This is a genomic window from Pseudomonas kielensis (genome assembly GCF_014236655.1).
Lineage (GTDB): Bacteria > Pseudomonadota > Gammaproteobacteria > Pseudomonadales > Pseudomonadaceae > Aquipseudomonas > Aquipseudomonas kielensis.
The window spans coordinates 55,127-112,797 of the sequence record NZ_JACMYG010000003.1; the positions used below are offsets into that span (position 1 = coordinate 55,127).

General features: G+C 60.8%; 51 protein-coding genes (2 of these 51 running past the window's edge). 19 read left to right on the forward strand and 32 right to left on the reverse strand.

What is annotated here, in order from left to right; all coding sequences use genetic code 11:
- Nucleotides 1-135: the final stretch of an XdhC family protein gene (locus tag H7995_RS03590; RefSeq protein WP_166591179.1), read on the forward strand. The gene continues 837 nt to the left of window position 1, outside the view; 135 of the gene's 972 nt are visible here — the last part of the coding sequence; its start codon lies off the left edge, out of view; its stop codon occupies nt 133-135.
- Nucleotides 136-171: 36 nt separating this feature from the next.
- On the opposite strand, the gene H7995_RS03595 is transcribed toward H7995_RS03590, so the two are convergent.
- From H7995_RS03595 to H7995_RS03630, 8 genes are all read right to left on the reverse strand, one after another.
- Complete coding sequence (locus H7995_RS03595; protein WP_095168489.1) at nt 172-402, reverse strand: hypothetical protein; 231 nt, start codon at nt 400-402, stop codon at nt 172-174.
- 14 nt (nt 403-416) lie between these two features.
- Nucleotides 417-593 carry a hypothetical protein gene (locus tag H7995_RS03600; RefSeq protein ID WP_166591178.1) on the reverse strand — a complete coding sequence of 59 codons (177 nt, stop codon included), beginning with the start codon at nt 591-593 and terminating at the stop codon, nt 417-419.
- A 58-nt stretch (nt 594-651) separates the two neighbouring features.
- Nucleotides 652-2,304 carry an ABC-F family ATP-binding cassette domain-containing protein gene (locus H7995_RS03605; protein WP_185818005.1) on the reverse strand — a complete coding sequence of 551 codons (1,653 nt, stop codon included), beginning with the start codon at nt 2,302-2,304 and terminating at the stop codon, nt 652-654.
- Between the two features lie 144 nt (nt 2,305-2,448).
- Complete coding sequence (locus tag H7995_RS03610) at nt 2,449-3,486, reverse strand: DNA topoisomerase IB (RefSeq protein WP_185818006.1); 1,038 nt, start codon at nt 3,484-3,486, stop codon at nt 2,449-2,451.
- 66 nt (nt 3,487-3,552) lie between these two features.
- A complete protein-coding gene (modC, locus tag H7995_RS03615; protein WP_185818007.1) occupies nt 3,553-4,641 on the reverse strand; it encodes a molybdenum ABC transporter ATP-binding protein in 1,089 nt (362 codons plus the stop codon).
- Nucleotides 4,642-4,644: 3 nt separating this feature from the next.
- Nucleotides 4,645-5,325 (reverse strand): molybdate ABC transporter permease subunit, encoded by a 681-nt coding sequence (gene modB / locus H7995_RS03620; RefSeq protein ID WP_166592998.1) that lies wholly within the window; start codon nt 5,323-5,325, stop codon nt 4,645-4,647.
- Entirely contained in the window at nt 5,326-6,093 is a 768-nt protein-coding gene (gene modA / locus H7995_RS03625; protein WP_185818008.1) for a molybdate ABC transporter substrate-binding protein, read from the reverse strand.
- Nucleotides 6,094-6,341: 248 nt separating this feature from the next.
- Entirely contained in the window at nt 6,342-7,406 is a 1,065-nt protein-coding gene (locus tag H7995_RS03630; protein ID WP_166593013.1) for an NAD(P)H-dependent flavin oxidoreductase, read from the reverse strand.
- A 161-nt stretch (nt 7,407-7,567) separates the two neighbouring features.
- Here H7995_RS03630 and H7995_RS03635 point away from each other — a divergent pair, with 161 nt between their 5' ends.
- Complete coding sequence (locus H7995_RS03635) at nt 7,568-8,026, forward strand: GyrI-like domain-containing protein (protein ID WP_185818009.1); 459 nt, start codon at nt 7,568-7,570, stop codon at nt 8,024-8,026.
- Here H7995_RS03635 and ada read toward each other — a convergent pair.
- The 5 genes from ada to H7995_RS03660 all read right to left on the reverse strand — a co-directional run bounded on the left by ada (nt 8,023) and on the right by H7995_RS03660 (nt 11,219).
- Nucleotides 8,023-9,084, reverse strand: a complete 1,062-nt coding sequence (gene ada, locus H7995_RS03640) for a bifunctional DNA-binding transcriptional regulator/O6-methylguanine-DNA methyltransferase Ada (RefSeq protein WP_166593001.1) — start codon at nt 9,082-9,084, stop codon at nt 8,023-8,025. The two genes, H7995_RS03635 and ada, sit on opposite strands and share 4 nt — an antisense overlap.
- A gap of 85 nt (nt 9,085-9,169) precedes the next feature.
- A complete protein-coding gene (gene alkB / locus H7995_RS03645; RefSeq protein WP_182344483.1) occupies nt 9,170-9,847 on the reverse strand; it encodes a DNA oxidative demethylase AlkB in 678 nt (225 codons plus the stop codon).
- Nucleotides 9,837-10,601: a 2OG-Fe(II) oxygenase gene (locus H7995_RS03650; protein ID WP_166593003.1), complete on the reverse strand. Its 765-nt coding sequence runs from the start codon at nt 10,599-10,601 to the stop codon at nt 9,837-9,839. Before H7995_RS03650 ends, alkB begins: the two co-directional genes overlap by 11 nt.
- Nucleotides 10,602-10,711: 110 nt before the next feature.
- Nucleotides 10,712-10,882, reverse strand: coding sequence for a hypothetical protein (locus H7995_RS03655; RefSeq protein ID WP_166593004.1), 171 nt, complete (start codon nt 10,880-10,882; stop codon nt 10,712-10,714).
- A gap of 34 nt (nt 10,883-10,916) precedes the next feature.
- The gene (locus H7995_RS03660; protein WP_095168468.1) at nt 10,917-11,219 is read right to left on the reverse strand and encodes a DUF1883 domain-containing protein; all 303 of its coding nucleotides are present in this window, start codon (nt 11,217-11,219) and stop codon (nt 10,917-10,919) included.
- A gap of 209 nt (nt 11,220-11,428) precedes the next feature.
- On the opposite strand from H7995_RS03660, the gene H7995_RS03665 reads away from it, so the two are divergent.
- From H7995_RS03665 to H7995_RS03680, 4 genes are all read left to right on the forward strand, one after another.
- The gene (locus tag H7995_RS03665) at nt 11,429-11,779 is read left to right on the forward strand and encodes a hypothetical protein (protein WP_166593005.1); all 351 of its coding nucleotides are present in this window, start codon (nt 11,429-11,431) and stop codon (nt 11,777-11,779) included.
- A gap of 245 nt (nt 11,780-12,024) precedes the next feature.
- Complete coding sequence (locus H7995_RS03670; protein ID WP_185818010.1) at nt 12,025-12,672, forward strand: c-type cytochrome; 648 nt, start codon at nt 12,025-12,027, stop codon at nt 12,670-12,672.
- Nucleotides 12,669-13,592 (forward strand): c-type cytochrome, encoded by a 924-nt coding sequence (locus H7995_RS03675; protein ID WP_166593007.1) that lies wholly within the window; start codon nt 12,669-12,671, stop codon nt 13,590-13,592. The genes H7995_RS03670 and H7995_RS03675 overlap by 4 nt, the downstream gene beginning before the upstream one ends.
- 91 nt (nt 13,593-13,683) lie before the next feature.
- On the forward strand, nt 13,684-13,914 hold the full coding sequence (locus H7995_RS03680) for a hypothetical protein (RefSeq protein WP_166593014.1): 231 nt from the start codon (nt 13,684-13,686) through the stop codon (nt 13,912-13,914).
- Between the two features lie 11 nt (nt 13,915-13,925).
- On the opposite strand, the gene H7995_RS03685 is transcribed toward H7995_RS03680, so the two are convergent.
- Both H7995_RS03685 and H7995_RS03690 read right to left on the reverse strand, forming a co-directional pair.
- Nucleotides 13,926-14,207: a hypothetical protein gene (locus H7995_RS03685; protein ID WP_166593008.1), complete on the reverse strand. Its 282-nt coding sequence runs from the start codon at nt 14,205-14,207 to the stop codon at nt 13,926-13,928.
- Between the two features lie 137 nt (nt 14,208-14,344).
- On the reverse strand, nt 14,345-14,533 hold the full coding sequence (locus tag H7995_RS03690) for a hypothetical protein (protein WP_159995516.1): 189 nt from the start codon (nt 14,531-14,533) through the stop codon (nt 14,345-14,347).
- A 211-nt stretch (nt 14,534-14,744) separates the two neighbouring features.
- Between H7995_RS03690 and galU the strand changes: the two genes are divergently transcribed.
- Nucleotides 14,745-15,584 (forward strand): UTP--glucose-1-phosphate uridylyltransferase GalU, encoded by an 840-nt coding sequence (galU, locus tag H7995_RS03695; RefSeq protein ID WP_095108460.1) that lies wholly within the window; start codon nt 14,745-14,747, stop codon nt 15,582-15,584.
- 129 nt (nt 15,585-15,713) lie between these two features.
- Nucleotides 15,714-17,072 (forward strand): glutathione-disulfide reductase, encoded by a 1,359-nt coding sequence (gorA, locus tag H7995_RS03700; protein WP_166593009.1) that lies wholly within the window; start codon nt 15,714-15,716, stop codon nt 17,070-17,072.
- On the opposite strand, the gene H7995_RS03705 is transcribed toward gorA, so the two are convergent.
- Complete coding sequence (locus H7995_RS03705; protein ID WP_182344488.1) at nt 17,069-18,109, reverse strand: DNA-binding protein; 1,041 nt, start codon at nt 18,107-18,109, stop codon at nt 17,069-17,071. The genes gorA and H7995_RS03705 overlap by 4 nt on opposite strands.
- Nucleotides 18,110-18,380: 271 nt before the next feature.
- Between H7995_RS03705 and ahpC the strand changes: the two genes are divergently transcribed.
- Entirely contained in the window at nt 18,381-18,944 is a 564-nt protein-coding gene (gene ahpC / locus H7995_RS03710; RefSeq protein ID WP_095168453.1) for an alkyl hydroperoxide reductase subunit C, read from the forward strand.
- Nucleotides 18,945-19,065: 121 nt separating this feature from the next.
- A complete protein-coding gene (gene ahpF / locus H7995_RS03715; protein ID WP_185818011.1) occupies nt 19,066-20,628 on the forward strand; it encodes an alkyl hydroperoxide reductase subunit F in 1,563 nt (520 codons plus the stop codon).
- 76 nt (nt 20,629-20,704) lie between these two features.
- On the opposite strand, the gene gloA is transcribed toward ahpF, so the two are convergent.
- Nucleotides 20,705-21,232 carry a lactoylglutathione lyase gene (gene gloA, locus H7995_RS03720; protein WP_166593012.1) on the reverse strand — a complete coding sequence of 176 codons (528 nt, stop codon included), beginning with the start codon at nt 21,230-21,232 and terminating at the stop codon, nt 20,705-20,707.
- Between the two features lie 177 nt (nt 21,233-21,409).
- Here gloA and H7995_RS03725 point away from each other — a divergent pair, with 177 nt between their 5' ends.
- Nucleotides 21,410-21,946 carry a DUF4946 domain-containing protein gene (locus tag H7995_RS03725; protein WP_166593015.1) on the forward strand — a complete coding sequence of 179 codons (537 nt, stop codon included), beginning with the start codon at nt 21,410-21,412 and terminating at the stop codon, nt 21,944-21,946.
- Nucleotides 21,947-22,143: 197 nt separating this feature from the next.
- Here H7995_RS03725 and H7995_RS03730 read toward each other — a convergent pair whose 3' ends face one another.
- From H7995_RS03730 to H7995_RS03740, 3 genes are all read right to left on the reverse strand, one after another.
- The gene (locus H7995_RS03730) at nt 22,144-22,506 is read right to left on the reverse strand and encodes a histone-like nucleoid-structuring protein, MvaT/MvaU family (RefSeq protein ID WP_166592770.1); all 363 of its coding nucleotides are present in this window, start codon (nt 22,504-22,506) and stop codon (nt 22,144-22,146) included.
- A 221-nt stretch (nt 22,507-22,727) separates the two neighbouring features.
- On the reverse strand, nt 22,728-24,287 hold the full coding sequence (locus H7995_RS03735; protein ID WP_182344490.1) for an EAL domain-containing protein: 1,560 nt from the start codon (nt 24,285-24,287) through the stop codon (nt 22,728-22,730).
- A 114-nt stretch (nt 24,288-24,401) separates the two neighbouring features.
- The gene (locus H7995_RS03740) at nt 24,402-25,274 is read right to left on the reverse strand and encodes a LysR family transcriptional regulator (protein WP_166592772.1); all 873 of its coding nucleotides are present in this window, start codon (nt 25,272-25,274) and stop codon (nt 24,402-24,404) included.
- A 78-nt stretch (nt 25,275-25,352) separates the two neighbouring features.
- Here H7995_RS03740 and H7995_RS03745 point away from each other — a divergent pair, with 78 nt between their 5' ends.
- Nucleotides 25,353-26,294, forward strand: coding sequence for a DMT family transporter (locus H7995_RS03745; protein ID WP_185818012.1), 942 nt, complete (start codon nt 25,353-25,355; stop codon nt 26,292-26,294).
- Nucleotides 26,295-26,541: 247 nt separating this feature from the next.
- Nucleotides 26,542-27,618 (forward strand): 4-hydroxyphenylpyruvate dioxygenase, encoded by a 1,077-nt coding sequence (gene hppD, locus H7995_RS03750; RefSeq protein ID WP_166592774.1) that lies wholly within the window; start codon nt 26,542-26,544, stop codon nt 27,616-27,618.
- A 75-nt stretch (nt 27,619-27,693) separates the two neighbouring features.
- Here the strand turns inward: hppD and rarD are convergent, their stop codons facing one another.
- The 3 genes from rarD to H7995_RS03765 all read right to left on the reverse strand — a co-directional run bounded on the left by rarD (nt 27,694) and on the right by H7995_RS03765 (nt 31,086).
- Nucleotides 27,694-28,575 carry an EamA family transporter RarD gene (rarD, locus tag H7995_RS03755; RefSeq protein WP_166592775.1) on the reverse strand — a complete coding sequence of 294 codons (882 nt, stop codon included), beginning with the start codon at nt 28,573-28,575 and terminating at the stop codon, nt 27,694-27,696.
- Between the two features lie 72 nt (nt 28,576-28,647).
- Complete coding sequence (locus H7995_RS03760) at nt 28,648-29,661, reverse strand: aldo/keto reductase (RefSeq protein ID WP_166592776.1); 1,014 nt, start codon at nt 29,659-29,661, stop codon at nt 28,648-28,650.
- Nucleotides 29,662-29,775: 114 nt separating this feature from the next.
- Entirely contained in the window at nt 29,776-31,086 is a 1,311-nt protein-coding gene (locus H7995_RS03765) for an MFS transporter (RefSeq protein WP_166592777.1), read from the reverse strand.
- Between the two features lie 166 nt (nt 31,087-31,252).
- Here H7995_RS03765 and H7995_RS03770 point away from each other — a divergent pair, with 166 nt between their 5' ends.
- Nucleotides 31,253-32,374: a sugar diacid recognition domain-containing protein gene (locus H7995_RS03770; protein WP_185818013.1), complete on the forward strand. Its 1,122-nt coding sequence runs from the start codon at nt 31,253-31,255 to the stop codon at nt 32,372-32,374.
- 126 nt (nt 32,375-32,500) lie between these two features.
- A complete protein-coding gene (locus H7995_RS03775; protein WP_166592779.1) occupies nt 32,501-33,643 on the forward strand; it encodes a glycerate kinase in 1,143 nt (380 codons plus the stop codon).
- Between the two features lie 61 nt (nt 33,644-33,704).
- Here the strand turns inward: H7995_RS03775 and H7995_RS03780 are convergent, their stop codons facing one another.
- The 6 genes from H7995_RS03780 to H7995_RS03805 form a co-directional block, all read right to left on the reverse strand.
- Nucleotides 33,705-34,787, reverse strand: a complete 1,083-nt coding sequence (locus tag H7995_RS03780) for a fimbrial protein (RefSeq protein WP_166592780.1) — start codon at nt 34,785-34,787, stop codon at nt 33,705-33,707.
- A 70-nt stretch (nt 34,788-34,857) separates the two neighbouring features.
- Complete coding sequence (locus tag H7995_RS03785) at nt 34,858-37,368, reverse strand: fimbria/pilus outer membrane usher protein (RefSeq protein ID WP_185818014.1); 2,511 nt, start codon at nt 37,366-37,368, stop codon at nt 34,858-34,860.
- A 37-nt stretch (nt 37,369-37,405) separates the two neighbouring features.
- Complete coding sequence (locus H7995_RS03790; protein ID WP_166592782.1) at nt 37,406-38,161, reverse strand: fimbrial biogenesis chaperone; 756 nt, start codon at nt 38,159-38,161, stop codon at nt 37,406-37,408.
- Nucleotides 38,162-38,253: 92 nt separating this feature from the next.
- Entirely contained in the window at nt 38,254-38,802 is a 549-nt protein-coding gene (locus H7995_RS03795; RefSeq protein ID WP_185818015.1) for a fimbrial protein, read from the reverse strand.
- A 357-nt stretch (nt 38,803-39,159) separates the two neighbouring features.
- Nucleotides 39,160-44,265, reverse strand: a complete 5,106-nt coding sequence (locus H7995_RS03800; RefSeq protein WP_185818016.1) for an RHS repeat-associated core domain-containing protein — start codon at nt 44,263-44,265, stop codon at nt 39,160-39,162.
- 77 nt (nt 44,266-44,342) lie between these two features.
- On the reverse strand, nt 44,343-44,885 hold the full coding sequence (locus H7995_RS03805; RefSeq protein WP_185818017.1) for a hypothetical protein: 543 nt from the start codon (nt 44,883-44,885) through the stop codon (nt 44,343-44,345).
- Between the two features lie 326 nt (nt 44,886-45,211).
- On the opposite strand from H7995_RS03805, the gene H7995_RS03810 reads away from it, so the two are divergent.
- From H7995_RS03810 to H7995_RS03825, 4 genes are all read left to right on the forward strand, one after another.
- Nucleotides 45,212-47,008, forward strand: coding sequence for a hypothetical protein (locus H7995_RS03810; RefSeq protein WP_166592786.1), 1,797 nt, complete (start codon nt 45,212-45,214; stop codon nt 47,006-47,008).
- A 50-nt stretch (nt 47,009-47,058) separates the two neighbouring features.
- On the forward strand, nt 47,059-49,455 hold the full coding sequence (locus tag H7995_RS03815; protein WP_185818018.1) for a hypothetical protein: 2,397 nt from the start codon (nt 47,059-47,061) through the stop codon (nt 49,453-49,455).
- 190 nt (nt 49,456-49,645) lie between these two features.
- Nucleotides 49,646-52,372: a hypothetical protein gene (locus H7995_RS03820; protein ID WP_185818019.1), complete on the forward strand. Its 2,727-nt coding sequence runs from the start codon at nt 49,646-49,648 to the stop codon at nt 52,370-52,372.
- 79 nt (nt 52,373-52,451) lie between these two features.
- A complete protein-coding gene (locus H7995_RS03825) occupies nt 52,452-56,279 on the forward strand; it encodes an RHS repeat domain-containing protein (protein ID WP_166591700.1) in 3,828 nt (1,275 codons plus the stop codon).
- A 5-nt stretch (nt 56,280-56,284) separates the two neighbouring features.
- On the opposite strand, the gene H7995_RS03830 is transcribed toward H7995_RS03825, so the two are convergent.
- From H7995_RS03830 to H7995_RS03840, 3 genes are all read right to left on the reverse strand, one after another.
- Complete coding sequence (locus H7995_RS03830) at nt 56,285-57,019, reverse strand: response regulator (protein ID WP_166591701.1); 735 nt, start codon at nt 57,017-57,019, stop codon at nt 56,285-56,287.
- Between the two features lie 51 nt (nt 57,020-57,070).
- On the reverse strand, nt 57,071-57,355 hold the full coding sequence (locus tag H7995_RS03835) for a helix-turn-helix transcriptional regulator (RefSeq protein WP_166591702.1): 285 nt from the start codon (nt 57,353-57,355) through the stop codon (nt 57,071-57,073).
- A gap of 278 nt (nt 57,356-57,633) precedes the next feature.
- Nucleotides 57,634-57,671, reverse strand: the 3' portion of a protein-coding gene (locus H7995_RS03840) for a 2-hydroxyacid dehydrogenase (protein ID WP_166591703.1). It continues 940 nt past the right edge of the window; 38 of the gene's 978 nt are visible here — the last part of the coding sequence; the start codon falls outside the window, past its right edge; its stop codon occupies nt 57,634-57,636.

Sequence of the window (57,671 nt, forward strand, 5' to 3'; positions counted from 1 at the left end):
GGGGAGGCCGAGCTGGCGCGGATTCACGCGCCCATCGGCCTGAACCTGGGCAGCAAGACACCGGCGGAGATCGCCTTGGCGGTGCTGGCCGACATTCTGCGAATTCGCAGCGGTATCGCCCGGAATCAGCTCTGATTACCGGTGCTGCACACGGCCCTCAAAGCGCTCGGCTCAGCGGAAGCGTGGCAGGGGCCGGTCCAGCGGTTTGAGCGAGGTCAGCGCGTTCTGGATCAGCGGCGCGTCCTTCTCGATGTCTTGCAGGCGGTCGCGGATTTTCATCGCCGTGGGATGGCCGTCATGTTTGTCGACCCAGTCGGCGATTTCCTTGCATGCCGCCGTCAGGCGCGTTTGGCGCGAGTCGAGCAACGTCAGCAGGGTGGTGATGGACTCTTTTTCGGACATGGAAAACACCTCCATTAGTCGAGTAGCGTGGCAAAGGACAACACAGCGCTCGCCCGGTGCATAACCTTGTAGGAGCGAGCCTGCTCGCGATGGACGTCGACGATAATGCGCGGTGCTTGATCAACCGCGTTGTTCTCGGGCTCATCGCTGCAAGTATAGACCCCGTCGTGGAACGGGATTGTTGCCCCCATCAACTATAGATCCCGCTGCAAAACCTGCAAAAACCCCACGTGCTGTTCGTCGCCTGATTCAGCCTGGCAGCGTCTGGCCGACCTCTTGCAGCTGCCAGCCGTGTGCGCTCCAGTGCAGGTGGTGGGTGGGTTGCAGGGCCTGGAGAAAAGCGGCGTCGTGGGAGGCGGCGATGAGCGCTCCGCCAAAACCGCGCAAGGCCTGTTCCAGGGCCTGTACGGAATCCAGGTCGAGGTGATTGGTGGGTTCGTCGAGCAGCAGCAACTGCGCGGGGGTATTGCCCCACGATGCGATCGCCAGGGCGGCCTTGAGGCGCTCGCCACCGCTGAGCTGACCCGTGGGCACGTGCACTCGCCGGGCGTCCAGTTGCAACTGCGCCAGGCGGCTACGCACGGCCCCCTCGGACAGCGGGGTGTCCAGCAGATTCAACTGCTCGACCACCGAGCGCTCGGGGTCCAGCAACGTCAGGTGCTGATCCAGGTAGGCACTGGGGACGTAGGTCTGGCACTGGCCGCTGACGGCGGCGCAGTGACCGGCGAGCATTTTGAGCAGGGTCGATTTACCGCAACCGTTGGGACCACTGAGCGCCACCCGCACAGGCCCCACCAGCGTCAGGTCGAGCTGACTGCCCGGCGTTTGCCGGGGTAGCCACGGCAACTGCGCCGCCACCAGGCGGATGACTTGCCGGCTGTTGGGCACTGCGGTGCCGGGCAAGGGGATCAGCACCGGCTCATTGGGGATGACCCGTGCATGGGCCTCGCGGACCTGGGCGTTGAGCTCGGTTTTGCAGGCTTGGTGGGCCTGTCGCACGTGCCCCATGATCTCGCTGGCGCGGCCTTTCATGGTGGCCCGCTCGAAGCGCGAGACGTTGGCGGTCTGCGCCTGCTTGCGCGATCCGGCTGCGTGGCGGGTGATGGTGTCGTGTTCGCGCTGCAGGCGTTGCAGTTCGCGGCGGCGCTGGCTGCGACTGTGCTCCAGTGCCGCGTGGGCCGCCGCTTGCACCACCGAGCGCTGTTGCAGGTAGGCCGCGTAGTTGCCACCGAACACCTGCACCCCCAAGGGCGACAGTTCGACGATGCGTTGCACGCTGTCGAGCAGGCGCCGGTCGTGACTGACCAGGATCAGGCCACCGCGCCAGGCGGCCAGTTGCGCCATCAACCAGTGCCGACCCGAAGCGTCCAGGTGATTGCTTGGCTCATCCAGCACCAGTAAGCCGGCCTGGCTGATAAAGGCGCCGATCAGGGCGATCCGCGCACGTTGACCACCACTGAGGGCGGCCATCGGCTGCTGCGCCGTGAGCCCGGCGAGTCCGGCCTGGGCCAGCATGGATGCGAAGCGCTCGGCCAGGTCCCAGCGCTCGGCAACGTCCTCCAGATCCTGGGCGCGAGCATGACCGGCGGCCAGGCGGGCGAGCGCATCGAGGGTGCTGGCGACGCCTGCCGCCTGGGCGACAGTCTGGCCGTCGACGCACGGGGGTTCCTGTGCCACATAGGCGACGCTGGCGTGGCAGTTCAGGGTTCCGGCGCTGGGTTGCAGTTGGCCGCTGATCAGTCGGGCGAGCACGGATTTGCCGCTGCCATTACGGCCCACAATGGCCGTGGGGCGCTGGTTGAGGCGCAGATCGAGGGCATCGAACAGGCAGTCGCCATCGGCAAACTGAAAGCTGAGTTGGTTCAGGGTAACGAGTGCAGGTAGACGCGTGACGTGAGTCATAGCACCTCCAAAAAATGTCGGAAAAGGCCAACAAGTGCCCCAGGCAGCTTGTTGCGCATACATTTTTGAAAGGCTTAGTTGTTCACGGCGAAAGATCGTCCTGCAGTAGGGAAGGCGGCCAGCCTAGCTTAGATCGGCAAGGCCTTACAAGTCCTGTGGCTTTTGCGAGAGCGTTTGCAGGAACATCATCAGCCCGACTTCTTCGCGGTTCAGGTGCTTGCGTTGGCGTGGCTTGGGCAGTTGCGCCAGGGTGCCGAGCAGGTAGCTGTCGAGCACGGCCGGATGGATGTAGCACTTGCGGCACACGGCAGGGGTGTTGCCCAGTTCCTTGGCAATGCGCTTGACCATCTCGACGATGTGCTGCCTGGCGTCGGTCGCCGACTCCCAGGGCAACTCGCGCAGCGCCGACAGGGCCAGGCTGCTGCCGGCCCAGGTGCGGTAGTCCTTGGCGGTGAAGTCGCCCGCCGTCACTTCATGCAGGTAGGCGTTGATGTCCGAGGAGGTCACGGTGTGCCGTTGCCCGTCTTCGTCCAGGTACTGGAACAGGTCTTGCCCGGGGATTTCCAGGCAGCGCTTGATGATCCGGGCCAGGCGCCGGTCCTTGACGGTGATCTGGTGTTCGATACCGCTCTTGCCGCGAAACTGGAAGGCGATCGCGCTGCCGTTCAGCGACACATGCCGGGTGCGTAAGGTGGTCAGGCCGTAGGAGCGGTTCTGCCGGGCATATTGGCTGTTGCCAACGCGGATCAAGGTGGTGTCGAGCAGGCTGATGACCGTGGCCATGACCTTGTCGCGGCCATGCCCCGGGCTGGCCAGTTGCGCTTCCAGATGGCGGCGCAGCTTGGGCAGTGCCAGGCCGAACTCCAGCAGGCGCGAATACTTGTCGCCATCGCGCACTTCCCGCCAGCGCGGGTGATAGCGGTATTGCTTGCGCCCCCGGGCATCGCGGCCAGTGGCCTGCAAATGGCCGTGGGGGTCGGCACAGATCCACACGTCGGTGTAGGCGGGAGGCACGGCGAGGGCGTTGAGGCGTTTGACTTCCACCGGGTCGGTAATGCGCTGACCAGCCACGTCGAGATAACAGAACTGGCCGCGCAGGATTGTGCGGCGGATACCCGGCTGCGTGTCATCGACATAGTGCAGGTCCGGTGGCAGCGAGTCGGCGGGGGTGAGGTCCGGCATGGCGCTGGGTCCTTGGGCGGGCGGGTATAGCCATTGACCGCAGGCGTCGGCGGTCGTGCCAACGGGTTACGCCAGCACCGCCACGGCCTTGATCTGCGCCCACAGCGCCTGGCCGGGATGCAGTTGCAGATGGTCCCGGGAAAAGCGCGTGATGCGCGCCAGCAGCGGCGTACCGGCGGCATCCAGGCGCACCAGCACATGGGCGGCGTTATCGGCGGCGATTTCGCTGACCACCGTCACCGGCAGCCGATTGAGGATGCTGCTCTGTTCGCCGGCGTGCAGGCTCAGGCTGACATCGCGGGCCTGGACCTTGAAGCGCAATGGTTTGCCCAGGGCCAGCGGCAGATGGGCCACCCGCACGCTCAATTGGCTGTTGGGCAGTTGCAGGGTCAGCAGTTGATAGTCGAGGTCGTAGTCGGTGACCTGGCCGTCGATCACCACGCCGGCATCGTCGCCCAGGGCCAGCGGCAGGTCCAGCCGGGCCAGGGTTTCGCCCACCGGGCCACTGGCCAGGGCCTTGCCGGCGCTGAGCAGGACGATATGGTCGGCCAGGCGCGCGACTTCGTCCTGGGAATGACTGACGTACAGCACCGGAATGTCCAGTTCGTCGTGCAGCCGTTCGAGGTACGGCAGGATCTCGCTTTTGCGCTGGGAATCCAGAGCCGCCAGGGGTTCGTCCATCAGCAGCAACCGCGGGCTGGTGAGCAACGCCCGGGCGATGCCGACGCGCTGGCGCTCACCGCCGGAGAGGTGTTGCGGATGGCGATCGAGCAGGTGGCCGATCCCCAGCAACTGCGTGGCATGGGCCATGTCGACCCGGCGTTGCGCGCGCGGTATACGCCGCCAGCCGAACTCCAGGTTGGCCAGCACCGACAGGTGGGGAAACAGGCTGGCTTCCTGGAACACATAACCCAGCGCCCGCTTGTGGGGTGGCACAAACCGTTTGTGGTGGCTGTCCTGCCAGACTTCGTCATTTATCTGCACAAACCCCTGTTCGGCCCGTTCCAGCCCGGCGATGCAACGCAGGCAGGTGGTCTTGCCGGAGCCCGAGTGGCCATACAGCGCAGTGACTCCGCGCCCGGGCAGGTCGAGGTCGACATCCAGGGAAAAATCCGGGTAGTGCAGTTGCAGGCGCACGTGAATCGCGTCGTTCATCGGTCAGCTCCAGCCGGTTTTGGTCTTGCGGCTGGAGTACAGCGCCAGCAACACCAGGAACGAGAACACCAGCATCGCCCCGGCGAGCCAATGGGCTTGGGCATATTCCATGGCCTCGACGTGGTCGTAAATCTGCACCGACACCACTCGGGTCTTGTCCGGGATATTGCCGCCGATCATCAGCACCACGCCGAACTCACCCACGGTGTGAGCGAAACCCAGAATGGCGGCGGTGATGAACCCGGGGCGGGCCAGGGGCAGGATCACACTGAAAAAGGTGTCCCAAGGGTTGGCGCGCAAGGTCGCCGCCACTTCCAGGGGCCGGGTGCCGATTGCTGAAAAGGCGTTCTGCAGAGGTTGGACCACGAAGGGCATCGAGTAGATTACCGAGCCGATCACCAGGCCGGTAAAGCTGAAGGTCAGGGTGCCCAGGCCCAGGGCCTGGGTGAACTGGCCGAGAAAACCGTTGGGGCCCAGGGTCAGCAGCAGGTAGAAGCCGATGACCGTGGGAGGCAGCACCAGGGGCAGGGCGACGATCGCCCCGACCGGGCCGCGCAACCAGGAGCGGGTGCGCGCCAGCCACAACGCAATCGGAGTGCCGATGATCAGCAGAATCACGGTGGTCAGGGACGCCAGTTTGACGGTCAGCCAGATGGCGGCAAAGTCGGCACTCGATAGGGTCATTTAGCGCTGGTAACCATAGGACTTGATGAGGGCCGCGGCTTTGGGGCCCTTGAGGTAGTCAACCAGGGCCTGGGCGGCCGGGTTGTCCTTGCCTTTGTTGAGAATGACGGCGTCCTGCTTGATCGGATCATGCAGGTCGGCCGGAACGATCCACGCCGAACCGCTGGTGACTTTGCCGTCTTTGTAGATCTGCGACAAGGCAACAAAGCCGATTTCGGCATTGCCGGTGGACACGAACTGGTAGGCCTGGGTGATGTTCTGGCCTTCGACGATCTTGGCCTTGACCTTGTCGGTCAGGCCCAGCCCGGCCAGGACCTGGGTGGCGGCCAGGCCGTAGGGTGCGGTTTTCGGGTTGGCGATGGACAGGTGCTGGTAGTGGTTGTTGGCGAGCACCTGGCCCTTGGCGTCGACGTAACCCTCTTTGGCCGACCACAGCGCCAGGGTGCCGATGGCGTAGGTGAAGCGCGAGCCCTTGACGATGTCGCCCTCGCTCTCGAGTTTTTGCGGGGTGCTGTCGTCGGCCGACAGGAACACCTCAAACGGTGCGCCGTTCTTGATCTGGGTATAGAACTGGCCCGTGGCGCCATAGGCGGCCACCAGCGTGTGCCCGGTGTCTTTCTTGAAGTCGGCGGCAATGGCCTGGATCGGCGCGGTGAAGTTGGCTGCTACCGCCACCTGGACCTCATCGGCGTGCGCCGAACCCAGGGCCAGCAAGGCGATCAGGGACGCCAGGCAAGTCGGCGCGAAACGTGAGACACGAGTTGTCATGAAGCGGCTCCGAGAGGGGGTGGTGAAACGCTGTATAGCTGAATATATAGCGAATCAGCGATGAACGGAACTCTTCAGGGCGGGCTGATTGAGAGGTTGTATACAATTTTCTTGCCGCACCGCGCCTTTGTAGCCGCTGCCGCAGGCTGCGTTGGGTTGCGCAGCGAACCCAACGGTATTGCCAAGTCGAATGAACGTCCTGCGGCCGTTGACGCAGCCTCGCGTTGCTCGACAGCTGCTACGGGATCTCATCGGCGAGTGATCAGGGTCAACGCTTGCGCGGCCAGGCGTCGGGTCAGTTCGCCCGTGGGCAGTTCGATGCCCAGGTGCACGGCTTGACCGGCCCATAGGTTGCTGAAGTCCGCTTCACCCTGGGCGCGCAGCGGCAGCAAAGCGCCACCGGCCAGCGGGAAGGCCGGGGCTTGCGGGCAGATCGGGCCGAGCTCGCGCATGACCCGATTGATAATGCCCCGGGCCGGGCGTCCGGTGAAAATGTTGGTGATCGCGGTGTCGCTGTCCTTGGCGGTCCGCAGGGCGCGGTAGTGCGAGGCGCTGACCTTGGCTTGTGGAGTGAACAGGTAGGCGGTGCCCAGTTGCACGGCCGAAGCGCCGAGGGCGAACGCGGCGGCAATCCCGCGGGCATCGCCAATACCGCCGGCCGCGATCACCGGCACGCTGACCGCGTCGACCACTTGCGGCACCAGGGCCAAGGTGCCGACCTGGCTGCTCAGGTCCTCGCTGAGAAACATCCCGCGATGGCCGCCAGCCTCGTAGCCCATGGCGATGATCGCGTCACAGCCATGCTGTTGCAGCCAGATTGCCTCATCCACCGTGGTCGCCGACGACAGCACCTTGGCGCCCGTGGCCTTGACCCGATCGAGCAGGGATTTTTCCGGCAGGCCAAAGTGAAAACTCACCACTTTGGGGCGAAACTCCTCGACCACCGCACACGCGGCGGCGTCGAAGGGCGCGCGGTTGGAGACCGGGGTTGGCGCCTCGACATCCACCCCGAGTTCGCGGTAGTAGGGTTCCAGCAGCTGTTTCCATTGCCGCGCGCGCAACTCGTCGGCAACGGGCGGCTGATGACAGAAGAAGTTCACATTGAACGGACGCTGGCTGTGCTGGCCGATAATCGTCAGTTCTTCGCGCAACTGCTCGACACTCAGCATCGCTGCCGGCATCGAACCCAGGCCGCCGGCGTTACTGGCCTCGATGACCATGGCCGAGCCGGTCGCGCCGGCCATGGGGGCCTGGATGATCGGCAACTCGATGCCGAGCAGGTCAAGAATGCGGGTGTCTGGCCATTGGCTCATCAGCAGAGTGCTCCGGTTGGAAATCGGGTGAGGGGCCTTGGCATCATTGACAGCCATTGGCGGTCTTTGGGTAGAAGCCGTCGCCGAGGGCGAAAATCATAAACTTCTCCTGTAACGTCGAGGATGAATTTTTTACCAGCTTGATCAAGGAGGGAGTGCTCATGAGCATCAAACAACTGGAAGTGCTGCCGTTTCGCGTGTCAGGTTTGCGTGTGCGCACGCTCAATGCGGCGGAGCAACAGACGGCAACCGCACGTATCGGCCCGATGTGGGGGCGATTTTTCAGCGAAGGTCTGTACGAAAAAATACCGGGTAAAACCCCAGACTCCCTGGTGTATGGCGTGTACAGCAACTATGAGTCCGACGCGAGCGGCTCGTTTGATGTGCTGGCCGGAGTCAGGGTCAATGAGCCCGAGGCGCAATACGCAAGCATCGAGGTACAAGGCGGGCAATACCTGGTGTTCGATGCCCAGGGTGCGATGCCGGGCGCGGTGATCGAGGCCTGGGGCCGGGTGTGGGGGTATTTCGAGGCGCATCCGCAGATCAAGCGCCGCTTCGCCACAGACTTCGAAGCCTACACCGGTCCCGACAGCGTGGCGGTGCACATCGGGATTTTCTAGGGCTGGTTTTCCCGGTCCAGCAGTTGCCGCTTGCGCTCCACTCCCCAGCGATAGCCTGAGAGCTCGCCATCGCTGCGCACCACCCGGTGGCAGGGAATCGCCACCGCCAGGTGGTTGGCGCCGCAGGCCTGGGCCACGGCGCGAAAGGCCTTGGGCGCACCGATCCGCTGGGCGATGTCGGCGTAGCTGGCGGTACTGCCCGGTGGAATCTCGCGCAGCGCCATCCACACCCGCTCCTGAAAGGCCGTGCCACGTACATCCAGCGGCAGGTCGAGGCCGAGGGCGGGTGCTTCGATAAACCCAACGACTTTGGCCACCCAGTGCTCGAAATCCGGTTCGGCGCCGATCAACGTCGCCTGGCTGAAGCGCTGTTGCAGGTCTTCGAGCAAGACGTTGGGGTCATCGCCCAGGAGAATCGCACACACCCCACGCTCACTGCGCGCCACCAGGATCGCCCCCAGGGAGCATTGGCCGACGGCAAAGCGGATCTCGGTGTTTTGCCCCGAGGCGCGGTAGTCACTGGGTTTCATGCCGAGCAGGTGATCGGCGGATTCATAAAAACGGCTGTTGGAGTTGAAGCCGGCGTCGTACAGCGCCGCGGTCACGGAGTCGGCGGATTCCAGGCGTTCACGCACCCGCCGCGAACGCTGGGCGGTGACGTAGCCCTTGGGCGTGAGGCCGGTGACGGCCTTGAACACCCGGTGAAAATGGAATGGGCTCAGGCCGGCGCTGGTGGCCAGTTCGCCCAGGCTGGGTGGGCTCTGGGCCTGCTCGATCTGCCGGCACGCGGCGGCCACCAGGGTCGCATGCTGGGTGGCGACCAGGGTCTGGTCCGCCGCCGCCCGCTTGCTGGCCCGAAAACCCGCGGCCAGGGCTTGTTCCTCGGTGTCGAAGAACACCACGTTCTGCGGTTTGGGCAGGCGCGCCAGGCTGCTGGGGCGGCAGTAGATCCCGGTGGTCTTGACCCCGTAGACAAACTGCCCGTCGGCACGCGGGTCGCGGGCCACGACCGCGGCCCAGCGCGGGTCTTGCTCGATACTGTGTTTGGCTTGGGACATGACGCGCCACCCTGTGAAGATTTGCCTCAGGGTAACCGCTGCAACGGCGCAGGGCACCCGGCGGCTTGCGCTCGAATTCGCCGTTTCAGCCGGCAGTACGCAGGGTGAAGTTGATGCGCTGGGCGCCCAACTGTGGATGCAGGCCTTCCTTGAGCGGTAACACCCCGTGATAACGCAAACGATCGACGCCGCCCCAGACCACCACATCGCCGTGCAACAACGGCACCCGCTGGCTCTTGTCGCTGCGTTGCATGCCGCCGAACAGGAACATCGCCGGCAGGCCCAGGGAGATCGAGACGATGGGCGGCTCGTAGGAGCCTTCGTTGCGGTCCTGATGCAACGACATCTTCGCCCCCGGCAGGTAGCGGTTGATCAGGCAGGCATCCGGGGCAAAATCGGCGAAACCGGCCTCGCTCGCGGCGCATTGCGCCAACTCCCGGAACACCTGCGGCATCGGTGGCCAAGGCAGGCCACTGACAGGGTCGAGCGCGGTGTAGCGGTAGCCGCTGCGGTCGGTGGTCCAGCCCAGCGCCCCGCAATTGCTCAAACCCACCGACATGGTGAAGCCGCCGGGGGTGAGCATGTTGCGAAACGGCGCCGCCTTCAGCGTTTGCTCCAGTGCTGCGAGCAGGCGTGGCACCCAGGGCAGGGCGAAGCCGCGCAGTACGAATGCCTGGGGGCCGAGCTGTTCGGTTCGCGCCGGTTGCTGGTCGGCGTCGGCAAACAGGTCGAGGGTGGTCGGGCCCAAGGGCTCACTGTGCATCGTGGAATATCACTCCCAGGGTATGTCGTTGGCCGCTGTGCAGGCGACTGACGCCATGGCGCAGGTTGACCCGGTAGTCGCCGCGAACCCCGGCCATCGGTCGCTGATGCACCGCAAAAATCAGCGCATCACCTTGCTCCAGGCGCATCACCATGGGCCGCGATTGCATCCGCGGGCGCTGTTCAGTGAGCACCAGCTCGCCTCCCGTGAAGTCTAGCTCGGGCGCTGACAGCAGGATTGCCACTTGTAGGGGAAATACGTGTTCGCCATACAGGTCCTGGTGCAGGCAGTTGTAGTCCCCAGGACCGTATTGCAGCAACAGCGGTGTCGGGCGCTGTTGGCCGGCGTCGTGACAGCGTTGCAGGAAGGCCGGATGTGCCGGGGGAAAGCGGCCTGGCAGGCCCAGGCGCGCCTGCCAGCGATTGGCCAAAGGCACCAGACGCGCATACAGGGCGCTGCGCAATCGCTGGACTGGCTCGGGCAGCGGGTAGTCGAAGTATTGATACTCGCCACGACCGAAACCGTGCCTGGCCATCACCACCCGAGCGCGAAACAGCCCGGGTTGCTCGTACATCGCCCGCAGGTCCTGGCATTCCGGGGCATCGAGCAGGCGGGGGACCACGGCACAGCCGTCCTGATCGAGGCGCTGCTCCAGTGACGGCCAGGGCAGGTGGTCGATACGTTCGAGCAGCGACGGTTGGATCGCCGCGGCGAGGTCGTTGGGCAAAGGGGTATGCAGGGAAGAGACGCGCATTGCCGGCTCCTGGGCCAAGGTCGAGGAGGGCCAGTCTGGGCCGCTCGACGCGAGGCAACACTCCGCGGCTTGCGGTCAAATTGTGCCGGTTTGGCCGAGCGCCGGGCTGCTTACAACGCCTTGCTCACGCTGATATCGGTGATCACGTCCGAGCTGTCGCCATGGATCGCCGCCAGAGCGGCCTTGGCCTCGTCTTCGGTGCCATTTACCAGTTGGGCGAACTCGAAGCGGCGCTCGCCGTTGAGTTTGTACTTGATGACGTACTTGGTCGTTGGAGTCACGGGTGTACCTGTCTGTCGCGGAGCGGGCGGGGAATCAGCTGAATTTGGAGCTGGACCGGCGAACGATCTTGATCGAGTGGGTCAGCGTCGGCTTGCGGGTCACGCTGATCGCGCGGCTGGTGACCGTGTCGATGGTGATGTTCCAGAAACCGGTGCTGGGTGCGGTGATTCTCGCCGGGAAGGTGTCGAATGCGCCGCCGTGGTAAGAGTGACGACCGCCGTTCTTGAAACTGCGGAAGTTGGCGTCGCTCATCAGGCGGATGTTGCAGGTCTGGGAGCATTGAATGACGACGATGTCATCTTCGTTGAGGTGCTCGCGCTGGTGGATAAATTTCATGGGCGCCTCCAGAAGGGCTTTTTCTAGCAAATCAAAACGATAGCATGGACGATGGCCCAGTTTATCAGCGAAGGCCTCGGAAAAGCGGGCCGCTGGGAGCCGGTTTGACAATTAAAAACAGTTATCCGCGATTATTTACGCGATAAAGCAGGACAGGCCGGAGAAAAAGCGCATTTACGCTGTCCGAGGGTCTTTATCGGAGGATTTGTATGAAGCAGGGCGTTTTGTTGCTGGCATTGGTGATGAGTGGGTGTGCGACAGTCTCGGACATCAATCAGAGCCCGCCCACCATGAACGTGATTTCAGGGAAGAAGCCGCAGGAATATGCCAATTGTGTCGCCGAAAAGCTGGCCAAGAGCCGGGGCGCGGTACAAATGGAGCCGCACAAGGATGGGATGCGGGTCATCGTGCCGGGCAAGCTGTCGACCGATCCGGCAGCGGTGTTCGACATCGAAGAACGGTCCGGCGGCAGTAGCATCAAGCTGCATGAGAGCCTGTCCAATGTGCCGATGCGCCCAGGTGACATCGGGGTTGCCGCCAACGAGTGCATCTCCGGCTAAGGCCAGACCACCCGCGGCCACGCCCCCCAAAAGCCCGACCCGGACCTTCCCGGCTCGGGTTTTTTTGTGCCTCGACATAATCGCTGGACACGCCGATTATCCTGAGTGGGCGCGAGCCTGCTCGCGATGGTCGTCCACCCGGACGCGCATAGCCTGAGCGGTTGAGATAGCCGTCACAATCACTTACTCTTTATAGGCTTATGCAAACTAAGTCTAAGCTTATAACTAAAAAAAGAGGGTTAGAGATGGATTTCAAACCGACCGTACTGGGCAGCCTGATGCTCATTGCTGTCAGCGTCGTGAATGCCGACGACGGACAGAAAATCTATACCCAGGGCGGTGCGTTGCCTGCCGCTACAGCCTGCTTTGCCTGTCATGGTGCCGATGGCATGGGCATGCCAGCGGCCGGATTTCCCCGGCTGGCCGGTTTGTCGGCGGGTTATCTGAGTAAACAACTGGCGGACTTTCGCAGTGGCTCGCGGGTCAGCCCGGTGATGCAGCCGCTGGCCAAGGCGTTGAGCGAGAGCGAAATCCAGGCGGTCACCAGCACCCTGGCGGCCATGCCGGCGCCGACCACCCCGCACGTGACACGCAACACCACGCCGACGGAGCCTGGCGCGGGGTTGGCGTTGCGCGGTGCCTGGGATCGGCAGATTCCCGAGTGCGTGATGTGTCACGGCCCCGGTGGGGTCGGCGTGGGCACGGCGTTTCCGCCACTGGCTGGGCAGTCGGCCAATTACCTGGTCGGGCAATTGAACGCCTGGCGTGACGGCACCCGGCATAACGACCCCAATGACTTGATGGGGCACATCGCCAAATCCCTGACCCCGGATGAAATCAAGGCGGTCGCCGACTACTTTGCGACACTGGGCAGCCAGGAGGCCAAGCCATGAAATTCCTATCCCTCGCTCCATTGGCCCTGGCGCTGGTCAGTCTCAACGGGTATGCCGCCCAGACCGTGATGGACGACCAGTCTGAACTGAAGATCCCGGCCGCCACTAGCGCAAAAGTCGAGTATTTCCAGGCGCCGGCCGAGCATGAGTTGCCGGACAACGCCTTTGGCAAGCTGGTGCGCCAGGGCCACAGCCTGTTTGTCGACACCAAGCGCCAGGCCCCGGCCTATGTGGGTAATGGCCTCAATTGCAGCAACTGTCACCTGGATCAGGGCCGTTTACCCAACTCTGCGCCGTTGTGGGGGGCTTACCCGATGTACCCGGCGTATCGTAAGAAAAACGACAAGGTCAATACCTTCGCCGAGCGCTTGCAAGGCTGTTTCGAGTTCAGCATGAACGGCAAGCCGCCAGCGGCCGATGGCCCGGAAATCAGCGCGTTGTCGGCCTACGCCTATTGGCTGGCGACCAAGGCACCGATTGGCGTCGAGCTGCCCGGGCGCGGTTATCCGGAAGTCAAGCAGCCGGCCAAGGGTTACGACATTGCCCAGGGCGCGCAGGTCTACAAGGCCCAGTGTGCGGTGTGCCACGGCGACAGCGGGCAGGGACAGAAAGTCGGCCAGGACTACGTGATGCCACCGCTCTGGGGTAAGGACTCCTACAACTGGGGAGCGGGCATGCACCGTATCAACACCGCGGCTTCGTTCATTCAGTACAACATGCCCCTGGGCAAGGCGCAGAGCCTCAGCGATCAGCAGGCGTGGGACGTGGCGGCGTTCATCAACAGCCATGAACGGCCCCAGGACCCGCGGCTGATCGATGGCTCCGTGGAGAAGACCCGGGTGAAGTTCCATGCCAACGACGGGGTCAATCTGTATGGGCAAACCGTTGATGGCGTGCTGATTGGCCAAGGCATCCGGTAAACTGTCGTCCAACGACACAATGCCGCCCTGGGCGCAATGCTGGTTGAACAGCTTCGGGCCTTGGGCGGCATTGTCATCAATGGAGCAGGCAATGAAGCGCGAGCAAGTCCGAGAGCGGCATGCAGAGGGTCACATCTCTGCCACCCATGTGATCCAGAATCCGGCGACACCGGGGGAGTGGATCGTGTTTTTCAAGAAAAGTGCAGGGCGCAGTTTTTTCCTGGTGGACGACAATGACGAAGTCGAGTCATTCAGCCACCTGGATGACTTGGTCGAGACCATACGGGGCCTGGGCATCAAGTTCGCGGAAATTCACATGTAACGGCCCAGGGCCTAGTTACATACCACCACTACGCTGCGACTCTTGAAGTTGCCGACATCAGCGCCCAGGGTCTTGTCGCTTTCCTTGAGCGCTGGCGTGCCCTCGGAGCCGACAATCTTGTAGCCCGTACCGGCGCAGGACGCATCGGCTTTTTCGTAGCAGGTGGCCCAGGAATTGGCTTGACCTGAACAATCGATCGACAAGCCTTGCTGGCCATCGTCCAGGTACGTCTTGGACGCTGTGGCACAACCACTCAAGACCAGTACCGCCATCACAGCCAGGGTTATTTTCATCGGATCGTTGCCATCAGGGGGGGAGGGGCGTCAGGCGCAGAGAAGGCCTTGTAGCGAGAGGTTATAGCGAATGGCCATTTCGGTACAGACAAACACAAAAAAGCCCCGCACAGGGCAGGGCTGTTTGACCAGGCACCTTACTCGGGCTTGGCCCCACGACGCTTGGGCGCGGGCGGGGTGTCTTGCAGCACCGACGCCACTTCGATGGCCATGGCTTCAGTGGGGAAAGGTCCGGCGATGTTTTCGCCACCGGCGCTGTCGACCCACCATTGGCCGTCTTTGGCCTTGTTGATCAGGTATCCGTTCACGCTTTTTGCTGCCGACATCTATCTGCCTCGTTGGCTGGTTCAATTGCTCAATGATAGCGGTAAATGTGCCTGAGGGTCTTCCCTGGTCTAAAGTGAAGCCTTTGCGGAACTATCGTTAAGATTATTTCTCTATGATGGCATCGGTTAGCCAGTGCGGGGCATTGTAAGGTGCACGCCGCCTGATTAGACTGCGCCGAAACTCGTACACACAGCCCTTTCAAGGACTTTTATGATCAAGAAATGCTTGTTCCCAGCAGCCGGTTACGGTACTCGCTTCCTGCCAGCGACCAAGGCCATGCCTAAAGAAATGCTGCCGGTGGTGAACAAGCCACTGATCCAGTACGGCGTCGAAGAAGCATTGGACGCTGGCCTGACTGAAATCTCCATCGTCACCGGTCGCGGCAAACGCGCCCTGGAAGATCACTTCGACATCAGCTACGAGCTGGAAAACCAGATCAAGGGCACTGACAAAGAGAAGTACCTGGTCGGTATCCGCAAGCTGCTCGATGAGTGCTCGTTCTCCTACACCCGTCAGACCGAAATGAAGGGCCTGGGCCACGCGATCCTCACCGGTCGTCCGTTGATCGGCGACGAACCCTTCGCCGTCGTGCTGGCGGACGACTTGTGCGTCAACCTGGAAGGCGACGGCGTCCTGACCCAGATGGTCAAGCTGTACAAACAGTACCGCTGCACCATCGTGGCGATCCAGGAAGTCGACCCGCAGGAAACCCACAAGTACGGGGTGATCGCCGGTGACCTGATCGGTGACGACCTGTACCGTGTGCGCAACATGGTGGAAAAACCAAAACCTGAAGATGCGCCGTCCAACCTGGCCATCATCGGTCGTTACATCCTGACCCCGGACATCTTCAAGCTGATCGAAGAAACCGAGCCGGGCAAGGGTGGCGAGATCCAGATCACCGACGCCCTGATGAAGCAGGCGCAAGACGGTTGCGTGATTGCCTATAAGTTCAAGGGCACCCGTTTTGACTGCGGCGGCGCCGAAGGCTACATCGAAGCCACCAACTTCTGCTTCGAGCACTTCTACAAGACGGGCAAGGCGTACTGATAACGCCTGGGCATCCCGTTCTGAAAAGCCACCTTCGGGTGGCTTTTTCATTTTTCAACCCCGTATTGTTCGCGGCGCAGACCCGCACTGCGTCAGCAGGTATGCTGGTGTCCTGCCGAGGAGATAGAAATGGCCTACGATTTTGACCTGTATGTGATTGGCGCCGGTTCCGGCGGTGTACGCGCGGCACGCTTTGCCGCCGGTTTTGGTGCAAAAGTCGGCGTGGCCGAGAGCCGCTATCTGGGCGGTACCTGCGTCAACGTGGGGTGCGTGCCCAAGAAGTTACTGGTCTACGGCGCACACTTTGCCGAAGACTTCGAGCAGGCGGCGGGCTTCGGCTGGAGCCTGGACGAGGCGCAGTTCGACTGGGCCACGTTGATCGCCAACAAGGACCGCGAAATCAACCGTCTCAACGGTATCTATCGCAATCTGCTGGTCAACAGCGGGGTGACCCTGCATGAAGGCCACGCCCGGATCGTCGCGCCCCACACCGTCGAGATCAACGGCGAGCACTTCAGTGCCAAGCATATCCTGATCGCGACCGGCGGCTGGCCGCAGATCCCGCAGATCCCCGGGGCCGAGCACGCCATCAGCTCCAACGAAGCGTTTTTCCTCAAGACCCTGCCCAAGCGTGTGCTGGTGGTGGGTGGCGGCTACATCGCCGTCGAATTCGCCGGGATCTTCCACGGCCTGGGCGCCTCGACGTCCTTGCTGTATCGCGGTGACCTGTTCCTGCGCGGCTTTGACGGTGCGGTGCGCAAGCACTTGCAAGAGGAGCTGACCAAGCGCGGCATGGACCTGCAGTTCAATGCCGACATCGAGCGCATCGACCGGCAAGCCGATGGCAGCCTGAACGTGACGCTCAAGGATGGACGCAAGCTGGAAACCGATTGTGTGTTCTACGCCACCGGCCGTCGGCCGATGCTGGACAACCTGGGGCTGGAAAATACGGCGGTCAAGCTCGACCAGAAAGGCTTCGTCGAGGTCGACGAGCTGTACCAGACCGCCGAGCCGTCGATCCTGGCGATTGGCGATGTCATCGGTCGTGTGCAACTGACGCCGGTGGCCCTGGCCGAAGGCATGGCTGTGGCACGTCGTCTGTTCAAGCCCGAGCAGTATCGCCTGGTGGATTATCAGATGATCCCGACCGCCGTGTTCAGCTTGCCGAACATCGGCACGGTCGGCCTCACCGAAGAGCAGGCCCGCGAGGCAGGCCATGAGGTGCAGATTTTCGAAAGCCGGTTCCGGCCGATGAAACTGACCCTGACCGAGTGTCAGGAGCGTACGCTGATGAAGCTGGTGGTCGACGCCAAGACCGACAAGGTCCTGGGTTGCCACATGGTCGGTCCGGAGGCGGGCGAAATCGTCCAGGGCCTGGCGATTGCCTTGAAGGCCGGCGCGACCAAGCGCGACTTCGACGAAACCATCGGCGTGCACCCGACGGCCGCCGAAGAGTTCGTCACCATGCGCACGCCCGTGGCCGGTTAAGGTTCTTCCGACTGCGCCGGAGCCGGGACCGGGACCGGGACCGGCTCCGGCGCTGCTTGCTTGGCCACCGCCTGATGCAATGCCTGGAGGCTGGCTTCGGCGCTGGCGGCCCGCCGCTCAAGTTCCACGTTGGCTTGCAGGTGCTCGCTGGCGGCCTGTTTGGCGCTGGTGCTTTCCAGCACCGCCACCCGCAGACGTTCCTGCAACAGGGTGGCTTCGGCCTCGTTGCGGCGGATCTGCTCCTGGGCTTGGGCCTGACGGGTCTCGCTGTGCTTGAGTTGATCCTGCAACAGGTGCAGCTCACGCACGGTGCCGCGATTCTCGGTCAGCAGGCGTTCGTTATCGCGGTTGAGCTGGGTGATCTCGTCCTGGCGAACCATGGCGCTTTGCTGGGCCTGGCGCAATTCCATCTGGATCTGTTGCACTTGGCCTTCATGGCGCCGTTGTTCCTGCTCGCGCTGGTCCTTGATGGCCTCGCGATAGTGCTCCAGGGCGTCGCGGGCGTGCAGGTGTTTTTCTTCCAGTGAGCGGATCTGCTCATCCTTGTCGTTCAAGCGCAACTCAAAATCACTGAGGGCCTGGCTCAAGCCGGCATTGCGAGTCTGTTCGCCTTGCAGCAATGCGCGGGTGTCGTGTAAGGCGGCGGACTCGCTGGCCAGGGTCGCGCCTTGGGTCTGCAATTGGTGGGTCAGTTGAGCCTGCAGTTGCAGGGCTTCGGCCAATTGGCTTTCCAGCGCCTTGCGCGCTTGCTCGAAACCTTCCAGGGCTTGGTCGATGCGTTCCTGGCCCTGTTCCCTCAGGCGTTGCGCCAGGCGCGCCACCAGCCCGGTCAGTTCGTCGTCAATCTGTTCCTGTGGCTCGCTCTGGCGGGCCGCGACCTCGTCGTCCAGCTCCTTGAGGTAGCGATGAATGGTGGTTTTGGAACCGGTATTGCCCATCTCGATACGTACTGCATCAATGCTGGGGTTGTCGCCGCGCGCCAGGATGGCCATGCGTGCCGCCTGCACTACAGCCTTGTTTATACCGCCCCGAGCCATGTTTTCTCCTGCCTTTGCGTAATGTAGTACGTACTTTGTATGGGCGGCGAGTGTATCACGCGGCCCATCGCCTCATGGCGGGCGTCAGCCGTGAGCGATGTGGTTCGAGCGGGGGGCCGGGTTTTTTTTTGCTGAGACGGTTTTCTTCTATTAAGAGGGGTGGCTAATAGCGAAAGCCAATGAGCGGCATGAGGTTTGCCAATGAGCCATCAGGCGATCGGTTGGGTAGGATTCACCTCATCAACTTTTCAACCCTGACGGAGAGTCAACGATGCCTATCATCAACAGCCAAGTTAAACCCTTCACCGCTACCGCTTACAAAAATGGCGATTTCGTACAAGTGTCGGACGCCGATCTGAAAGGCAAATGGTCTGTCGTATTCTTCTACCCGGCTGACTTCACTTTCGTTTGCCCAACCGAGCTGGAAGACCTGGCCGACAACTACGCTGAATTCCAGAAGCTGGGCGTCGAGATCTACAGCGTTTCCACCGACACCCACTTTGCCCACGCAGCCTGGCACAACACTTCGCCAGCCATCGGCAAGATCCAGTACACCATGATCGGCGACCCGACCCATGTCATCTCCCGCAACTTCGACGTGTTGATCGAAGAAGCGGGCCTGGCAGACCGTGGCACCTTCGTGATCAACCCTGAAGGCCAGATCAAAATCGTTGAGCTCAACGATGGCGGTGTAGGTCGTGACGCTTCCGAACTGCTGCGCAAAATCAAGGCTGCACAGTACGTCGCCGCTCACCCGGGCCAAGTCTGCCCAGCCAAGTGGAAAGAAGGCGAGGCCACCCTGGCCCCGTCCCTGGACCTGGTCGGCAAGATCTGAGTCAGTGACTCGCGATACCAGGGCGGTACGCCGCACCTAAGTCAGCTGCACCGCCCTCAAGACGCCCGGGCGAGATTCGCTCGGGCGTTTTTTTTAGAATTGAACAAAGGAGATCGCCCGTATGTTGGACGCCAATCTTAAAGCCCAGTTGAAGTCATACCTGGAACGGGTCACCCAGCCGATCGAGATCGTTGCCTCCCTCGATGACGGTGCGAAATCCCAGGAAATGCTCGCATTACTGCAAGACGTTGCCAGTCTTTCCAGCCAAATTACCTTGCTCGACAACGGTGCCGATGCACGCAAGCCATCGTTCTCGATCAACCGCCCAGGGGCCGATATCAGCCTGCGTTTCGCCGGCATCCCGATGGGCCACGAGTTCACCTCCCTGGTGTTGGCGCTGCTGCAAGTCGGCGGCCACCCTTCGAAGGCCAGTGCCGAAGTGATCGAACAGATCCGCTCGCTCAAGGGTGAGTTCCACTTCGAGACCTACTTCTCGCTGTCCTGCCAGAACTGCCCGGACGTGGTTCAGGCGTTGAACCTGATGGCAGTGCTCAACCCCAATATTCATCACGTCGCCATCGACGGCGCGCTGTTCCAGGCTGAAGTCGATGAGCGTCAGATCATGGCGGTGCCCAGTGTTTACCTCAATGGCGTGAACTTCGGTCAGGGCCGCATGGGCCTGGAAGAAATCCTCGCGAAAATCGATACCAGCGGCATCGAGCGCCAGGCCGAGAAAATCAGCGCCAAGCCAGTGTTTGATGTGTTGGTGGTGGGCGGTGGCCCGGCCGGTGCGTCAGCTGCCATCTACGCGGCCCGTAAAGGCATTCGCACCGGTGTTGCCGCCGAACGTTTTGGCGGTCAGGTGCTGGACACCATGGCCATCGAAAACTTCATTTCCGTACAGGAAACCGAAGGCCCAAAACTGGCGGTCGCCTTGGAAGAACACGTCAAGCAATACGACGTCGACATCATGAACCTGCAGCGGGCCGATGCCCTGGTGCCAGGCCAGAACGGCGAGCCGCACCAGGTCAAATTCGCCAGTGGCGCGACCCTCAAGGCCAAGACTGTGATTCTGGCCACCGGTGCCCGATGGCGCGAAATGAACGTGCCGGGCGAACAGCAATACCGCAACAAGGGTGTTGCCTACTGCCCGCACTGTGACGGCCCATTGTTCAAGGGCAAGCGCGTGGCCGTGATCGGCGGCGGTAACTCCGGGGTCGAGGCCGCCATTGACCTGGCAGGGATTGTCGCCCACGTGACCCTGCTGGAGTTCGACGTGCAACTGCGCGCCGATGCGGTCTTGCAGCGCAAGTTGCACAGCCTGCCGAACGTCACGGTGATCACCCATGCGCAAACCACTGAAGTCACCGGCGACGGTCAGAAGGTCAATGGCTTGCGTTACAAGGATCGCCAGTCTGGTGAGACCCTGACCGTCGAACTCGAAGGCATCTTCGTGCAGATCGGCCTGCTGCCTAACACCGATTGGCTAAAAGGCACTGTCGAGCTGTCGCCACGGGGCGAGATCATCGTCGATAACCGCGGTGAAACCTCGATTCCCGGGGTGTTTGCCGCCGGTGACGTGACCACCGTGCCGTACAAGCAGATCGTGATTGCCGTAGGCGAGGGCGCCAAGGCCTCGTTGAGCGCCTTCGACCACCTGATCCGCACATCGGCCCCGGCCTGAACCTTAGGGCTGAAAACAGCAACCTGCAGGAGCGAGCGAGCCGCAAGCGGGCGCTCGCTCCTACAAGAGCTCGCGGCTACGGCAGCAGTGGGGCTGGCTGGATGATTTCGACCCAATAGGCATCCGGGTCCTTGATGAACGCCAGGCTCTTCATGCGGCCATCATTCAGGCGTTTCTGGAAATCACAGCCCAGGGCTTCGAAGCGCTCGCAGGCGGCGCGGATGTCTGGGACCGAAATGCAGATATGGCCAAAACCGCGCGGGTCGGTGTTGCCGTTGTGGTAGGCGAAATCCGGATCGTTCTCAGTGCCGTGGTTGTGGGTCAGCTCGAGAATCCCCGGGATCGACTTCATCCACTCGGTACGAGCTGCCGCGTCGGCGGGGATCTGGTTTTTGTCGACCAGGGCCAGGAAGTACAGGCTGAACTCGGCTTCCGGGAAGTCGCGTTTTTCCACCAGGCTGAAGCCGAGGATGCGTGTGTAGAAATCCAGGGACTTGGTGATGTCCTTGACCCGCAGCATGGTGTGGTTGAACACGAATTGCTGGGTGGCTGTGTCAGGTTGGGCAGTGACGCCGGGGAAGGTGTTCAGATCGTGCAGGCTCATGGGCCCTCCGGAAAATATGTGGGGCAAACGACGCTCCAGTCGATGGAGCTGTCCTTGGGCTTAGGCGGCCAATGATACGCAAGGGAGGGGAGCCGGCCAATGCACAAAGCTCCGGCTATTGCCTGGAGGCCCGGCTGGGCTCAGACTTTGCGCCTTACCTCGCCAGTGTCTTGCCTGATGATCCGAGCCATTCGATCCCTGTTGCTGTTATCCAGTCTGTTTGCCGCCGCTGCGGGTGCGCAACCTCAACTCGCCGAAGTCGCCTGGCCCAGTGGTTGGCAGGTTCAGGCCCTGGAGCCGGAGGCCGCGCCGGACGAGGCGTCGGCGAAGGTTTCACGCCAGCGCGCGGTCAAAAACGATGAGAACGGCGACACGATACTGGTCATGGAGTTGACCATGACTCAGGTTGAAGTCGGGCATGTGGTCAACTTGCAGGGGGTGCTGCTGGAAATGCGCAAGTCGATCCAGAAGGACTTCTTTCAGGGCGGCTACCAAAGTGTGTGCAACAAGATTCATCCCGCTACATTGAGTCGCCTGGCGGCCCTGGAAACCACCTGCACCATTACCCAGAATGGACGTCATGTGTTGTCGCAAACACTAGTGGCCGCAGTAGAGGCAGATAAGGCCTATGTATTTTCCTACGCCGGACAAGCCGATGCGTACGCAGCAAGTCAGAAAGAAATACAGGCGGTGCGTGAAAGTTTGAAACTTTAGTTCCAGATTGCAGTACGCACGAGGCAATGGCGGCTGGCCAGTTCTTTAGCCGTAAGGACTAACTAAAAAGGTAATTGTGCCGGCCCAGGGTAGTTAGCGGATTTTTCCGCTAGATCGGCGAGCATCGTTACTTAAAATCCGTGAGGCATAAAAAAGCCCTGCGTTGGCAGGGCTTTTCAGGGTGAGGCTCATGGCCCTCAGGCACGCAGCCAGGAATCAACGGTGCTGGCGCCGTATTGTTCCTTCCAGGCTTTCAGGCCGCGATGGTTGCCGCCTTTGGTTTCGATCAGCTCGCCGGTGTGTGGGTTCTGGTACACCTTGACCACGCGGGCGCGGCGGGTCTTGGGTGCCGGGGCGGACTGCTGGCTGGCCTTGGGGTTGGGGTCGAGGATGGCGATGATGTCGCGCAGGCTCTTGCCGTAGGTCTTCATCAGGCCCTGGAGCTTTTCTTCGAATTCGATTTCTTTCTTCAGCCCGGCGTCGTTCTTCAGTGATTCCAGCTGCGCAAGCTGCTCTTGAAGGGCCTTTTCAGCTGCACGAAATTCAGCGAGTCTGGACAATATCTTTACTCCAATAGTGTGTTTGGCTGAGACCAACCGCAAAAAAGCTATAAGCCAAGAGCCTTGAAGCGACTCGGTGAGAGTGGCGCACCTGGCAATCTTGCGCAGGCAGGAAAAATTGTAGTAGTTAATTCACTCCGAGTAAATCATGTCTTTTTCTTTATGTAACACCGTGCCGCTGTTTGATGCAATTTGGTGCACCGACAGCTCGGTAATGGTTTTTACAGGGTGTTTTTCTCAACGGCTAAGTGTTTGTTCAATTCGATAATGAATTCGCCAGCGGGCATTGGCCGGCCATACAGGTAGCCCTGCAGAAAGTTCACCCCGTGACGTGCAAGGTACTCACTCTGTTCAAGTGTTTCGACGCCTTCGGCGACTATTCCCAAGTCGAGTTTGCCGGAGAGTTCGATGATGCTGTCCAGAATATGCCGCGACAGGGCGTCCACACCGATCATTGCGACAAAGCTCTGGTCGATTTTCAGGAAGTCCACATTGAATTGACGCAAGTAACCCAGGCTGGAGTGGCCGGTCCCAAAATCATCGATGGCGATCATCACGCCCAGTTCATGCAGCTGTTCAAACAGTTGATGGGTGATGGCCGTGGGTTCGATCAGCTCGCGCTCGGTCAACTCCAGGACCAGCGCGACCTTGCCGGGGGGAAAGGCCGCCAGGAACTCGCGGCAGTCAGCGACCAGGTCGAGGTCCTGGCAGTGGCTGGCAGTGATGTTGATGCCGATATGGAAACGCTCGCTGTCAGGACTGATCTGCGGGCCGAGCAATGCGGCGGTCTGCTGCATCAATGAACGCGTCATCGGCACAATCAGCCCCGAGTGCTCGGCAAACGGAATGAACAGGTCGGGGCGCACCAGGCCATCCTTGGGGTGGTTCCAGCGCATCAGCACCTCGGTGCCGGCCCAACGTTTACTGTCACCATAAACCACCGGTTGAAAGTACGGCACAAACTCCTTGGCCTCCATGGCCCGCTGCAATTCCAGGCTGGGTGATGCCGAGCGCTTTTGCAGCCAGTGGGCGAGGGTGCCGGCAATGGCGCCAAAAAATATCAGCAGGCTGAACAGGGGAGGGTACTCGCTGACCATGTAGCGCCAGGTTTCCCCCTCGGGGAATCCGGCCTCCACTTTAAAGGCATAGCGTGACGACTCCAGGTAATTGCGCGCCACGGGCAGTTGCGGCAGTGCGCCCTCATGGACCTGGCCGTCGGCCGACAACCAACTGTCTCCGACCTGCAGCAGCAACAGGGTCTGGCGCCCGATCAGGCGCAGCACATTGCTCAGGTGGTAGCCATCGAGCGTGGTCAGCGCGCCAGCCCGGCCCTCGCTCTGGCGGTACACCAGCAGGGCGGTGTTGGGCGTTACCGGATTGCCGTTCATCAACCACAACTTGCCTTGGGTGTACTCGCCCGGGTCGACCTTCTCCTGGAACTCGCCAAACAACGAACTGCAGTACAGATTGTTGTCCCACACCAGGTTGGTCGAGCGCACGAAGGGGCGGCGGGTCACCTGTTCACGCAGGGCCAGCTTGACGTCCGCACAGGGTTGCCCGGCCAGCGGTAGCAGGAGCTGGGCCGCCTGGGCGGTGTTGTCGAGCATCAAGTCAAACTGGCGGACGGCTTCCTCGGCGGTCTGGTGCGTGCTCTGGCTGAGCCGGCGTTCGGCTTGCATCTGCAAAATGGCGGCGCCCAGCACCACGGGCACCAGGGCCACCAGCGCGGTGATGGCGTTACGGTAGGCGCTTTTACGCCGGCGCTTTAAGGTCAATGGCATTCGGGAAACCTGGGACGATGGAATGGGCTCTCAAATGCTGGTGCGGCAACGCCTTGCCTTCCATGAAGAGATTGCATACCGGGGATGATAGATGGCACTGGGTGATTGTGCTGCTCAACTCAAGGGCAACTCCCTTGCCAGTTTGATGAACGCCAGGGTGGCGGGTGAGCATTGACGTTGGTCCAGCACCGCCAAACCGACCTGGCGCTTGACCACCGGCGACAGCGGCCGTTTCACGTAATCCACCTGCGGGGTGTCGGGCAGCGAGCGTTCGGCAACCAGGGTCAGCGCTTCACCGCGACTCACCGTCGCCAGGGTGCTGAGCAGTTGCGAACAGCGAAAACGGATGTCGGGGCTCAGCCGTGCCGCACTGAACAGGCGCGTCACCAGTTCCGCCGAGCCCGCTTCGGTGAGGATGAACGGGTCGTGGCAGAGCTCGCGCAGCGTCAGGCTATCGCGGCTGGCCAGGGCATGTCCGATGGGGATCAGCGCCACCATCTGGTCCTCGACCAGCGCGAAGGTGTCAAAACGCTCTTCGGGCAGCACCACAAAACCGACATCGATTCGTCGCTCATCCAGCCACTGCAACACTTGCCGGTCGGGGCCTTCATCGATGTGCACTTCGATACCGGGGTAGGCCGCCCGGTACCGTGGCAAGATTTTCGGCAGCAGGCCGATCGACGCGGTGGGGCCAAAGGAGCCGATGCGCAGCGTGCCACTTTTCATTCCACGGGCGTCGGCGGCCTCCTGGCGCAGGGTGCTGGCCAGGCCGAGCATGGCGCGGGCGCGCAGCAGCAACTGCTGGCCGATATCGCTGAGTTCCACCTGGGACTGTTGGCGCCTGAGCAACTCGACCCCCAGCTCCTGCTCCAGGGCCTTGATGGCATGGGACACCGCCGATTGGCTGATGCCCAGGCGGTGCGCCGCGCTGGTGAAGCCTTGCAGTTCGGCAACCAGGGAAAAGATCTCGAGTTGGGTCAGGGTCATGAGTAAGTACTCATTTTACGATGATCGATCATGACGAGAAGAATAAGTCATCAACCCGACCATGTCCCAGGAGCCTGCATGAAAAGTCTTGTCCCGAGTGATGGGCGCGCTTCGGATGTCCCGATTTACCTGAAGCTCGCCAGCGTCACCATGCTCTGGGGCGGGACCTTCGTCGCCGGGCGTTACCTGGCGGGTTCGCTGAGTCCGTTGTTCGCCGCGAGCCTGCGCTTTGCGCTGGCGAGCCTGGCGTTGTTGCTGTTCATGGGGCTGGCCCGCATCCCCCTGGCTCGGCCGACCGGTCGGCAATGGCTGCAATTGGGGCTGCTGGGGTTCTTCGGCATCTACTTCTACAACCTGTGTTTCTTTTACGGCCTGCAGTACATCCACGCCTCCCGCGCATCGTTGATTGTCGCCTTGAACCCGGCAGTGATCGGGCTGGCCTCCTGGTTGCTGTTCAAGGAGCGCCTCAATACCAGCAAGATCGTCGGCATCCTCCTGTGTCTCGGGGGAGCGGGACTGGTGATCGTCAGTGGCGATCAGTCAGTGTTCGCCGGCGGGGCATGGTTTGCAGATCTGTTGCTTCTGGGCTGCGTGCTGGGCTGGGGCATCTATTCGTTGTTCTCCAGAAACCTGAACCAGGCACTGGGCCCGCTGCACACCGTGACGTACTCGGTGGTCCTGGGCACCTTGATGCTATGGCTGACCTGCGCAGTGCGCGGTGAACTCCAGTGGCAGCTTCTTGCGCAGTTGCGCCCGGGACAAGTGATCAGCCTGTTGTACCTGGGTGTGCTGGGGTCGGCGCTGGCCTACATCTGGTACTACGATGGTATTCGCCGGATCGGCGCCACCCGCACCGGAGTGTTCATCGCGTTGAACCCGCTGACCGCAGTGATCCTCGGCGCGCTGCTGCTGGGCGAACAGATGACGGGCACGATGTACCTGGGGGGAGCGGTTATCCTGCTGGGCATCTACCTGTGCAACAAAGCCTTTGCAGCGACGGGAAAAAGGCGGATTTTATAGAGAAGGCGGACAAATTGTTTTACGCTGTGTAGAATCGGTTTACGCATATAAGAATAAGTCTTCTGGCAGCAGAAGCCTCGCCCACAAAAGCCTTGGGTCGACCATGAAGATATTTGGGTTCCAATTGATCTACGGTGATTTTCTCGCCCGCAGTGTGCGAGGCATCTCCTGCGCGCCACCCGCGCCTCTCAGCAGTGCTCACGACTAACGATCCGTTAATTAATAAAAGCATGATGAGGCGTCAACCATGGCAGATTTATACGAAAACCCAATGGGCCTGATGGGCTTCGAGTTCATCGAATTCGCATCGCCAACCCCGAACACCCTGGAGCCGATCTTCGAGATCATGGGCTTCACCAAGGTCGCGACCCACCGTTCCAAGAACGTGCACCTGTATCGCCAGGGCTCGATCAACCTGATCCTCAACAACGAACCCAACAGCGTGGCGTCGTACTTCGCCGCCGAGCACGGTCCGTCGGTGTGTGGCATGGCGTTCCGCGTCAAGGACTCGCAACTGGCCTACAACCGCGCCCTGGAACTCGGCGCCCAGCCGATCCACATCGAGACCGGCCCGATGGAGCTGAACCTGCCGGCCATCAAGGGCATCGGCGGCGCGCCGCTGTACCTGATCGACCGTTTTGGTGAAGGCAGCTCGATCTACGACATCGACTTCGTGTTCATCGAAGGAGTCGATCGCAACCCGGTCGGTGCCGGCCTGAAGATCATCGACCACCTGACCCACAACGTTTACCGCGGCCGCATGGCCTACTGGGCGAACTTCTACGAGAAGCTGTTCAACTTCCGCGAGATTCGCTACTTCGACATCAAGGGCGAATACACCGGCCTGACCTCCAAGGCCATGACCGCCCCCGACGGCATGATCCGCATCCCGCTGAACGAAGAGTCGTCCAAGGGTGCCGGGCAGATCGAAGAGTTCCTGATGCAGTTCAACGGCGAGGGTATCCAGCACGTTGCCTTCCTGGCCGATGACCTGATCAAGACCTGGGATCACCTGAAAAGCATCGGCATGCGCTTCATGACTGCGCCGCCGGACACCTACTATGAAATGCTCGAAGGCCGTCTGCCGAACCACGGCGAGCCGGTAGGCGAGTTGCAGGCCCGTGGGATCCTGCTGGACGGTTCGTCCGAGGCCGGCGACAAGCGCCTGCTGCTGCAGATCTTCTCGGAAACCCTGATGGGCCCGGTGTTCTTCGAATTCATCCAGCGTAAAGGCGACGATGGTTTTGGTGAAGGCAACTTCAAGGCACTGTTCGAGTCGATCGAGCGTGACCAGGTGCGTCGTGGTGTGTTGACCACCGACTAAGCCGTTACACCGATAAAAACTGTGGGAGCGAGCCGGGCGGCGCTCCGCTTGCTCCCACATTTGTTTTGCGTGTGCTTAAGGTCTACGTTGGCGAACCAGGTGCTTGAACCCCTCGAACACCAATACCAGCACCGCCAGCCAGATCGGGATGTAGGTCAGCCATTCCCCCGCCTTGATGCTTTCCCCCAGCAACAGCGCCACCCCCAGCAACAGCACCGGCTCGACATAGCTGAGCAGCCCGAACAGGCTGAACGGTAGCAGTCGGCTGGCAATGATATAGACCACCAGGGCCGAGGCACTGATGATCCCGAGCACGGGAATCAGCAGCGTCAGCCAAGGGTGCTGGTCGAACACGCCGAAGCCTTGTGCGCCGTTGTGCACGAACCAGTACGCCACCGGCAACAGCAGCGCCATGTCCAGCCACAGGCCGCCGAGGTTGTCGGCCGCCAGGCGTCGGCGCAGCACGAAGTAAGTCGGGTAACCGATGGCCACCAGCAAGGTCGCCCAGGAAAAACTGCCCACCTGGTACAACTCATTGAGCACGCCCAGGGTCGCCAGGCTCGCGGCAATCTTCTGCAGGTATGACAGGCGCTCGCCGTAGACGATACGCCCGGTCAGCACCATGGTCAGTGGCAGCAGGAAATACCCCAGGGACACATCCAGGCTATGGCCGTTCAACGGTGCCCACATGAACAGCCACAGCTGCACGCCGAGCAGGGCGGAAGACACCAGCAAGCCACCGACCAGCAGCGGTTTGGCCGCCAGCCGCCGCAGGATCTCCAGCACCCGTTGCCACTCCCCGGATACCAGCATGAACACGGTCATGCACGGCACGGTCAGCAGCATGCGCCAGCCGAAAATTTCCACACCGTCCAGGGGCGACAGCAGTGAGGTGTAGAAGTACATGACGGCAAACAGCACCGAGGCCGACACCGATAGAGCAATTCCTTTAGACAAGCTGTCCTCGCGACACTGAGCATAAACAGAGAAGGATACGTGGTTTGAGCGACGAACATCGCTCCAATGGCTTCAGCGACTCAGTGCCGTGCGCCCCGAGACAAAATGGCTCACATCGTTGAACCCCGGTGTCGAGGCATGCCCCGGCGTTACCAGTGAATCGATGAAGGCTTCGTCCTCGGCGCTGATCTTCACGTCCTGCGCCTTGGTGTAGGCGTCCCACTGCTCCTCGGTGCGTGGGCCGACGATGGCCGAGGTGACCGCGGCGTTGTTCAGCACCCAGGCGATGGCGAACTCGACCATGCCGACACCGCGCTGCTGGGTGTACGCCTGGATCTGCTGGGCGATGCGCAGTGACTCGACCCGCCATTCGGTCTCCAGGATGCGCTTGTCCTGGCGGCCGGCGCGGCTGTTGGCGTCGGGGCGGGTGTCGGGCGCGTACTTGCCACTGAGCACGCCACGGGCCAGCGGGCTGTAGGGCACGACACCAAGGCCGTAGGCGTTGGCGGCGGTGATCTGTTCGGTTTCGGCCTGGCGGTTGACGATGTTGTACAACGGCTGGCTGATCACCGGCCGGTCGACGCCCAATTGCTCGGCGACGCGAATCACCTCGGCGATGCGCCAGCCCCGATAATTGGACAGGCCCCAGTAACGGATCTTGCCCTGGCGAATCAGGTCGCCCATGGCCGACACCGTCACGTGCAGCGGGGTGTTGTGGTCTTCGCGGTGCAGGTAATAGATGTCCAGGTAGTCGGTGTCCAGGCGGGTCAGGCTGGCATCGATCCCGTTGAAAATGTGCTTGCGGCTCAGGCCGCTGCGATTCGGCAGGCCGTCCACCGGGCCAAAGCCAACCTTGGACGCCACCACCCACTCATGCCGGTTGCCGGCAATCGCCTCGCCGACGATTTCCTCGGAGCGACCCTGGGTGTAGACGTCGGCGGTGTCGATGAAATTGATGCCCTGGTCCCAGGCCTTGTCGATGATTCGCAACGCGTCTTCGGTGCTGGTCTGCTCGCCAAACATCATGGTGCCCAGGGTCAGCGTGGACACTTGCAGTCCGGAGTGGCCCAGTGTGCGGTAGCTCATGACGAATTCCTTTTACCCGTGGGAAAGGCTCAATCAAATACCAGAAGGGCGATGTGGGCAACCGCAATTATCCAGAGGTGGGGACGGGCCGACCCGCACCCACCGTGGATCAGGTCAGACGCGCAACGTGCGGGTCATGCGCAACGCCAGCAGGCTGCCGCCGACAATCACCGCCGCCAGCACATACAGCGCCGCATCGGTGGAGCCGCTGGCGTCCTTGACCCAGCCCACCAGGTACGGGCTGAGGAAGCCGGCCATCTGGCCCATGGAGTTGATCAGCGCCAGGCCACCGGCGGCGGCACCGGCGCTGAGCATGGCGGTGGGCACCGGCCAGAACATCGGCAGGCCGGTGAGTGCGCCCATGGTGGCGATGGTCAAACCGAGAATGGCGATGGCCGGGTGCGCGGCAAAGTTGACCGCGATCAGCAAGCCCAGCGCGCCCATCAGCATCGGTACCACCAGGTGCCAGCGACGCTCCTTGTGCAGGTCCGCTGAGCGTCCGACGAGCAGCATGAACACCGCCGCCAGCAGGTAAGGAATCGCACTGAGCCAGCCGATCACCAGGTTGTCGCTGAAACCGAGGTTCTTGATGATCGACGGCAACCAGAAGTTGATCGCGTACACGCCACTCTGAATGCAGAAGTAAATCAGGCCGAAGGCCCAGATCGCCGGGTTCTTGAACACCGCCAGCAGCGAGTCGGTGGCCGTCTTCGGCTTGTTGGCGCGATCAATTGCCTGGTCGGCCTCGAGTACCGCGCGCTCGTGCGGCTTGAGCCATTTGGCGCTGGCAAAGTTATCGCTGAGCAGGAAGTACGCCAGTGCCCCGAGGATCACCGTGGGGATGCCCTGCAGCAGGAACATCCACTGCCAGCCGGCGAGGCCACCTTGACCCGCGGCGAAGTGGTTGAGAATCCAGCCGGAAAACGGGCTGCCCAGCAGGCCCGAGACCGGGATCGCCGACATGAACAGCGCCATGATGCGGCCACGGCGGAACGTCGGGAACCACTGCGACAGGTACAGCACCACGCCGGGGAAGAACCCGGCCTCGGCGGCACCGGTGAACAGGCGCAGGGTGTAGAACTCGGTGGGCGTGGTGACGAACAGCAGGCAGGTGGACAACGTGCCCCAGGTGATCATCATCAGCGCGATCCAGCGCCGTGGGCCGAAGCGGGTCAGCGCCAGGTTGCTCGGCACGCCGCACAGCACGTAACCGATGAAAAATATCCCGGCCCCGAGGCCGTACACGGTTTCGCTGAATTTCAGTGCATCGAGCATCTGCAGTTTGGCGAAGCCAACGTTGACCCGGTCCAGGTAGTTGAACAGGTAGCAGATGAAAATGAAGGGGATCAGGCGCAGGGTAATGCGCTTGTAGACGGCGTTTTTATCGTCATCGGTGGCCAGGGTGGCAGCGGCGCTCTGTGACATGGCGGGTCTCTCTTTATTATGATTTTTTGCGGTGCGAGGGTAACGTGACCGCCTGAAGAGTCTCGGTCACCCATTGGCGGAAGTCTTTGTGCCTGAGCACAGCGATTACGCCAAGCGCCTGTGCGGGTGAACAACCACAGCCCCAGGTTTTCCAGGAATACGCCCCATGTTCGAACTTGATCACGACCTGGCCCAGGATATCGTCGACCGGGCGATGGCCATTCTGCCCTACAACGTCAACGTCATGGACAGCCAGGGGCTGATCCTGGGCAGTGGCGAGCCGGAGCGGGTCAACACCCGGCATGAAGGTGCGCAACTGGTGCTGGCCAACGGTCGGGTGGTGGAAATCGACGCCCAGACCGCGGTGCACCTCAAGGGGGTGCAGCCGGGGATCAACCTGCCGTTGCTGCTCGATCAGCGCCTGATCGGCGTGCTCGGCATCACCGGTGAACCCGAGCAACTGCGCACCTACGCCGAACTGGTGCGCATGACCGCCGAAATGCTGGTGGCCCAGCGCAATCAACAGGCCGAACAGCAATGGCGCCGCCAGCGCTGCGATGATCTGCTGGCGCTATTGCTCAGTGAGGCGGGGGACTCGCCGCGGTTGATCGACGAAGCCCAGCAAATGGGGCTCAAGCCGCAACTGGCGCGCACCCCGTACCTGTTCGAGTTGGGCCTGGAGCACGGCAACAGCCAGACCGCCGAAGCCTTGAGCGCCTGGCTGAGCTCGCGCTACCCCGACAGCTGGTGCGTGAGTTCGGCCAAGTCCTCGTTGTTGTGGTGCCGCCCGACCAGCCACCCGGTGGAGAACCCGCGGCTGCTGGAGAAACTCGACGGTTTGGGCTGGAACATCCAGCGCATTGCCGTGGGAGGTCAGGCCGATGGCCTGCAAGGCCTGCGTCGTTGCTATCGGCGGGTCGGTGACTTGCTGGCCTACGGACGTGACGTGCTACCGCACAGCCGCCTGCTGACCCTCAACCGCTACCGTCTGCCGGTGATGCTCTGGCGCCATCGCAACGATGATGCACTCGATGAGCTACTCACCCCCTTACGCAAGGTCATCGCCAAGGACAGCAACGGCCAGTTGCTGGCGACCTTGCGCAGTTGGTGCGAGCACGACGGCCAGAGCCAGGCGTGCGCCGATGCCCTGGGGATCCACCGCAACAGCCTGCGCTATCGCATGGAGCGGGTAGCCGAACTCAGCGGAGTCGACCCGCTGCGGCTGGACGGCATGCTGGCGCTGTACCTGGGCGTACAACTGTTGCCCCAGCCCTGCGCAGACCTGTAGGCGCAAGGCTATACCGTTGGGTTTTGTAGAAATGAACAATAAACCCTCTCCACCCTTGTGCAGCGGACTGGCGTCATCGGCTGGGGCAACTGGCAGCATGCTCTGCATAACCACCGGAGAAACCCCATGAAGATCGTCATCGCCCCCGACTCGTTCAAGGACAGCCTGAGTGCCATCGATGTGGCCGATGCCATCGCCCTGGGGCTGGCCGAGGTCTGGCCGGATGCGCAGATGGTCAAATGCCCGATGGCCGACGGTGGTGAAGGCACGGTCGAGGCGATTCTCGTGGCCTGCGCGGGGGCGTTGCGCCGTACCCGGGTGCAAGGGCCGCTCGGCGAGCCGGTCGATGCCCACTGGGGCTGGCTGCCTCAGAGCCAGACCGCAATCATCGAAATGGCCGAAGCCAGTGGCCTGCAGTTGGTGCCACTGGCACAACGCGATGCCTGCATCAGCAGCACTTACGGCACCGGTGAGCTGATTCGCGCAGCCCTCGATGCCGGTGCGCAGCGCATCATCCTGGCCATCGGCGGCAGCGCCACCAACGACGGCGGCGCCGGTGCGCTGCAGGCGTTGGGCGTGGGCTTGTTCGATCAACAGGGGCAGTCGATCCGCCATGGCGGTCTCGCACTCAAGGACCTCGCCCACATAGGACTCAATGAAATGGACCCGCGCCTGGCGCAGGTCCGTTTCGAAATCGCCGCCGACGTCAACAATCCACTCTGCGGTCCTCACGGAGCTTCAACGATTTTCGGTCCACAGAAAGGTGCGACGCCCGAACAGGTGCAGGCACTCGATCTGACCCTTGGGCATTTCGCCGATCTGTGTGCGCAGGTGCTGGACAAGGACGTGCGCGATGAGCCCGGCAGCGGTGCCGCTGGCGGCCTGGGATTTGCCGCCAAGGCGTTTTTGCAGGCGCAGTTTCGTCCCGGCGTGGAGGTGGTGGCGGAGTTGGTCGGCTTGGCGAATGCCATTCGCGGTGCCGATTTGGTGATCACCGGCGAAGGGCGTTTCGATGCGCAGACCCTGCGCGGCAAAACCCCCTTCGGTGTCGCGCGAGTCGCCCGGCAGCAGGGCGTGCCGGTCGTGGTGATCGCCGGCACCCTCGGTGAGGGCTACCAGCAGATGTATCAACATGGCGTCGATGCCGCCTTTGCCTTGCCGTCTGGGCCGATGAGCCTGGCGCAAGCGTGCAGCGAGGCGCCGCGCCTGCTGCGTGAGCGGGCAGTGGATATCGCCCGGCTCTGGTGCCTCGGGTTGCCCCGGGAATGACCTTGCGCCCGCCCGGTACCTGCCAACGGGTTGTCGGCCCCCTGCAAAGGGCCGATTCCGGCTAGCGGTAGGTGAGCGTGAAGTTCAGCGCGCCCTTGGCAACTCCGGGGCGGACATCGCGGCTCGGCCCGGTCTGGTATAAGCGCGCGGTAAAGTCCAGTACCGTTCCACTGGCGCTGATCGGTATCAGTGGCACTGGCGTATTGAGCTCCACGGGCGTCGTGCCATCTCTTTTAAGCAACTGAATCCCGATGCCCTGGGCGGTGGAGTCAGGAGACAGGCCGAACACGCCCGGCACCGATGGCGGTACCGGCGCGGCACTGGCGTCCTCGAACTGGATGGTGGCAGTGGCGATGTTGGCGTTGCTGGCATCCGCTTCGCAGTCATTGAGGGTAATGCTGAACGGGATCGCGGTAGTGGTGTAGCCGGGGCTGGTGAAGTCTCGCTGATCCCATTCGCCGAGTTGTACCGGGTCGGCGCTGACGGTGTTGCTGCCACAATGGGCCTGGATCACGGTACCGGCGAGTCCGGCAGTGAAGACCTTGCCGGCGATACCCGTGACGCGGCCACTGAACAGTTCTGTGCCGTCGAACGTCTGCGGGCCGGGAGGGATGGGCCCGGTCTTGATCAGGGTGATGCGACTCTCCAGCGTGGATATATGGATGAATGTCACGCCGACATTGTGCGCGTTGTGTGCATTGAACGGCACGGTGGTATCGCCATGGTCGGGGACAAAGGCGTTTGAAGCGCTGCCATTGAACGGGAAGCCCAGCGAGAACAGCGCGCCCACTCCCGGGATGTTGGTTCTCAGCACACTCAAGGGCGCCAGGCCACCGTAGATACCCGCCGCCGGTGGTGCGCTGGCTTGGGCATTGAAGATCAGGCGAACGTCACCGTTGTTATAGCAACGTGCGGTCAGTCCTTCGTTGTTGTGGGTTCTTTTAAACAGGCGCTCGGTACCAATGATGCTGCCGACGGGCGCGTCCCGTGGAACGTAAACGGTGCCCACGTCCTGGAAATGGGTCATGGGCCCGGGGACTGTTCTCCATTCGCAGGTGTTGAACGGGTCTGCCATTACCCATGAGGCCTGGCAACTGGCAACCAGGCCCAGGGCGGTAATCAGGCTGCGGATGGATGGTGTCATGGGGTCTCTCCGAAATGCACGGCTCGCACGGCAACAGCGCGGGCGGTGCGTGAGTGAGGCAAGATGAGGATCAGCGGCACGTCAGCGCCTGCAGGCGGTAGCCTTGCGCTTGCTCCATGCTCTGCGGGTCGATCGATAGCTGACATTGCGCCATGGCTTGTTCGCCCCAGTGCACATCGAGGGTTTGCGCCTCCATGCCGGTCGACAGCATGACCTGGCCGGCTTGACCGACCATGCCGATGACGTTGCCTTCGCGATCCTTCAACTGTGCGCCGAAAGGCAGTAGCTGCCCGCCAGCCGTTCGGCCGGTGATCACCAGGCGGGTGACCGTGCGGGCTGCGAAGCTGGCCTTGACCACGGCGCCACGCCGGGGCACGAGTTGCGCGGCAGCGTTATCGATTTCCACCTCGGGGCCCAATTGATCGGTGTTCAGTTCCAGATGATTGACCCGATACGGGCGCAGATACGGTGCCAGGGCATAGCCGCGCTCATTGGTCCTGGCCCCCGCTGCGTTCTGGATGCCGACGCCAGCGGTGTCCGGGACCTCCACCAGGGCCGCAGTCTCTCCCAGGTACGGCCCCAGTTCGATGCCACCTTCATGCACCAGCAGCGCACCGCTGGCATTGACCGATAGGTTGCGATAGTCGCTGCCTTGGGTGACGCCTGCGCCGACGCTGCCAAAGGCGGCCTGATAACCCAGGGAAAGGGCCGCCGAGCGTTGCTGGGCGTCATTGTTGCTGACGGCAGCCTGATAGCTCAGTTGACTGTCATTGAGGCTGCCGCCCAGGCTTGTCCGTTGATTGAACTGCTCGCCACTTTTCTGGAGGTCGAAGGTGGCGTTGGCCGAATGACCGAAATCCAGGGGCATGCTGATGCTCAGGCCGACCAGCCGGTCACTGGCGCGAGAGTCGTTGAGTGACTGCGAGGCGAACAGGTTGTAGCCGACGCGCTTGTAGTGAGTGCTGAAATTGAGCTGGTACTGGCGCTGCACTTCGCTGCTTTGCCAATAGTCCTGGTGGGACAGGGTCAAGCTCAGCGAACTGCGAGGGCCGATGTTCTGGTAGACCGACGCCTCCAGGCGGCTGCGTCGACTGCCATGCCAGCCTGAGTCCTGGCTGCGCTGGCGCACGGCCTCATCAAAATCGCGATAGCCTTCGGTGGAGTAGCGATAGCCGGCAAAGCGCAGGTTGGTCTTGGAGGCAAAGGACTTGCCGTATTTCAGGGCATAGCTCATGCCCTCCAGGCTATGGCTGTCGCGCCTGTCGACCACGGCGCTGGAGTGGGTCAAGTCCAGGGACAGTGCGCCCCATGGCCCCAGGTCCCTGGATGCGCCGATATTGCCAGCCTGGTAAAAGTCGCTCGCGATCACCCCGCCATACAGGGTCGAGTTCCAGGCGATGCCTGTCGCCAGGGTGCCTTGCCAGTACAGCGGATCATCCAGCCCGTAGGCGCCGTTGTAGTGACCCAGGGCACTGCTGTAACGCCAGACACCCTCGCGCAGGAGATTGCTGAGGGTGGAGAAGGATTGGCTGAAACGTCTGACCTGGCCGTCAGCCTCGGTCAGGACAATCTCCAGTTCGCCGCTGCCACCGTTGGTGCTGAGGTCGTCGATCTGGTACGGCCCGGCGCTGACATACGTGGAGTAGATCGGGTAACCGTTCTGAAAGATTTCGAGTTTCGCCCGGGTTTGCGCTACGCCCCGGATGATCGGGGAATAGCCTTGCAGGACATCCGGCAGCATGCCCAGGTCGGTGGCAATCATCGCGCCCTTGAACGGCAGGCTTTTGAACACTTCGCCGCTGGTGAACGCTTCACCCAGTGTCAGCGTGCCGAGGGTGCCCGGCAGGTCGCGCTGGGCGTAGGTGTAGGCGCTGCTCCACTCACGCTTCTCGCCGGCGTTCTGGCGCAACGACTGGTTGCTGCGCAAGCGCCAGCCCCCCAGGTTGATCCCGCTGTTGAGGTACAGATCGTCACTGTTCTGGCGGCCGCGATAGCGGTTGCTGACTTGTTGCGCGGAGGCCTGATAGTTGACAAAGGCGGCATTGATGCCGTGGTCCCAGCGTGCGGGGTCGACTTGACCGAGGACATCCCGGCGCATGGCAATCTGCGGGATCGAAAGACTCAGGAGCAGTTGGCTGCTATCGAATTCGACCAGGGCACCGGGTATCAGCGCCAGCAGGTCGACACAGGAAGACTGCATCAGCGCCGGATCAGCCAGGCTGTCGATGCGCACGCCCATTTCGCTGAGCAGCTCGGCGCTCAGGCAGGGCTGGAGTTGATCACCTGCGGGGCTGAGCACGAATTCGAGTTCGCGGCGACCGAAGTACACCCGATTGACCTGGATATCGACCTCATAGCGTCCCGGCCCCAGGTCGTTACCCAGGGTCAAGGCGTTGAGCGCCAGCACGCCGGCGTCGCTGGCATGGTCGGCGTTCTGGCGCATGAAACCGGATTGAAATTCAACGACAGTGGCCATGGCAGGCCGGGTATCCATCAGGCTGGCAATACCGATGCCGGTCACCAGCAGGTGGGTCGCGCGCAATCGAAAGGGCGCCCGTTGGTGTGCAGGCAATAGAGTCATGGGCAGGTTCCTGGCCGTGAGCGTGTTCGATGCTGTTTCAAGGGACGGTTTGAATCGGCAAGGTCAGCGCCTGGGTGTAGCCGCCGTAGTCGTTGATGGTCGAGAACTCCACCTGCAATCCCGCGTGCGGCTTGATGCCGTCAAGGGTGTAGGTCTGAGTGCTCAGGGGGGCGAGCATCTGGGCGTTGGGCAGAGCCTGTTGTTGACCGTGGCCCTTGACTTCAAGGCGGGCGAAAGAGACATGAAAGGGGGTTGGGTTGTTGACCCGCAATTGCGTCTTGCCGTCGGCCTGGGTGATCGACCACTGCAGATCCTTGAGGCGCGCGACGGGGTTGTCCTTGAGTTCGGCCGGTCGATAGAACAGTTTGATTCGGGTGCGCAGGGCGATGTTCAGGACGTTGCCTTGCTCGGTACTGGCCTGGGGAATCTCCTGGACGTTGAAGTAAAACAGCGACTCGCGATCCGTGGGCAGGGTATTGGGCAGACCGTTGATCTGCACGTGCTGTTCCTTGCCCGGATTGAGGCGGAACAAGGGCGGGGAGGGGATGAACGGGACTGCAGTGCGGGTGTCATCGGCGGCCGTGTTGACCCAGGTCTGTACCGCAAAGGTGCGGTCACTGGGATTGGCGACGATCATCGAAGCGCTGCGCTTGTCACTGTCGAACACCACACGGGTGCCATTGAGCGTGAGGGCCGCTTGGCTGGCGGGGAGGTAGGCGGTGAGCATGAGCGCAGTCATGCAGGCTGCAAGGGTCGGGCGGACAGCGGCCGCCTGTTTGATCGAACCGAACATAGGTCTTTACCTTTGGCCTGGCTGAAAGCGCCAGCCAGGACACGTGTGGATACCCCTTGTTCAGCACGGCGAACAAGGGGCAGGAGCGGGGATCAGTTGATGGCGACAACGAACTGGATATCGGCCGACGCCACGCCCGCGGTGACCGTGGTGGCTGTCGAGCGGTAGTAGGCGTTGAACTGCAGGTCGGTTGGTGCGCCGACGTTCAGGTCATAGTCGGCGGAGGCCGCGCCCGGTGCGAGTGCGGCGCCGCGTTGGTCGCGCATGGAAATCACCACGCCTTTGGCGCCATCCAGCCCGGGGGTGACCTGGAAGTAGTTGCCGCTAGGGTCGGGTATGCCGTTGAAGGTGGTATTGGCCACGCTGCCCGCGGTGATCGCGCAGCCCGCACCACCGCTGACACGCAAGGAAAAGCGCTTGCCGCTGTGTTCCTGGCCCACGGCGGTGAAGCGACTGGCGTCGACGCTGCCCATTTTCACCAGGTCGCCGACCGAGCCGTCATCCGGGTTGACGATTTGAATCGGGCAGGTGCTGCTGGTGACCTTGCCCTCGAACTTGACTGTGCCGCTGCTGGCGAACGCCGAGGCACCGAGCAGGCTGGCACTCAGGCCCAGCGAAAGGGCAAGTAAAGATTTTTTCATGGTTTGAATCCTTTTGGTCTAGGTCGCGCCAGGCATTGAAGGATCGAGACAGTGCCGAGGTAGCGCTGTTGGAAAAATGCGGTGTCAGGAACACCGGGTGTCTCGATGGCGGCGATTCTAGGAAGCCCACAGGGCTGCGGATATGAGAGATCTCTCAGTCTTGCGGGGCGTGTGTAAGTGATTGCGAATGGGGCAGCCGGTCAGGGGCAGCGGGCATGGCTGGGGCTGGAATGCAAAAGGCCCCGCATCGTTGGATGCGGAGCCTTTTACTGGATGGCCACCTAATGGCCGGGTTTTAGAAAGGGCTGCTCAGGTGTGGAGCATGGTGCGCCTGAGTGGCTGCTGTGGGTCAACTGATTAATCATTGAATGCATCAATGTAATTAGGGCCCCAGCCTTGTTGCCGATTGTCAGCGGTGTTGAGGGCTTTGCCCCGACCCAATACCCCCTTGTACCAACCAATTTGGTTCTTGACAGTCCAATTCTTGCGAACCGGTGTGACTGGCTCAACAATCGGCCCTGAAGCATCGCTACTGCCACTGAGGCTGCTGGTCCGGCTTGGCGATCTGATTGGATTTACTGCTGAGTGGGGGTTGCCGTCCAGAATGTCCGAGAGACTCGGGCCATTAAGCGAAGTACCAGATCCTGTGCTAGCCCTGGATCTGGATGACCCCACGCTGCCAGAGCCAACACCGATAGATCGAGTTGACCCACCGATTACACCAGAGCCTGCGCCAGCCGATCGAACCGACGCCGTTGCGCTCTGAATAGCATAGGTAGTCCCGGCGATTGCCGGAACTGCAACAAGCCCAGCTACCGCAGCAGTCTTCACGCCCGCTGCGAGACTCGCTGCTGCCTTCGCCGCTGCCTTCGTCGCCAAGTGCGCCATCGCTCTTGTGACCAGCCCCGCTCCAATGGTGACGAAGCTGCCCGCGAGTCCGGCCCACATGGCGATACTCATCACGTCTTCGTTCTCATCCAGAGTGGCCCAGATCGCTAAACCCAGTGCGCCGACGCTCAGCAATATCCCCAAGACGCCCGCCACCAAACCCAATGACAGGCCACCTGTGAATGGAGTGAATGCCACTGCCACAATCAAGGAAATGACCATCCCTGCCACCGCCAACCACTTCTGCCACCACGGTCTCTTGGGCTCTACGATAGGATCTACATACCCTGGTCCAATCGGTCGCCTGTTGTTGATGGCTCGATGTCCATTGGGGTCGCGGAAGGCGATAGGGTTACCCTGGCAATAGACATAGGGGTTGGGCCCGCCAGTACCAAACGGGCTGAACGAGTCGGGACTGTGAAAACGCAACAGGGCCGGGTTGTACACTCGATAGCCTCGGCCCAGCAGGTACCAGCCGCAGATGGCCTCGCGCACCTCGCCGTTGAACGCCAGCAAAGTGGTTACTTCCTCCTCGGCGCTGCGTTGCCCATAGGCGCTGTAGACGATGCTGTGCAGTGTGCCTTGCAGGCATTCGCCAATCACGCTGGGGCTGGCATCGGTCATCAGCAGCAGCGTGCGGTCGTGGGTGTGCAGCTGCTGTTCGGCCAATGGCAGGTCGCCATGGAACAGGTACTGGGTGTGGACGCTGCCCTGGCGGGTGTGGCTCAGGCTGTACCCCTCGTAGTTGCGCAGGGTTTCTTCCTGCAGGCCCTCGCGTACGCCAATCAGGTGATTATGCCCGTCGTAGCGGTAGGTGCTTAGAGTCTGCTCGTTGTCGGCGTCCTTGACCGACAGCAGGCGTCCCTGGCTGTTGTAGTTCAGGCGCTGACCCTGTTCGTCATTGAGCATATGGCCATCGGCGTCGTACTCGAAGGCCTGCCGCGCCTTGTAACCGCCTTCGACGTAAGTGTGGGTCACTTCCTTCAACTGGCAGGAATCGTCGTCGGCGTAGGTGAATTGCGCCCTGTCATTGCGCCCATTGGCGAAGATTGTCAGGCAAAGCTGGATGTTATCCAGCGCATCGAAGCGAAAGGTCTGACTGGTGATTGGGTTGCCATAGGCGTCCCTGGGTAATTGTTCGCCGGAGCAGGCATGGCGGATCAGACGCTTGCGCGGGTCGTAGGCAAACTCCTCCTTGAGCAGACTGCGAGCGCCGATGTGCAGGTGCCGGCTTTTGAGCTGGTCGTCGTCCTGCCAGACCTGGCTGATGGTCCGTGTGGGATGACCGTTGAGGGTCATTTGACGCTCGATTTCCCGACCCAGGGTGTCGTAGCTGAGCACGGTTTTCAGGGTGGTGGCGCTCTGCAGGTTATGGGTGGTGATGCACCGGGTCTGACCAAGGTTGTCGTATTCGAATTCGGCCCGTAGTGAACCCTGGGTGGCGCTTTCGGGGCGGCCAAACTCATCGTAGGCATAGACGGTCTCTAGCACGCTGGTGTGATGGCGGCTGATCGGCCGTCCTTGCAATGAGCTGAGCTGGACGGTCTCGTGTTCAACGTTGTCGCTGTCGGTCCAGGTTTCGCTGTGCAAATCGCCATGGTGGGTATAGGCATACTGGTAAAACCCCTGGTCATTGGCCGCGTTGGTCAGGCTCGCGGTGGTGTGATCATAGTCGAAGCGCGCCTCGCCTTCGGCGGTCTTGATGCTGATGGGCTGGTCGGTCAGGTGCAGGTTGTATTCATAGTCGATGAGCTTGCTGGACGGGGTGATGCGCCGGCAGACCTGCATTTTTCCGGGTGCGTACTCATAGCGCTCCAGACGTGGGCCGACCGTCAAGCTGGTTTGTCGCAACAGCCCGTCGAAGGTCTGTTGGCCGCTGTGGACTTCAGGCAGCTCTTGGTTGGCCGGCTTGACGCTCAGGCTGGTCGGCATATCCCCGCTGGTGTGCTCGGCAAAGGTTCGGCTGACGAGGGTGTCGTCGGGCAAGGTAGTGCGCGACATACGTTCCCACACATCGTATTCATAGCCAGTGGCGAACTCCATGTCATCAACCCGTTCCAGTTGCTGGAGGCCGTTGCCATAGCCGTTGTAGGCATACTCGATGGAACCGACGGTCGCCAGCGCGCGACGTGCCAACAACGCCTTGACCTGTTGCTGCACTGGGCCTTGACCCGGTGCCTGCTGCAGGTGCTCATTCAGGGGCTGGGCATCGAACCGCGTGACCCGGTCAAGCTTGCCAAAGCGATTGAAATGACTTTCGCTCAATTGATTGACCTGGGTCGGTTGTCCGGCGCTTTCACGCCAGGTGCGTTCTATCGGCCCGTCGCTACCGAACGGTGACAGATCACTGACGCTGGCGGTGCCGTCAGGCCCAATCACCCGCAACTGATCGCCCCACGGGCTATATTCGAAACGGCTGTGCAATGTCAGCGGTTGATCGGCGAGCCAGTCGAGACTGGTTTGCCGGACCAGGTTGCCCAGCGCGTCGTACTCTGCGGCAAAGGTCTGGCGGAACTGCGTCGCCTGTGTGCCATCTACGGCGTATTGCTGCTCTTCATAGACACTACGGCCGATGCCGTCCAGGCGGGTACGGGTGATCAGGCCCTTGGCGTCTTCGACCTCCTGGCTGGCTTGCTGCCCGTCCAGTGCTGTCAGGGTGTAGCGGTAATTGCGCGTGGCCCGGTACTCGGCAACCTCCGGAGCGACAGTCTCGCGGATCACCCGATGCAAGGCGTCGTACTCGGTCAAGGTGTAGTTACCATTGAGGTCGTCCTTCAATACGGGCAGGCCATACAGCAGCGACTGCTGCTGGCGGATGACCTTGCGCGAATCATGACTGCCTTCAACGTGATCGAAGCCTACAAAGGTCTCGACGATTTCCAGCACCTCTTCATTGGCCAGGGTGCTGTTGAAGCGGTTGTAGGCATAGCTGGTGGTGCTGGTCTTGCCGTTCAGGGTTTCGCTCTGGGTCAAGGGACGACCGTGCAGGAACGGGGTGTCCACGGCTTCGATGCAGGTACGCAACGTGTGCTTGAGGGGGATTTCGTCATTGCCCTGCAACTCCAGCACCAACTCGCTGTCGTTCACCAACCATTGCCCGAGTCCACTGCCCCGCAGCGGCTCCTGGGTGCGGTAGCGAAAGCGGGTGCGCAGGGTGGAGGCGAGTTTGCCATTGTGGGTCACGGGCGCGGGGATGACCGTGCTGTCCTTGCGGTTGCGGATAAAACCTTGCGGGTCGGCGGGGCAGCCGTCGCTGGCTTCCTTGGGGTAGTAGGTGTGTAGCGTGCGGATGCCGCTGGCTTCGATCTCTTCACGCAGGTTGCCGTTTTCATCAAATACCGTACTGCTCGATTCTTCGCGGTACTGGGTTGGATCGTTGTCCATTTCCCAGGACGTCTTGAGGTGTTTGGGGGACTGAAATTGCGCCACTTGCCGGTCGAAGGGAACGTCTTGGGCATAGTAGGTGGTCACCTCCCGTTTCACACAGTGATCCTGGGTGGTTTTCTCTTCGGTCATCGCGTGAAAGCGGCTATAGGTGCGCTCCACCTGGCGCACCACCTTGCCGCCCGCCATCAGGCTGGCGGTACTGCCGTAGCTGTACCCGTGGGGCGCGTTGTACAGCGAGTCCATACCCTCTTCGGTGCTGACCGTAATGCCAGCCCCAAGAAAATTTCTCGACGTGTAGCTGAAGATGACTTCCATGATCGGCTGGCCAAAACCGGGGTCGGTGCGATGGCGAGTAACCCGTGGCAGTTTGGGCAAGTTGACGCCGTCGGAGAAGGGGTGGCCATCGTCCTGATAATCAATGGTATCGACGCCGCCGAGTGGGCTGTTGACCTTGTGCAGGCAAAGTATGCCCCGGATCAGGTCATTACCGTAGTCGAAACGCCAGGAGGGTTTCTCCTCGCCCGGCAGGACAATCTTGGTCACCCAGCCTTTGCCGTTCAACTCCATTTCATAACGCGCCAACGGCTCGCCGTCGGCGCCACTGCCGGGTTTTATCAGGATGTCCACCGAGGAATCACTGCGATTGATCCGCACCAATTCGCCCTGGGCATCGCTGATCGATTGCAAGCGCTGTCCGCCGCGGAACACTGCGTAGGTCAGGTCGATACAGTGGCCAGTGGGGGCGTAGAGGCGAGTGGGCAAGGCCACCCGATTATCGCCACTGCCGCCCACGGTCAGGATTTCGATCAACCCTGAGCGATGCACCACGCGATAGGTGCCGTCCTGGTTGTTGTAGAAATGGAAGGTGTCGAGTTTCTTTTCCCGGATCGCCGGTTCGCTGCCGCTGCCGGTGACCTTGAAGGTTTCCCCGGTGCACAGGGCCAGAATGCTGTTGTGCGGGGTGAACTGGCTCAGATTGAGGTTCCAGCCAAGGCCAAAGCCGGAGTCGAGAATGTTCATCGGGTTGAAGCTCAGGGCCAATGGCACGGCGGGGCCGCACAGCCAGTTGCTCTTGAGTTCGGGGAAGCTGACGGACAGGGTGTATTGGCCGGTTCGGGGGTCTACACCGTTTTGCAGGAAGCTCATGAAGCCGAACGCTTGTGAGTGGACGGAACTGGACAGGGTCATGTTGATGAACCTCTGAGGTCACAGGGGGCGGAAGCTGAAGAAGGGGCACGCTTGTGCCGGGACTGTTGAAGTGGCGGTCACGGGGTCGGTGGCGCTGCGGATGTCTTGATTTGTACGCACGCAAGTTTATCGCGCACGACTGGATTGCCCGGTTTCAAAAAACGATCGATAAGTTGTAAGCCAGGGCCGACGATGTTTGGGGGGGTAAAACTTTTTAGGTACTCCATCTCTATATAGTTCAAAGTGGTTGGGTTTTTTATAGTCTTAAATCTGAACCAGAATTCTCCTTCTTCGCCCGGTTGTGTGTTGCAGAGTTTGTTTGCTGAAAACAGTATTTCAGTAGCAGAAGGGATTCCGATAAGCCCGAACTCTCTGGCTTCTACGAGATGGCATGGTGGAGGTGGTGGAGGTGGAAGTGGTGGAGGTGTTATTACAACTGCGGATACCAAGTCGTAGGTTATTGTTTCCCCTGCTGCCGGAACGGGAATAAAGCACTCGAACTTGTCTTTGTCCATGAGCGCAATCGAGCCTACTGCTTGAGTGGCTGCCAGCGCAGGTTGTGCGTGGATTATTTGGCTGCTGAGCAGTAATCCACAAGTTATTGTTTTGATGTGGTTCATCGGTGCAGCCCTCTTCCAGGCGTGTCATTGAGCGAATGTCTCACGGTAATTTATCAGTTGAATGGCCGTGGAAAACCTAGCAGTTCTACCAGTGGACACGGGTATCGGCTGAGTCTAGGGTCAAAGCAATAACTGCGGGCGTTAACTTCATGGGCTATCCGCGACTGAAAAAAGAACTAACGCTAGCAGTGATTTCCCGTTTGGCAACCTGTTAGTTCTGCTAGTAGTTGAGCGGGCCGTGCAGGAGTAAAAGTACGCCATCACGGCATCAGCGACTGCTCAGAAGTTGTTTCGTTATTGGTACGAGCCCCCATGGAGTTGAGTCAATGGCACAGTCAAACCCGCTTCCAGACATACCGGACCTCAAGGACGACGATTGGGTCGACCTGGATGAATTGGGGGGGCAGGCGTTGCGCACGTACATCAAGTACCCCGGGATCACGGTCGATGAGGATGTGATCTGGCCCAGGTGGATAGGCTGCGGCGCGCTTGGTGAAACGGCTGACTACGTGACGTCCCGGATCGATGTCACCGTGTCGGGGGGCTACACCGCTGCACGGGGAATGCCGGTGGATATTTCCAACGCGCTGTTGAGGCAGCTCGATCAGGGCATTGCGTTGTTTTCCTACAGCAGTTCCAAAAACAGTGATCCGGATAACCGTGGCCCGGAGTCACTGCGAAGGCTCTGCCGTATCGGCCGGCCCTCCGTACGCCTGGAAACCTTGCCCGTGGCGCAGATCAAGGAGTCCCACGGGCTGGCCCTGGATCCCGATGCCGTTGGGGCTGTTGGCGCCAGCGCCGTGGTCCCCTCGTATGCTGCCATGAGCGTGGGTGACAAGGTCACTTTTACCTGGCAAGGATTCTTCGAGGGGTTCCCGGATACCCCCATCAGCCGGACCCTGGAGCTCAAGGCTGAACATATTGGCTGGCCATTGACGTTCACCGTGCCGCAAGACCAGGTGCTGTTCAACGACAGCGCCGACATCGGCTACAGCATTCAATATGCCGATGGCACGGGCGAGCGCGGTGAGTCGGAGCGCCAGACTCTGCTGATCAGAAAGCCGGCAGTGGCCCGGTTACCCGCACCGCAGATCCTCAACCACAGCGATGGCCCGATCAATCCGGGATTGTTCCCCAACGGCCTGATCTTGCGCATCCAGCCTTCCTACGCCGACATCCAGCAGGGCGACCGTGTGCTGGTCTATGGCAACGCCAATCGGGCCGATAGAAGCCTGCTCAGCGCATTGCGCGTCGATCGTTCAATACTCGACCGCGGCCTGATCGAGTCGCATATCCCACAGCAATGGCTGCTGGACAACAGCAATACTCGGGTCACGTTCACTTATCAGTACGCACGCGCTGGTAGTGCGCTGTCCAGCGAATCACTGGCGCTGGACATCAGCAAGCCGCTGGATCTGCCGGCCCCCATCGTCGAGGATGCCGTGGCTGACGGCGACCTGAGGGGCAGTCTGCCGGCTGATGTTTCAGGAGCCTATGTCAACGTGCCGGCGCAGGCTGAGATTGGCTCAGGCAAGGTGGAAATGCATTGGTTCGGCCATGCCGCAGGGGGGCGCCACATCGCGCCGAACCCGGTCGGCGGCGCGGGCCGACGCTTTTTCATTCCGGCGACGGCGATTGCCGCCAACATGTCGGCCACCCAGCGTTTTCAGGTGTTCTATCGCGTGACCCCGCCGGGGCAGACCGCGAGCGAGGACTCCGTCGCGTTCAATCTGCGAATCGTGCCGTTGCCGGCATCTCGCTACCCGGACACCCAATGCACTCAGGCCCAGGGCACTTCGACCCTGTCATTGGCCAGGGTACCTGCGGCAGGCGCCGATCTGACCGTGGCGCAATGGCCGTTCATGGCCGCCGGGCAGTTGTTGAAAATCGTCGCCCGCGGGGTCAGGGCTTCCGGTGGCGGCTCAACGTCGATCACCGTGCGCAATGCGCTGCCGGTCACTCAGGCGGAGTTCAACAGTAAACGGGTGACCGCCGTCCTGGCCCGCACTTTCCTTGCTTCTCTGCGGCTCAATGAAAACTTCACCCTGGAGGCCAGCGTCAGTTTCGATGGCGGTGAGACTTACTGGCCGTTCAAAGATGGCAATCTCAAACTATCTGCATGAATCAGTGTTGGGCATGGGGCCTGGTCAAACCAATCGCAAGGATATCTATCATGAGCAATAACTCTCTGGATGAAATGTATAAATGGCTGAATGTCGAGCCACGTACCCGTGGCTGGAACGCTATTCTGGCCTATGACCGGTCGAAGACCAATGCGGTGCTGTTGCAGGAATATATTAATCGGTTCAGCACGGGGAACTACCTACCGCCCATTACTGAGCTGCTCCAGGATAATCAGACGCCAACGTATCGAGAGTACATGGTCAATTATGTAATGGATGCTCCACGCCTGTCGTTTACCAATTCAAACCTGGAAAACTCCAAGGCACGCATCCGGCAGAAAGTCATGGGGGGCACGCACATGGCTTTTGAACGGCCACTGGGCGCGTCGGCCTGGCGTACCACTAAAGTGGCGCTGTGGGGGCCGATAGATGGGCCGACCCTGGAATACGATATTGACCTCAAAGTCACTCAGGGAGGGGTAGACCGGCAGGGGACGGTATCGCTGAATATTGCCGAAGGGCTGAACTATCGGATGACGTACGCGCAAACCGAACACTTGGCGAAGTTTACCGGTGAACGCTTGAAGGCGCACTTCAATAAGTTGCCGGAGGCGCAAAAAAACTTTGTGTTGAATGAGATAACGATTGATCAGAACCAGCTATTGAAGCCCGTGCACTTTGTGGTCCGGACCCATAATAAGAAAGGCAGCGGGGCTACACTGGCGGCTAATGAAAACGAGGAAGAAGGCGCGGTACTGCTGTTTGTGACGATGGAAGGGCAAAGTGATGGTGCGCTGCCTGCCAGGAGCAGTGACTTGAAGTATCTGCTGCCGGATGGGGTTTCGGCCACTCTGTTGCTGGGGCATCATTTTTTCTACGACAAAATAGTTGTTTCCGGAATGCGGCGACTGTTGAATCAGGATTCTTTTCAGTATGAATATGAAATGCAGGCGGGTGGCAAATCGATTCTTGCTGCTTATGCGATACGCGGGGCTCGTACGGTTGAAAAGGCTAACAGGCTGGTGATTGATGATCACCAGTATCGCTGTAATGTCTTGAATTTTTTTGTCTCTGCTCCGGATGAGAAAAGTTACTTTAAGGGCTTTCAGGTCGTAGATTCAACCGTTAACTCTCTCAGGCATTTATTTGTTGATTGGTTGAAGGAGGGCGAGTTCATACAGGTTGTTGTGAACTCGCCGGGTCATGTAGGAACTATGCATATTCCTACACGCTTTCGATTTCATACGACGTTAACATTGGCGGTTGATTCTGAAACGATGGATCTGGTGTTCAAATATTCTCAGGGTGCGCACAAGTTGGAGTTTTATCCTGACTTCTCCAATCAATCACTGCTGCCGCCCGCGCATCTGTCAAGAGTAAGGGACGCGTTAGTTGAATGGGTTCGCGAGTACTTCAGGGATGCCGACAAAGATTATACGAGAGCCGTAGGTGACCTCAATGTGTTGATGCTCAATAGCTTGTTGTTCCGTGGGCTAAATCGGGTTCAACCGCAAGACGTCAAATTTTTCCATGACCTGGCCATTTTCGGCCAGGTCGGCCCCACGCTGACCGCCTTCACCCTGAACAATCTGGAACCGGTTATCGGTCGCGGCGATACCTTCCAGTTCAGCACCATCCCGGCGATGAGCAATGTGACCTGGAAGGTCGAGAACATTCCCGGCAGTGATGGTCAGCCCGGCACCATCAACACCTTGGGTCGCTACACGGCGCCGAATGCCGGTCAGTTCGCGGGCGACTACACCCGGGTCCGGGTGACGGCCACGGCCGGTGGCAGCAGCAGTTCCGCGCTGGTCAGCGTGCTGCGCTACGACATCGTGATCAACCCGCTGGTGCAGGTTGTTGGTGTGGAGGAAGTAGCCGGTCGCGAGGTGTCGGCCGGGGCCTTGAACGGCGAAGCGCTGGTTTGGTCTGTCGCGGATCCGAGCACGGGGGCGAAGGTGCTGCCGAGCAGCAAGGAGGGGGGCGATCACACCTATTATCCCGGACCCCGGTCTGACGACAGTAAGCTGGTGTTCAGCGTGGATCAGATCGTCGTGACCAATCCCCGCACCAAGAAGACTGAACGGTCCGCCGTGCTGAAATTGCACCAACTGCCGAATATGACGGTCAGCATCGTGCCAGGATCGGGCGGGCCGGCGAATCAGGTCAGGCTACAGGCGAGCATTGGCGATTGGGTGGCTGATCCCGAGACGGAAGACATGAGTTGGGCGGTGATCGCAGGTTCAGGTCACGTGGACCCCAAGACCGGTGTGTTCACGATCGACGCCATGGGGGCGCACAAGTTCGCCGTGATCACTGCGCACATTCCGGACGTTAGAGGGCGAGCCCCGGATGATGGATATATCATCCTGCCCATCCCGCTTTACACCGTGCCAGAGGCGATCCGCATGTTAACTACGGATCAAATGGCACTCAGCGCCGACTAATTTTGGGAGCAGCATCATGTCGAATTCTCTGGCAAATCTGTTGGCGCGGATGAGGGCGGGTTCAGTGGTTCTGGGCTGGGGGGCGGTGGCGGCATTCGGTCGTGCCCAGCTCAATCGGCTGCTGGAAGAGCAGTACCTGCGCTGGTTGAGCGATTCGCGTTTCATACCGCCCATGAGTGGTTATTTGTACGTGACCCCGGACCACACCGAATCGGTACAGCTCGACTCGCTATTGCTGGGCAAACCGGTGCTGTCGTTTGCCTCGGCCTCTCTGCACAGGTCCAGGGTCACGGTGACCATGAACCTGATTGGCGGTACCTACACCGCCATGAGTTACCCGGTGACCGGGGTGCCTGCTCTGATGTCGAGCTTCAGCATTACCGAGGACATGGGCTACAGGATCGAGATGCAAATCGAATTGGGCCACATCGAGGGCGAGGTCGATAAACGCGGGCGGGTGACCCTCGATCTGGCCAGCGACCCCAACCTTAAATGCAATCTGGGTGAGCTGCCCGGGGTACAGAATAAAATTGCCGAGTTCATCCAGGGCTTCCTTGCGGCCCAGCCGGATGACCGCCGCATGTTCGAGTTGGGGCTGTTTGATTTCAGCGGCTATAACCCCCTCAGCCCCACAGGCTTTTATATCCGCACGCAAAAAGCCCCTGGTTCCGGCGATTCGGCTGATGGTGCGGTACTGGTCTTCATTCGTCTGAAGGCCAGGGATGAGAATGGCCAGGGCTTGCCCACCGATGGCAGTAATTTCCCCTACCTGATTCCGGACGACACCAATGGGGCGAATCAACCGCTGTACAGCGCAGCCCTGGTGTTGAATCAACAGTGGCTGGAGTTGGTCGACGAAACGCAACTGGACGTGCTGAAGAATCTGCTGTTTCCCGGTGAAAACATCTTTGTCGAGACGCCGGGCGGTCGGCATCGTCCTGCGGACATGCTGATCCTGGGGAACGTCAAGGCCGCAACCGAGCACGTGGCGGTCGAGCCAGCTTTCGTCAATATGAAGGGCAGCAAGGTCCAGCAGTTCACCGCGCGCAAGAGTGACGGCAGCGTGGTCAGGGCCAGTTGGAGTGTGAGTAACCTGATCAGTCCGCTGGCGGTCGGCACGATTACCGCCAACGGCGGCCTGTACACCTCGCCAGCGGCCTCGCGGTTGGGCAAGGAGCGCCAGCCGGTGCTGGTGACTGCGTCTTACACCCAGGACGGACGCCAGCAAACGCGCTCCGCCATGGTGCTGGGGGTCTACGAAAACATGAGTATATCGCCCCGGGTATGTACCAGTGGGGTGGGCAGCACGGTTGACAAGATTCCGCTGCGCGTCACCACCGTGACGGGGGGGGAGTTGATCTGGCCTACGCTGTTGCCGACGCAGGGCACGCTGACCCGGATTGATAATAATCGGGCGTTGTATACCCCGCCGGTGACGCAGGCTGAACCGCTGCAACTGGTCAGGCTCACCGTACAGGACAGAAGCAGTAACGAGTCGATCGAAGCGACGATTGTCGTGGTGGCGTCGGCGCAGACGCTGCAGGTGGATCCGCCCTATGTCTCGGAGATCAGCCAGTCCGAATTGGTTTACCTGCGGGCCGAGGACTATCAGAAGGAAGATTGCCAATGGAGCGTCATCGGTGAAGGGGAAGTCAACGAAGATGGCGTTTTCACCCCGCCGGCGTTCGGCGCTTCACGGATCAGCGTGGTCAGGTGTGACATTCAATACGATGGTGTCGGGCCCATCCGGCGTCGCGGTTTCAGCATCATCCAGCTCACCGAACGGGCGGAACCTGAGTTGCGTTGGAGCGAGTTGCAAAACTTCGATGTTTCAATCAATGGTGACGATAACCGCTGTTATGCCAACGGTCGCCAGCAAGTACCCGTGGTCGTGAAGATCGAGACGAAGCCGGTGAGAATCGATGGCCGCGATCATTACGTTCCGGTCAGTGATGCGGACCTGGCGACATTGAAACTGGTCCACAAACTGACGGGCGCGGAGGTGCCGTTCATAACGCTTGGCGAGGAAGGCATCGAGCACAACAGCCCGTTGAAGTGGGCAGCAAACAAGCAGAGGAACCGTTTCCGCTATTTTCCCACCATGGCGCAACAGGCCCCAGCGGTGGTGCTGCCCAAGCCAGACAACAATGGCACGCGCTATCGCGAGCTCTACATCCACATGGCTGTTGAAGGCAATCAAACGTTTTTTGCCCGATTTCAAGGCAATGGGGCGACCTTTAGTTCGGGGGGGGTGGCGGCTGGCGAGGTGTCGGTGCGCGGTGTGTTTTCCGCTGCACCGTCGGAGGCGGAGTACCAGCTTGACCGTGAGCGTGTCGCTCAGGATCCCAACGGTCATGATGAGCCGAACGATCCGAGCAATCCGAATCGGGATGTGTTTAGTTACTACCTCTGGTCAACGGACTACTGGCGCCTGAGCTATCGGCGGCTTGGCTCTTACCCGGTGAGATTCTCGACCCTGCATATCGAAAAGAACATCTCGACGATTCAATGGGAAAGTGAACTGCTGGATGAAACCTTCTTCAGCTACACCTGTTATGCGTTTAACCCGGCGAACGGTGTCAACAGTGATTCACCTGCCCCCGAAGGTTTGTCATTCGATCTGTACTTGAGAAATTTGTTCAAGGAAACCGGCAAGGTCTTGAGCGGCGCCTTTGAGGGTGGTTCCAAGCCTTCTCCGGGTCAGTTGCTGATCAGTTTGCATCGCACCCATGACATGAAGTTCTGGTATGACGGCATGGCGGGGGGAGATGTCTACCGGCTTTATCGAAAACTCCTGGATCCAGCGGTCATCTTTGTGTTGCTGGATGAGGACGGTAATCGCCATCGGTTGCAAATCGGCTTCGCGCCCCCGAGTACTGCAGACAGTCGCAACCGACTGGTGTTGTTGCCGCAATAACAGGCCTTCTCGAAGTCGCAGGCGCGCACTCGGTGGTGCCTGCGGTGGATTCCGTCATCTATGTAAAAGGGTATGGAACATGACCACATCCAGTGCGGTGCATTCCCAGGCGTTTGCCTTCATGAGTTACTTGCAAGGCGGCGTCGACCCGCGTACCGGGCAATACACGCTGTCCCTCGACTTTCCCGAAATAAAAAGCAACTGGCTATGCGGCCCGGACTTTATGTTCAAGTTGAGTTTTAATCCCATCAATATCATTGACTCCGGTTATGGTTTTGGTTGGAACCTCAATCTGAGCCAGTTCACCGCACACAACAGTATTCTATCGCTCAGTACCGGGGAAACATTCAAAGTTACCGGCAGTGGCACTGAGCCGGCGATCAGGGAAAAGAAACTCGACAGCTTCCATTTCTACAACAATCAGGACGGTACCTACCGCGTGGTGCACAAGTCCGGATTGATCGAAGTGCTCACGCTTGGCGGCAGCGGCGAGGACCGAGTGGCGTTGCCCAGCCAGATCTACGCCCCCAGTGGTCACAGCATCCACTTGACTTACGCCAGCTTCAGAGGCGGCCAGCGCTTGCAGTCGGTCAGAGATGCCCAGGGCGAGTTGTTGCGGATCAATCGCCCCAACGACTCGCAGGTCGAACTGCTGCTGCGCCCCTTCGACGGCCCTGGCGGAACCCCGCTGGCGCGCTATGAAATGGAATTGAACGGCAAAGGCTGGGTGACGAAGATTGTCCTGCCGACCCAGGAAAAACCCTCCTGGCGTTTCGACTATGGCAACGACCCGATCCGTGGCATCCTTTGTCTGCACGAGGTCAAGACGCCCGCCGGTGGCCGTGAAACCATTGAGTACCAGGACGATGGGCACCCCTATCCGAACGGCGTGACACGACCCAACCTGCCCCGGGTGACGCGCCACCGCACGTATCCCGGCTTCGGGCAACCGATGATGGAAGTCGTGTACACCTATTCGGTAAACAACTTTCTGGGCAACCGGGAGACGGTCAGTTGGGAAGACGGAATGGACCCGCTGTACAACGTTCCGCACACCTATGTGTACAGCAGTCACGCTGCTGAGCGGGTGGGTAGCGCGGTCGTTCGCCAGGTCGATCGCACCTTCAACCGCTTTCATCTGCTTACCGAAGAAAAGATCACTCAGGACCATTGCGTCCAGTTGCAGGCGACCCTGTATTACGCCGAAGACAAACCCTTTGCCCAGCAGCCTGCGCAGTTCCAGTTGCCCCGGCAAACCTCCAGCAGTTGGCGAATGGACAATGATGCCAGCAGGTTCCGCGAAGAGGTCACCCTCAGCGCGTTCGATGTCCATGGCAATCAGCTTGAGCAGGTCGAACCCAACGGCGTGCGCACGGTTCACACCTACTACCCGAAAGAAGCCAGCGACGGTTGCCCGGCCGATCCGCAAGGATTTGTCCGCAACCGCAAGGACAGCACGGTTTTCCCTTCGTCGCTCGAACAGCCAGGCGCCCCGACATTACGCATGCGCTTGCGCTACCTGGCGCTCCCCGCGTTGACCGGCAGCGGCCAGGCGCCTTGGCTGAGCAGTGAAAGCGAGACCCTGCAGCAACTGCAGGGCAGCAACGAAGTCGAGCTGCAACGGACGCTGTACGCGTATCACGATCAACCCGGTGCGGTGTTCCTGCATGGTCGTCCAGCCAGTCAGCGCACGATGCTCAATGGTCTGACCAGCACCACTGAATATGCCTACCGCACTCTCGACAGCGTATTGGCAGGTGAGACGGTACTGGAAACTATTGAAACCCTGACCGGTTTCGACCATGGCGCCGAACCTGTGCGCAAGGTGACCACCCGTGAGGACTCGCTGGTCCACGGCCAGCCATTGCTCAGTTACGACGACAACGGCGTGAAAATCCGCAGTACGTATGACGAACTGCAACGGGTGACCAGTGAAACCGTATCGCCGGATGATGATGAGTTCAAAGCCACGCGGGCCTATACCTACTACCTGACCTCGCTGGATGGACAGCAAGCCCAGCAACAGGTCACGGATGTCAAGAATGTCACTACCCGCACCTATTTCGATGGCCTGAATCGACCGATCAACGAGCAACGGCAGAACGCCGACAGTCTCACCCGCGCCGATGAATACCGCACAACCTGGTCAGCGCGATACGACGCGCTGCAGAACCTGATCGAGGAAACCCAGTTCGACTGGCGGGGCGAGGAGCAAGTCCCCCTGACTCGCACGTTCGATTACGACGCCTGGGGTATGCAGTGCTGCGTCACCGGCCCGGATGGTGTGCAGCTCCATGAACAGACCGACCCGATTGGGGCGGTTGACTGGAAAGGACCGATCCAGCGGAGTTGGCGGCAGGGATCGGGCGTTGCGGCGAAGCGGGCCGGGATGACCGTGACCTATGTCAATCTGTTTGAAAAGCCGGCGCACATCGAGCGCTTCGATACCGCCGGTGGCGCGATCAGCTTGCATGAGTACGGCTACGATGGCCTTGGCCAGACCGTGCTGGAAATCGATGCCCGGTCCGGCAGGACCGAATACGCCTACGACAGCTTTGGTCGGATGATTCGTAACACGTTGCCAGACGGGGCCGTGGTCCAACGTCGCTACGCGTTGCACAGCGCCGAAGACTTGCCGACTGAAATCAGTGTCAACGATGTCGTCCTCGGCAGGCAGGAGTTTGACGGGCTTGGCCGCATGAAGGCCTCGACCACCGGAGGCCGCAGGCAGGTCTTCAGTTACCTGCCCGGCATGATGCAGCCGGACACCGTCACGACGGCGAGCCAGCAACGGATCCACTACCAGTACAATCCGCAGCTCAGTGAAGAGCCAATGCGTCGACAGTTGCCCGGGCAGGTCACGGCCGACTATGTCTACGACAAACAAAACGCCCGGCTGGTCAGTTGTCAGGAGCAGGCGCTGGGTATCAGTCGCCAATACTTCTCCACGGGTGAGCTCAAGAGCGAGCAGCGCAATCAACCGGGTGAATCCCATGCCATGCACTACGACTACAGCCGCCTGGGCCAGCTCTTGAGTTACACCGATGTGCTGCAGCAGGTGCAGAGCTATGACTATGACGTTGCTGGGCGCCTGGAGTCGACGCAACTGGGCAGCACTCACTCGGACTTCAGTTATGACGAGTTGGGGCAGACGGCAACCATCACGACCCGTGACAGTGCCAGTGGGCAGCAGGTGATCATTGCGCTTGAGTACGATGATTTGGGTCGAGAGATCCAGCGCACCTTCGACCTCAATGGCATCGAGCAACAATTGACCCAGGTCTATAACGCTGCCGACCTGGTGGAGCGACGAACCTTGAAGCAGGGCGACGCTGTGCTGCGTGACGAGACGTATGGCTACGACCTGCGGGGGCGTCTCACGCTCTATACCTGTGAGGGTAGCCAGCCCCCTGTCGATCCCTACGGTAAGGCGATCGCGCGGCAGGTGTTCAGGTTCGATGTCCTGGACAACCTGACCCAGGTGTTGACGACTGCGACGGATGGGCAGCTCAATCGCGCGCTCTACCGTTTCGAGAACCCTCTGGACCCCGCGCAGTTGACCCGCGTCGAGAACAACGCGGGAGCACCTTACCCCGCCGAGATTCTGCTCGAGTATGACGCCGATGGGCATTTGATCCACGACGAGGAGCAGCGTGTCCTGGAATACGACGCCCTGGGCCGCTTGACCCGCATCAGCGGCTTGTCAGGTGAACCTGGGAGCAACCTTGATTACGACCCTTTGGACACCCTCGTCGGCAAGGATGGCCCTGAAGGAGCGGAGCGACGTTTTTATCGAGATGGCGAACTGGCGAACCGAATTCAGGGGGCAGACGGCAGCACGTTCGTACGCGCGGCGGGAGTGGTACTCGCCGAGCACCAGACGGGGGATGTGCAAACACCTTCATGACCGCGCTATACATGGAGTCCACTGACCCGTGCAAACTCCACCAGGCCACCGTCATGCTCAAGTCCCAACTTGTCCATGGCGGTGCGTTTCTGCCGACTGATGGTTTTTTCGCTGCGGTTGAGCTGCAGGGCGATCTGGCGGCCAGACAGACCCTGGACAAACATCCGCACCACTTCAAGTTCTCGTTCGGAAAGACTGGCCGAGGGTTTATCCGCGCCGGCGGACAGCAGCGTCTGGGCGTGCAGAATGCGCGCAAAGGTCGGGCACAGATAACGACGACCGTGTAGCACGCTTTCTGTTGCACGCTTGAGCTCAGGCAAGGCACTGCGTTTGTCGAACAGTGCGCAGACGTCCAGGTTGAGCAACGCCTGCAACAGGCAGGGATGGCTGAGCATGGTCATCACAATCAAGCGGACATGGCCGAAGTGACGTCTGATGTAGCCGATCAACGCCAGACCATCGGGAAATTCGCCGTAGGGCATCGCGTAGTCAGTGATCAGGATGTCACAGGGCTTTTGCTCCAGGTGCTCGACCAACTCCTCGGCGCTTTGGGCCTGGGCGACGATCGCGAAATCCTGGCTGAACGGCGGACACAGGGCCATTTCTGCGCCCATCAGCACCACCGGGTGATCGTCGGCAAGGATAATGCGAGTCCTGCCCGGCATGCCAAGGACAGGTGTTTCAGGTGTGTCGCCCCACAGTAGGGGAGCAGCAGAGAACAGCGGTTGCGCAGGGTTCATGCGGTGTCTCGACAGGGACCAATAGCACGCCGGACACCGCAGGCCGCAGGTTCAATTCAGTTGAATCAAACCTTGCTCGAGGGCCTTGAACACAGCGATCCAGCGCGATTTAACGTCGAATTTTCGACGGATGTTGTCTAAGTGATAATTCACGCCCGATTCAGTGCAATTGACAATCACTCCTATTTCCCACGACGACTTGCCTCTGGCAGTCCAGCCCAGCACCTCCTTTTCACGCTGGGTCAATGTGATTGCAGGCCCTTCAACGCTAGGTGGCTTCTCCCGGTGAGGTTGGCGGTCACGGGTACGCTTGGTCGTCGCAGTTGAATGGTTCATGACAGGCACTCCCATTTATCAATTACTGGAGTGGGCGCGATGGATCCTTCCTAAAATGGGCGTGGTCCTTGCGTCCGGCTGACAGACGCCTCGTAAGGCGCTGTAGGTTCAGCTCCGTTATATCGCGGAAACAGCGCCTTGAAACCTGTAAGAACTAACAGGTGGAGCACATTAATGCAGCGAATGGAGTGGTTTCTGTCGGGCGTTTCACCTGCTCATGTAGAGGTTTTCCTGTTATTGGCAAGGCTTTAGTTTCAGATCTACCGTCTATCGCGTTTTTACCGCTGCCACGCGTCCCCGTTGACCAGATTCGCCG

Coding starts and splice junctions, on each gene's coding strand:
- H7995_RS03595 (WP_095168489.1), bottom strand. CDS start 402: ATGTCCGAAAAAGAGTCCATCACCACCCTGCTGACGTTGCTCGACTCG.
- H7995_RS03600 (WP_166591178.1), bottom strand. CDS start 593: ATGGGGGCAACAATCCCGTTCCACGACGGGGTCTATACTTGCAGCGAT.
- H7995_RS03605 (WP_185818005.1), bottom strand. CDS start 2,304: ATGACTCACGTCACGCGTCTACCTGCACTCGTTACCCTGAACCAACTC.
- H7995_RS03610 (WP_185818006.1), bottom strand. CDS start 3,486: ATGCCGGACCTCACCCCCGCCGACTCGCTGCCACCGGACCTGCACTAT.
- modC (WP_185818007.1), bottom strand. CDS start 4,641: ATGAACGACGCGATTCACGTGCGCCTGCAACTGCACTACCCGGATTTT.
- modB (WP_166592998.1), bottom strand. CDS start 5,325: ATGACCCTATCGAGTGCCGACTTTGCCGCCATCTGGCTGACCGTCAAA.
- modA (WP_185818008.1), bottom strand. CDS start 6,093: ATGACAACTCGTGTCTCACGTTTCGCGCCGACTTGCCTGGCGTCCCTG.
- H7995_RS03630 (WP_166593013.1), bottom strand. CDS start 7,406: ATGAGCCAATGGCCAGACACCCGCATTCTTGACCTGCTCGGCATCGAG.
- H7995_RS03635 (WP_185818009.1), top strand. CDS start 7,568: ATGAGCATCAAACAACTGGAAGTGCTGCCGTTTCGCGTGTCAGGTTTG.
- ada (WP_166593001.1), bottom strand. CDS start 9,084: ATGTCCCAAGCCAAACACAGTATCGAGCAAGACCCGCGCTGGGCCGCG.
- alkB (WP_182344483.1), bottom strand. CDS start 9,847: ATGCACAGTGAGCCCTTGGGCCCGACCACCCTCGACCTGTTTGCCGAC.
- H7995_RS03650 (WP_166593003.1), bottom strand. CDS start 10,601: ATGCGCGTCTCTTCCCTGCATACCCCTTTGCCCAACGACCTCGCCGCG.
- H7995_RS03660 (WP_095168468.1), bottom strand. CDS start 11,219: ATGAAATTTATCCACCAGCGCGAGCACCTCAACGAAGATGACATCGTC.
- H7995_RS03665 (WP_166593005.1), top strand. CDS start 11,429: ATGAAGCAGGGCGTTTTGTTGCTGGCATTGGTGATGAGTGGGTGTGCG.
- H7995_RS03670 (WP_185818010.1), top strand. CDS start 12,025: ATGGATTTCAAACCGACCGTACTGGGCAGCCTGATGCTCATTGCTGTC.
- H7995_RS03675 (WP_166593007.1), top strand. CDS start 12,669: ATGAAATTCCTATCCCTCGCTCCATTGGCCCTGGCGCTGGTCAGTCTC.
- H7995_RS03680 (WP_166593014.1), top strand. CDS start 13,684: ATGAAGCGCGAGCAAGTCCGAGAGCGGCATGCAGAGGGTCACATCTCT.
- H7995_RS03685 (WP_166593008.1), bottom strand. CDS start 14,207: ATGAAAATAACCCTGGCTGTGATGGCGGTACTGGTCTTGAGTGGTTGT.
- H7995_RS03690 (WP_159995516.1), bottom strand. CDS start 14,533: ATGTCGGCAGCAAAAAGCGTGAACGGATACCTGATCAACAAGGCCAAA.
- galU (WP_095108460.1), top strand. CDS start 14,745: ATGATCAAGAAATGCTTGTTCCCAGCAGCCGGTTACGGTACTCGCTTC.
- gorA (WP_166593009.1), top strand. CDS start 15,714: ATGGCCTACGATTTTGACCTGTATGTGATTGGCGCCGGTTCCGGCGGT.
- H7995_RS03705 (WP_182344488.1), bottom strand. CDS start 18,109: ATGGCTCGGGGCGGTATAAACAAGGCTGTAGTGCAGGCGGCACGCATG.
- ahpC (WP_095168453.1), top strand. CDS start 18,381: ATGCCTATCATCAACAGCCAAGTTAAACCCTTCACCGCTACCGCTTAC.
- ahpF (WP_185818011.1), top strand. CDS start 19,066: ATGTTGGACGCCAATCTTAAAGCCCAGTTGAAGTCATACCTGGAACGG.
- gloA (WP_166593012.1), bottom strand. CDS start 21,232: ATGAGCCTGCACGATCTGAACACCTTCCCCGGCGTCACTGCCCAACCT.
- H7995_RS03725 (WP_166593015.1), top strand. CDS start 21,410: ATGATCCGAGCCATTCGATCCCTGTTGCTGTTATCCAGTCTGTTTGCC.
- H7995_RS03735 (WP_182344490.1), bottom strand. CDS start 24,287: ATGCCATTGACCTTAAAGCGCCGGCGTAAAAGCGCCTACCGTAACGCC.
- H7995_RS03740 (WP_166592772.1), bottom strand. CDS start 25,274: ATGACCCTGACCCAACTCGAGATCTTTTCCCTGGTTGCCGAACTGCAA.
- H7995_RS03745 (WP_185818012.1), top strand. CDS start 25,353: ATGAAAAGTCTTGTCCCGAGTGATGGGCGCGCTTCGGATGTCCCGATT.
- hppD (WP_166592774.1), top strand. CDS start 26,542: ATGGCAGATTTATACGAAAACCCAATGGGCCTGATGGGCTTCGAGTTC.
- H7995_RS03760 (WP_166592776.1), bottom strand. CDS start 29,661: ATGAGCTACCGCACACTGGGCCACTCCGGACTGCAAGTGTCCACGCTG.
- H7995_RS03765 (WP_166592777.1), bottom strand. CDS start 31,086: ATGTCACAGAGCGCCGCTGCCACCCTGGCCACCGATGACGATAAAAAC.
- H7995_RS03770 (WP_185818013.1), top strand. CDS start 31,253: ATGTTCGAACTTGATCACGACCTGGCCCAGGATATCGTCGACCGGGCG.
- H7995_RS03775 (WP_166592779.1), top strand. CDS start 32,501: ATGAAGATCGTCATCGCCCCCGACTCGTTCAAGGACAGCCTGAGTGCC.
- H7995_RS03780 (WP_166592780.1), bottom strand. CDS start 34,787: ATGACACCATCCATCCGCAGCCTGATTACCGCCCTGGGCCTGGTTGCC.
- H7995_RS03785 (WP_185818014.1), bottom strand. CDS start 37,368: ATGACTCTATTGCCTGCACACCAACGGGCGCCCTTTCGATTGCGCGCG.
- H7995_RS03790 (WP_166592782.1), bottom strand. CDS start 38,161: ATGTTCGGTTCGATCAAACAGGCGGCCGCTGTCCGCCCGACCCTTGCA.
- H7995_RS03795 (WP_185818015.1), bottom strand. CDS start 38,802: ATGAAAAAATCTTTACTTGCCCTTTCGCTGGGCCTGAGTGCCAGCCTG.
- H7995_RS03800 (WP_185818016.1), bottom strand. CDS start 44,265: ATGACCCTGTCCAGTTCCGTCCACTCACAAGCGTTCGGCTTCATGAGC.
- H7995_RS03805 (WP_185818017.1), bottom strand. CDS start 44,885: ATGAACCACATCAAAACAATAACTTGTGGATTACTGCTCAGCAGCCAA.
- H7995_RS03810 (WP_166592786.1), top strand. CDS start 45,212: ATGGCACAGTCAAACCCGCTTCCAGACATACCGGACCTCAAGGACGAC.
- H7995_RS03815 (WP_185818018.1), top strand. CDS start 47,059: ATGAGCAATAACTCTCTGGATGAAATGTATAAATGGCTGAATGTCGAG.
- H7995_RS03825 (WP_166591700.1), top strand. CDS start 52,452: ATGACCACATCCAGTGCGGTGCATTCCCAGGCGTTTGCCTTCATGAGT.
- H7995_RS03830 (WP_166591701.1), bottom strand. CDS start 57,019: ATGAACCCTGCGCAACCGCTGTTCTCTGCTGCTCCCCTACTGTGGGGC.
- H7995_RS03835 (WP_166591702.1), bottom strand. CDS start 57,355: ATGAACCATTCAACTGCGACGACCAAGCGTACCCGTGACCGCCAACCT.